Origin of the sequence: Streptomyces sp. NPDC001401, assembly GCF_042895385.1 — a bacterium.
Taxonomy (GTDB): Bacteria; Actinomycetota; Actinomycetes; order Streptomycetales; family Streptomycetaceae; genus Streptomyces.
Genome location: NZ_JBIAWI010000017.1, coordinates 1 through 57671 on the forward strand (window position 1 = coordinate 1; position 57671 = coordinate 57671).

The 57671-nt window shown below is 71.6% G+C and carries 46 protein-coding genes and 1 pseudogene (1 of these 47 running past the window's edge); 16 read left to right on the forward strand and 31 right to left on the reverse strand.

Translation table 11 applies throughout. The annotated features are described in order from the left end of the window. Nucleotides 1–93: 93 nt before the first annotated feature. Entirely contained in the window at nt 94–984 is an 891-nt protein-coding gene (locus ACFY10_RS40370; protein WP_390670281.1) for a LysR substrate-binding domain-containing protein, read from the reverse strand. 105 nt (nt 985–1089) lie between these two features. Between ACFY10_RS40370 and ACFY10_RS40375 the strand changes: the two genes are divergently transcribed. The 4 genes from ACFY10_RS40375 (at nt 1090) to ACFY10_RS40390 (ending at nt 6227) form a co-directional block, all read left to right on the forward strand. Further along, on the forward strand, nt 1090–2268 hold the full coding sequence (locus ACFY10_RS40375) for a mandelate racemase/muconate lactonizing enzyme family protein (protein ID WP_390670282.1): 1179 nt from the start codon (nt 1090–1092) through the stop codon (nt 2266–2268). 151 nt (nt 2269–2419) lie between these two features. Beyond that, the gene (locus tag ACFY10_RS40380; RefSeq protein ID WP_390670283.1) at nt 2420–3367 is read left to right on the forward strand and encodes a 5-dehydro-4-deoxyglucarate dehydratase; all 948 of its coding nucleotides are present in this window, start codon (nt 2420–2422) and stop codon (nt 3365–3367) included. A 155-nt stretch (nt 3368–3522) separates the two neighbouring features. Next, on the forward strand, nt 3523–4863 hold the full coding sequence (locus tag ACFY10_RS40385) for a gluconate:H+ symporter (RefSeq protein ID WP_390670284.1): 1341 nt from the start codon (nt 3523–3525) through the stop codon (nt 4861–4863). A 26-nt stretch (nt 4864–4889) separates the two neighbouring features. Beyond that, nucleotides 4890–6227, forward strand: a complete 1338-nt coding sequence (locus tag ACFY10_RS40390; RefSeq protein WP_390670285.1) for an enolase C-terminal domain-like protein — start codon at nt 4890–4892, stop codon at nt 6225–6227. 145 nt (nt 6228–6372) lie between these two features. Here the strand turns inward: ACFY10_RS40390 and helR are convergent, their stop codons facing one another. Continuing rightward, the gene (helR, locus tag ACFY10_RS40395; protein ID WP_390670286.1) at nt 6373–8547 is read right to left on the reverse strand and encodes an RNA polymerase recycling motor ATPase HelR; all 2175 of its coding nucleotides are present in this window, start codon (nt 8545–8547) and stop codon (nt 6373–6375) included. A 219-nt stretch (nt 8548–8766) separates the two neighbouring features. On the opposite strand from helR, the gene ACFY10_RS40400 reads away from it, so the two are divergent. Further along, complete coding sequence (locus tag ACFY10_RS40400) at nt 8767–9732, forward strand: NAD(P)H-dependent flavin oxidoreductase (RefSeq protein WP_390670287.1); 966 nt, start codon at nt 8767–8769, stop codon at nt 9730–9732. Nucleotides 9733–9767: 35 nt separating this feature from the next. Here the strand turns inward: ACFY10_RS40400 and ACFY10_RS40405 are convergent, their stop codons facing one another. From ACFY10_RS40405 to ACFY10_RS40420, 4 genes are all read right to left on the reverse strand, one after another. Continuing rightward, the gene (locus tag ACFY10_RS40405) at nt 9768–10286 is read right to left on the reverse strand and encodes a GNAT family N-acetyltransferase (RefSeq protein ID WP_390670288.1); all 519 of its coding nucleotides are present in this window, start codon (nt 10284–10286) and stop codon (nt 9768–9770) included. Between the two features lie 52 nt (nt 10287–10338). Further along, nucleotides 10339–10881, reverse strand: coding sequence for an AAA family ATPase (locus ACFY10_RS40410; RefSeq protein ID WP_390670289.1), 543 nt, complete (start codon nt 10879–10881; stop codon nt 10339–10341). A 68-nt stretch (nt 10882–10949) separates the two neighbouring features. Then, nucleotides 10950–12164, reverse strand: a complete 1215-nt coding sequence (locus ACFY10_RS40415; protein WP_390670290.1) for a 4-hydroxybenzoate 3-monooxygenase — start codon at nt 12162–12164, stop codon at nt 10950–10952. A gap of 345 nt (nt 12165–12509) precedes the next feature. After that, complete coding sequence (locus tag ACFY10_RS40420) at nt 12510–13097, reverse strand: rhodanese-like domain-containing protein (protein WP_390670291.1); 588 nt, start codon at nt 13095–13097, stop codon at nt 12510–12512. Nucleotides 13098–13224: 127 nt separating this feature from the next. Between ACFY10_RS40420 and ACFY10_RS40425 the strand changes: the two genes are divergently transcribed. Continuing rightward, the gene (locus ACFY10_RS40425) at nt 13225–13512 is read left to right on the forward strand and encodes a metal-sensitive transcriptional regulator (RefSeq protein WP_390670292.1); all 288 of its coding nucleotides are present in this window, start codon (nt 13225–13227) and stop codon (nt 13510–13512) included. A 51-nt stretch (nt 13513–13563) separates the two neighbouring features. On the opposite strand, the gene ACFY10_RS40430 is transcribed toward ACFY10_RS40425, so the two are convergent. From ACFY10_RS40430 to ACFY10_RS40440, 3 genes are all read right to left on the reverse strand, one after another. Beyond that, nucleotides 13564–14313, reverse strand: a complete 750-nt coding sequence (locus tag ACFY10_RS40430) for a sulfite exporter TauE/SafE family protein (RefSeq protein WP_390670293.1) — start codon at nt 14311–14313, stop codon at nt 13564–13566. After that, nucleotides 14310–14696 carry a rhodanese-like domain-containing protein gene (locus tag ACFY10_RS40435; protein WP_390670294.1) on the reverse strand — a complete coding sequence of 129 codons (387 nt, stop codon included), beginning with the start codon at nt 14694–14696 and terminating at the stop codon, nt 14310–14312. Before ACFY10_RS40435 ends, ACFY10_RS40430 begins: the two co-directional genes overlap by 4 nt. Nucleotides 14697–14815: 119 nt before the next feature. Continuing rightward, entirely contained in the window at nt 14816–16189 is a 1374-nt protein-coding gene (locus ACFY10_RS40440) for a rhodanese-like domain-containing protein (protein WP_390670295.1), read from the reverse strand. Between the two features lie 38 nt (nt 16190–16227). On the opposite strand from ACFY10_RS40440, the gene ACFY10_RS40445 reads away from it, so the two are divergent. Further along, on the forward strand, nt 16228–16737 hold the full coding sequence (locus ACFY10_RS40445) for a tautomerase enzyme (RefSeq protein WP_390670296.1): 510 nt from the start codon (nt 16228–16230) through the stop codon (nt 16735–16737). 44 nt (nt 16738–16781) lie between these two features. On the opposite strand, the gene ACFY10_RS40450 is transcribed toward ACFY10_RS40445, so the two are convergent. Further along, the gene (locus ACFY10_RS40450) at nt 16782–17372 is read right to left on the reverse strand and encodes a TetR/AcrR family transcriptional regulator (RefSeq protein ID WP_390670297.1); all 591 of its coding nucleotides are present in this window, start codon (nt 17370–17372) and stop codon (nt 16782–16784) included. A 122-nt stretch (nt 17373–17494) separates the two neighbouring features. Here ACFY10_RS40450 and ACFY10_RS40455 point away from each other — a divergent pair, with 122 nt between their 5' ends. Together ACFY10_RS40455 and ACFY10_RS40460 are read left to right on the forward strand one after the other, a co-directional pair. Continuing rightward, on the forward strand, nt 17495–17935 hold the full coding sequence (locus tag ACFY10_RS40455) for a 4-oxalocrotonate tautomerase family protein (protein WP_390670298.1): 441 nt from the start codon (nt 17495–17497) through the stop codon (nt 17933–17935). Continuing rightward, complete coding sequence (locus tag ACFY10_RS40460; protein ID WP_390670299.1) at nt 17928–18938, forward strand: zinc-binding dehydrogenase; 1011 nt, start codon at nt 17928–17930, stop codon at nt 18936–18938. The genes ACFY10_RS40455 and ACFY10_RS40460 overlap by 8 nt, the downstream gene beginning before the upstream one ends. A gap of 62 nt (nt 18939–19000) precedes the next feature. Here the strand turns inward: ACFY10_RS40460 and ACFY10_RS40465 are convergent, their stop codons facing one another. Then, the gene (locus ACFY10_RS40465; protein WP_390670300.1) at nt 19001–20548 is read right to left on the reverse strand and encodes a serine/threonine-protein kinase; all 1548 of its coding nucleotides are present in this window, start codon (nt 20546–20548) and stop codon (nt 19001–19003) included. Between the two features lie 126 nt (nt 20549–20674). Beyond that, on the reverse strand, nt 20675–24400 hold the full coding sequence (locus ACFY10_RS40470; RefSeq protein ID WP_390670301.1) for a hypothetical protein: 3726 nt from the start codon (nt 24398–24400) through the stop codon (nt 20675–20677). 201 nt (nt 24401–24601) lie between these two features. Between ACFY10_RS40470 and ACFY10_RS40475 the strand changes: the two genes are divergently transcribed. After that, nucleotides 24602–27931, forward strand: coding sequence for a S8 family peptidase (locus ACFY10_RS40475; protein WP_390670302.1), 3330 nt, complete (start codon nt 24602–24604; stop codon nt 27929–27931). Between the two features lie 132 nt (nt 27932–28063). Here ACFY10_RS40475 and mshA read toward each other — a convergent pair whose 3' ends face one another. The 12 genes from mshA to ACFY10_RS40535 all read right to left on the reverse strand — a co-directional run bounded on the left by mshA (nt 28064) and on the right by ACFY10_RS40535 (nt 44789). Next, nucleotides 28064–29392: a D-inositol-3-phosphate glycosyltransferase gene (mshA, locus tag ACFY10_RS40480; RefSeq protein WP_390670303.1), complete on the reverse strand. Its 1329-nt coding sequence runs from the start codon at nt 29390–29392 to the stop codon at nt 28064–28066. Next, nucleotides 29389–30234 (reverse strand): formate dehydrogenase accessory sulfurtransferase FdhD, encoded by an 846-nt coding sequence (gene fdhD, locus ACFY10_RS40485; protein WP_390670304.1) that lies wholly within the window; start codon nt 30232–30234, stop codon nt 29389–29391. The genes mshA and fdhD overlap by 4 nt, the downstream gene beginning before the upstream one ends. 22 nt (nt 30235–30256) lie before the next feature. Next, nucleotides 30257–31639, reverse strand: a complete 1383-nt coding sequence (locus tag ACFY10_RS40490) for an L-serine ammonia-lyase (protein ID WP_390670305.1) — start codon at nt 31637–31639, stop codon at nt 30257–30259. Nucleotides 31640–31733: 94 nt separating this feature from the next. Beyond that, entirely contained in the window at nt 31734–32123 is a 390-nt protein-coding gene (gene gcvH, locus ACFY10_RS40495; protein WP_390670306.1) for a glycine cleavage system protein GcvH, read from the reverse strand. Between the two features lie 44 nt (nt 32124–32167). Further along, entirely contained in the window at nt 32168–33349 is a 1182-nt protein-coding gene (locus ACFY10_RS40500) for an NAD(P)/FAD-dependent oxidoreductase (protein ID WP_390670308.1), read from the reverse strand. Nucleotides 33350–33523: 174 nt separating this feature from the next. Next, nucleotides 33524–36259, reverse strand: a complete 2736-nt coding sequence (locus ACFY10_RS40505; protein WP_390670309.1) for a SpoIIE family protein phosphatase — start codon at nt 36257–36259, stop codon at nt 33524–33526. 113 nt (nt 36260–36372) lie between these two features. Continuing rightward, nucleotides 36373–37506, reverse strand: a complete 1134-nt coding sequence (locus tag ACFY10_RS40510) for an aromatic ring-hydroxylating dioxygenase subunit alpha (RefSeq protein WP_390670310.1) — start codon at nt 37504–37506, stop codon at nt 36373–36375. A 61-nt stretch (nt 37507–37567) separates the two neighbouring features. After that, the gene (solA, locus tag ACFY10_RS40515; RefSeq protein WP_390670311.1) at nt 37568–38716 is read right to left on the reverse strand and encodes an N-methyl-L-tryptophan oxidase; all 1149 of its coding nucleotides are present in this window, start codon (nt 38714–38716) and stop codon (nt 37568–37570) included. Nucleotides 38717–38837: 121 nt separating this feature from the next. Beyond that, on the reverse strand, nt 38838–41285 hold the full coding sequence (locus ACFY10_RS40520; RefSeq protein ID WP_390670312.1) for an FAD-dependent oxidoreductase: 2448 nt from the start codon (nt 41283–41285) through the stop codon (nt 38838–38840). Nucleotides 41286–41321: 36 nt separating this feature from the next. Beyond that, nucleotides 41322–41990, reverse strand: coding sequence for an MBL fold metallo-hydrolase (locus tag ACFY10_RS40525; protein WP_390670313.1), 669 nt, complete (start codon nt 41988–41990; stop codon nt 41322–41324). After that, on the reverse strand, nt 41987–43072 hold the full coding sequence (locus tag ACFY10_RS40530) for an S-(hydroxymethyl)mycothiol dehydrogenase (protein WP_390670314.1): 1086 nt from the start codon (nt 43070–43072) through the stop codon (nt 41987–41989). The genes ACFY10_RS40525 and ACFY10_RS40530 overlap by 4 nt, the downstream gene beginning before the upstream one ends. A gap of 307 nt (nt 43073–43379) precedes the next feature. Next, entirely contained in the window at nt 43380–44789 is a 1410-nt protein-coding gene (locus tag ACFY10_RS40535) for an MFS transporter (RefSeq protein ID WP_390670315.1), read from the reverse strand. A 30-nt stretch (nt 44790–44819) separates the two neighbouring features. Between ACFY10_RS40535 and ACFY10_RS40540 the strand changes: the two genes are divergently transcribed. From ACFY10_RS40540 to ACFY10_RS40550, 3 genes are all read left to right on the forward strand, one after another. After that, on the forward strand, nt 44820–45050 hold the full coding sequence (locus ACFY10_RS40540) for an IclR family transcriptional regulator C-terminal domain-containing protein (RefSeq protein WP_390670317.1): 231 nt from the start codon (nt 44820–44822) through the stop codon (nt 45048–45050). Between the two features lie 64 nt (nt 45051–45114). Beyond that, the gene (purU, locus tag ACFY10_RS40545; protein WP_390670318.1) at nt 45115–45987 is read left to right on the forward strand and encodes a formyltetrahydrofolate deformylase; all 873 of its coding nucleotides are present in this window, start codon (nt 45115–45117) and stop codon (nt 45985–45987) included. Nucleotides 45988–46017: 30 nt separating this feature from the next. Further along, nucleotides 46018–46815 (forward strand): IclR family transcriptional regulator, encoded by a 798-nt coding sequence (locus ACFY10_RS40550; RefSeq protein ID WP_390670319.1) that lies wholly within the window; start codon nt 46018–46020, stop codon nt 46813–46815. Between the two features lie 125 nt (nt 46816–46940). On the opposite strand, the gene folP is transcribed toward ACFY10_RS40550, so the two are convergent. The 3 genes from folP to ACFY10_RS40565 all read right to left on the reverse strand — a co-directional run bounded on the left by folP (nt 46941) and on the right by ACFY10_RS40565 (nt 51318). Next, nucleotides 46941–47747 carry a dihydropteroate synthase gene (gene folP, locus ACFY10_RS40555; protein WP_390670492.1) on the reverse strand — a complete coding sequence of 269 codons (807 nt, stop codon included), beginning with the start codon at nt 47745–47747 and terminating at the stop codon, nt 46941–46943. A gap of 610 nt (nt 47748–48357) precedes the next feature. Then, a complete protein-coding gene (locus tag ACFY10_RS40560; RefSeq protein WP_390670320.1) occupies nt 48358–48738 on the reverse strand; it encodes a bifunctional 3-phenylpropionate/cinnamic acid dioxygenase ferredoxin subunit in 381 nt (126 codons plus the stop codon). Between the two features lie 114 nt (nt 48739–48852). Beyond that, entirely contained in the window at nt 48853–51318 is a 2466-nt protein-coding gene (locus ACFY10_RS40565; protein ID WP_390670321.1) for a SpoIIE family protein phosphatase, read from the reverse strand. Between the two features lie 211 nt (nt 51319–51529). Here ACFY10_RS40565 and ACFY10_RS40570 point away from each other — a divergent pair, with 211 nt between their 5' ends. Both ACFY10_RS40570 and ACFY10_RS40575 read left to right on the forward strand, forming a co-directional pair. Continuing rightward, complete coding sequence (locus ACFY10_RS40570; RefSeq protein WP_390670322.1) at nt 51530–53596, forward strand: SpoIIE family protein phosphatase; 2067 nt, start codon at nt 51530–51532, stop codon at nt 53594–53596. A 122-nt stretch (nt 53597–53718) separates the two neighbouring features. Further along, entirely contained in the window at nt 53719–53973 is a 255-nt protein-coding gene (locus tag ACFY10_RS40575) for an EF-hand domain-containing protein (RefSeq protein WP_390670323.1), read from the forward strand. A gap of 11 nt (nt 53974–53984) precedes the next feature. On the opposite strand, the gene ACFY10_RS40580 is transcribed toward ACFY10_RS40575, so the two are convergent. The 4 genes and pseudogenes from ACFY10_RS40580 to ACFY10_RS40595 all read right to left on the reverse strand — a co-directional run bounded on the left by ACFY10_RS40580 (nt 53985) and on the right by ACFY10_RS40595 (nt 57176). Further along, nucleotides 53985–54782 carry a VOC family protein gene (locus ACFY10_RS40580; protein ID WP_390670324.1) on the reverse strand — a complete coding sequence of 266 codons (798 nt, stop codon included), beginning with the start codon at nt 54780–54782 and terminating at the stop codon, nt 53985–53987. A gap of 108 nt (nt 54783–54890) precedes the next feature. Next, a pseudogene (locus ACFY10_RS40585) lies at nt 54891–55593 on the reverse strand (sigma factor-like helix-turn-helix DNA-binding protein); the annotation flags it as partial. 139 nt (nt 55594–55732) lie between these two features. Further along, nucleotides 55733–56383: a DUF6629 family protein gene (locus tag ACFY10_RS40590; RefSeq protein ID WP_390670325.1), complete on the reverse strand. Its 651-nt coding sequence runs from the start codon at nt 56381–56383 to the stop codon at nt 55733–55735. 61 nt (nt 56384–56444) lie between these two features. Further along, nucleotides 56445–57176, reverse strand: coding sequence for a TioE family transcriptional regulator (locus ACFY10_RS40595; protein WP_390670326.1), 732 nt, complete (start codon nt 57174–57176; stop codon nt 56445–56447). A gap of 58 nt (nt 57177–57234) precedes the next feature. On the opposite strand from ACFY10_RS40595, the gene ACFY10_RS40600 reads away from it, so the two are divergent. Then, nucleotides 57235–57671: the beginning of an erythromycin esterase family protein gene (locus tag ACFY10_RS40600; protein WP_390670327.1), read on the forward strand. It continues 769 nt past the right edge of the window; only the first 437 of its 1206 coding nucleotides appear in the window; the start codon lies at nt 57235–57237; its stop codon lies beyond the right edge, outside the window.

Below are 57671 nucleotides of genomic sequence, written 5' to 3' on the forward strand. Positions count from 1 at the left end.
CACGATCCAGGGCCGCGACTGACGTTTCCCCACGACCAGACCAACGAGCGGACAAGCCAACAGTCACATGATCAACCGCTTCTGTTAGGACCTCTAAGGCATCCGTTCCCGCAGACACCTGAGCAGCGCGTGCAGGGCCGGGTTGTCGTTGGTGCTGCGCCACACCAGGTCGAGTTCCACGGGCGCGGGTGTGGGCAGTTCGACCGGCCTGAAGACGACCTCGGGGTAGCGCAGCCGTGCCGCGGCCTCCGGGACGAGGGCCACGCCCAGGCCGGCATTGACGAGGGCGAGGATGCTGTGGACCTGGCTCAGATACTGGGAGTAGACGGGGGTGACGTGGGCGGACCTGAAGATGCTGATGAGCAGTTCGTGGAAGTAGCGGGCCTCGACGGGTGAGTACATCAGCAGCTCCTGCCCCTCGAAATCCCTTACAGTGAGCCTCTCTTGACGTTCCGTCAGCTCATGGTCCGCCGGCAACGCGGCAACCAGCTGCTCCTTCACTGCAGGTCTGGACACCAGGTCGGGGCCGGTGACCGAGGGCCGGACGAGGCCGAGGTCGAGGGTGTTGTTGGCGAGCGCCGCGAGCTGGTCCCGGGTGACCATCTCCCGCAGGACGATCTCCGCGCGGGGTATCGCCTCACGGGCCGTGCTCAGCAGGGTGCCGAGCGTGGAGTGGGCACCGGCTGCGGTGGACCCGACGGTGACGCTGCCCGCCTCCCCCGTCGACACCTGCCGGACGGCGAGCGCCGCGTGCTCGGAGTGGCGCAGGATGCCGCGCGCCTCGACCAGGAAGGCCCGGCCGGCGGGCGTCAACTGCACTGATTTGTTGGTGCGGTTGAGCAGCCGGGCCCCGAGGTCGTGCTCCAACTGCCGTATCTGTCTGCTCAGCGGGGGCTGCGTCATCCGGAGCCGCTGTGCCGCGCGTGTGAAGTGCAGTTCCTCCGCCACGGCCACAAAACTCGTCAGCTGCGTGAGTGTGAACAACGATGCTCTCCCGGTATCAACACATGCAAATTTTGAGTTGGACGGGCATTCTCCGGCGTCCTAGCTTCAAGGGGCAACCAACCCTCCAAGGCACCGGAGCTTCGAGTGGTGAGTACGACGAACACGACGCCGCAGGTTTCGAATCAGGGCGAGGCCACACTGGACCGGATCTCCTGGCTCAGACTGTCCTCGATCGCCCTTCCGCTGGCCACGCCCGTGAGCGACGCCAAGGTGCTGACTGGACGTCAGAAGCCCATGACCGAGGTCGCCTTCCTCTTCGTCGAGGTCGGCACCGAGCAGGGCCACGAGGGCATCGGCTTCAGCTACGCCAAGCGTGCGGGCGGCCCCGGCCAGTTCGCACATGCCAAGGAGATCGCCCCCGTCCTGCTCGGCGAGGACCCCAGCGACATCGGAAAGATCTGGACGAAGCTGGTGTGGGCGGGCGCCTCGGTGGGCCGCAGCGGTCTCGCCACGCAGGCCGTCGCCGCCTTCGACATCGCCCTGTGGGACCTCAAGGCCAAGCGCGCCGGCCTGCCGCTGGCCAAGCTGCTCGGCGCCCACCGCGACTCCGTGCGCTGCTACAACACCTCCGGCGGCTTTCTGCACACCCCGACCGAGCAGGTCCTGCAGAACGCCACCGCCTCCCTGGCCGGCGGCATCGGCGGCATCAAGCTCAAGGTCGGCCAGCCCGACGGCAGGGCGGACCTGCGCCGGGTGACCGCCGTACGCGAACACCTCGGCGACGACGTGCCGTTGATGGTCGACGCCAACCAGCAGTGGGACCGGCCCACCGCGCAGCGCATGGGGCGCGCCCTGGAGGAGTTCGGTCTGATCTGGATCGAGGAGCCGCTCGACGCGTACGACGCGCAGGGCCATGCTGCTCTCGCCGCCTCGCTGGACACGCCGATCGCGACGGGTGAGATGCTGGCGAGCGTGGCCGAGCACCAGGAACTGCTGCGCCACAACGCGGTGGACGTCATCCAGCCGGACGCGCCCCGCATCGGCGGCATCACGCAGTTCCTCAAGCTGGCCGCGTTCGCCGAACACCAGCACCTGCAACTCGCACCCCATTTCGCCATGGAGATCCACCTCCACCTCGCCGCCGCCTACCCGCACGAGCCGTGGGTGGAGCACTTCGACTGGCTGGAGCCGCTGTTCAACGAGCGGCTGCGGATCAGCGACGGCCGGATGCACCTGTCGTCGCGCCCCGGCCTCGGCATCACCCTCAGCGAGCAGGCCCGCGCATGGACGCAGGCGGTGCACGAGGTGGGCACGCGGCCCTGAGCCGCCGTATCGGGCTTCATCGGGCGACCCGAGGCCTTCGACGCTGCCGCATCGGATGATCCGCGGCCGTCGACCCATTGACCAGCCATGTGCATCACCCTAACCTCCATCCCCATACGTAGATAGCATCCATATACATGGAGACAAGTTCATGTCACTGAACACGGCGGCCCAGGACGTCGCGCGACGCCTGCGGGACGGCATGGCACGCGGTGTGCTGTCCTTCCCGCTGACCAGCTTCACCGACGACGGAAGCCTCGACCTGGACGCCTACCGCGCCTATCTGGCGGGCCAGTTGGCCACCGATCCCGGCGCGGTCTTCCCCGCCTGTGGCACGGGCGAGTTCAGCGCGCTGGACGAGGACGAGTACCGCCAGGTCGTAGCCGCCGCCGTGGAGGTGGCCGACGGCCGCATACCCGTCGTCGCCGGCATCGGCTACGGCTGGGCCCAAGCGGTGCGCTTCGCCCGGATCGCGGAGGAAGCCGGCGCGGACGCCGCGCTGGTGCTCCCCCACTACCTGCTCAAGGCCCCGCAGGACGGCCTGGTCGAGCAGGTGCGCCGGATCGCCGCGGGCACGGGCATCCCGCTCATCGTCTACCAGCGCGACCAGGTCGCCTTCGGTGTGGAGAGCCTGCGCCGCATCGCGGAGATCCCCACGGTCATCGGCCTCAAGGACGGCCACAGCGACCTGGACCGCCTCCAGCGCCTGACCCTCACCGCCCCCGACCACCTGCTCTTCTTCAACGGCGCCGCCACCGCGGAGATCCAGGCCCGCGCCTACGCCACCATCGGCGTACCCGCCTACTCCTCGGCGGTCCACGCCTTCGCCCCCGAGATCGCGAACGCGTTCTTCGCCGCCCTCCAGAGCGGTGACGACAGCACCGTCGACGACCTGCTGCGCGGCTTCTACGTCCCGCTGGTCGAACTGCGCGACCGGGTACCGGGCTACGCGGTCTCCCTCGTCAAGGCCGCGGCCCGGCTGCGCGGCATGCCGGTCGGCCCGGTCCGCGCCCCGCTCACCGACCCCGGCCCGCAGGACCTCGCCGAGCTGGAGAAGCTCCTGGAGTCGGGCCTGGCCCTGGTCGGAGCCACCCGCTGAACCACACCCGGCCACGCCCCGCTCGTCGCTGAGCATCGGCGCACCGGCCGTCTCGCCCCACCCCCCACCTCACGACACACGACCGCCGCTCGCCGGACGGGCGGCGGTCGTCATCTGCGCACAGCTCGAAGCACAGTTCAAAGGGGAACTGATCCATGCCACTTGTCGTCGTAGCGATCAGCGTGCTGGTCCTGCTGTTCCTCATGACCAGACTGAAGCTCAACGGCCTCATCGCCCTGCTCCTGGTGGCCGTCGGGGTGGCGCTGGTCCAGGGGATTCCGGCCGCGAAGATCGGTGACGTCCTCGGGCAGGGGGTCGGCGACCAGATCGGCGACACCATGCTCGTCGTCGGACTCGGCGCCATGCTCGGCCGCGTCATGGGCGACTCGGGCGCAGCCCAGCGGATAGCCGGGCGGCTCGTCGGCGCCTTCGGCCCGCGCTATGTCCAGGTCGCCATGGTCGTCACCGCCATGCTCATCGGCGTGACGATGTTCTACGAGGTCGCCTTCGTCATCATCGTGCCGGTCGCCTTCACCATCGTCCGGGTCACCCGCAAGAACCTGCTGTGGGTGGGCCTTCCGATGTCGATCGCCCTCTCCACGATGCACAGCTTCCTGCCGCCCCACCCCGGCCCCACCGCCGTCGCCGCCACCTTCCACGCGTCGGTCGGCCACACCCTCCTCTACGGCCTCTTCTTCGCCGTGCCGATCGGCGCCGTCATCGCGTTGGTGTGGCCGCGGCTGCCGTTCGTCCGGCGGATGGACCCGACGATCCCCCAAGGCCTGGTCACCGAGCGGGAGTTCGAGGAGGACGAGCTGCCGGGCATGGGCTGGTCCCTGTTCGTCGCCCTGGTCCCGATCGTGCTGATCGCGGGGGCCGCCGTGGCCGACATGGCGGTGTCCGACGACGACAACCCCGTCCTGCACGCCGTCGACTTCATCGGCTCGGCCCCGGTCGCCCTGCTGCTGACCCTCTGCCTGGCGATGTGGGCCTTCGGCCCGCGCATCGGCCGCAGTCTGGACGAGGTGAGCGCGTCCTGTGTGTCGGCGGCCAAGTCCATGGCGATGATCCTGCTGGTCATCGGCGCCGGCGGCGCCTACAAGGGGGTCCTCGTCGAGGGCGGGATCGCCGACTACATCAAGGACTTCACCGAGGGCTGGAGCATCTCGCCGATCATCCTGGCCTGGCTCATCGCAGCGATCCTGCGCATAGCGCTGGGCTCCGCGACGGTCGCGGTCGTCACGGCCGCCGGGGTTGTCGCTCCGCTCGTCGCGGGCAGCGGCGTCCACCCCGAGCTCATGGTGCTGGCCGTCTCCTGCGGCTCGATCGCCTTCAGCCACGTCAACGACCCGGGCTTCTGGATGTTCAAGGAGTACTTCAACCTGTCGGTCCTCGACGCGATCAAGGCACGCACCACGTACACGACCGTGCTCGCGATCCTCGGCCTGGGCGGCGTACTCGCCGTTGAACGGGCCCTGGACGCCCTCAGCATCTGACCACCTCCCCCTCAAGGAACCACTCCATGACAAGCGGAAGCCAGCCCACCGTCACCGCATTCGCCGTCTACCCGGTCGCCGGCCGGGACTCGATGGAGCTGAACCTCTCCGGTGCGCACGGCCCCTACTTCACCCGCAACGTGGTCGTCCTGACGGACTCCGAGGGCCGCACCGGCCTGGGCGAGGTGCCGGGCGGCGAGAAGATCACGCAGACGCTGCGCGACGCCGAATCCCTGGTGGTCGGCGCGAACGTCGGTGACTACAAGCGGATCCTGCGCGAGATCGGGCAGCGGTTCGGCGACCGCGACTCCGGCGGCCGCGGCCTGCAGACCTTCGACCTGCGCACCACCGTCCACGCGGTCACCGCCGTCGAGTCGGCCCTCCTCGACCTCCTCGGCCAGCACCTCGACGTCCCCGTGGCGGCCCTGCTAGGCGACGGCCAACAGCGCGACTCGGTACGCGTCCTCGGCTATCTCTTCTACGTCGGCGATCCCGACCGCACGGACCTCGACTACGTCCGCGAACCCGACGCCGACGTGGAGTGGTACCGCATCCGCCACGAGGAGGCGCTCACCCCCGAGGCGATCGTCCGCCAGGCCGAGGCCACCTACGACCACTACGGTTTCCGCGACTTCAAGCTGAAGGGCGGGGTGCTGGACGGCACCGAGGAGGTCAAGGCCGTACGGGCACTGAAGGACCGCTTCCCGCAGGCGCGGATCACCCTGGACCCCAACGGCGCCTGGTCCCTGCGCGAGGCGATCGAGCTGTGCGCCCCTCTGCTCGGCACCCTCGCCTACGCCGAGGATCCGTGCGGTGCGGAGGACGGCTACTCGGGCCGCGAGATCCTCGCGGAGTTCCGCCGGGCCACCGGGCTGCCCACGGCGACCAACATGATCGCCACCGACTGGCGCCAGCTGACCCACGCCCTCGCGTTGCAGTCGGTGTCCATCCCGCTCGCGGACCCGCACTTCTGGACCATGCAGGGCTCGGTGCGGGTGGCCCAGTTGTGCAACGCGATGGGCCTGACCTGGGGTTGCCACTCCAACAACCACTTCGACATCAGCCTGGCCATGGTCGCCCACTGCGGCGCCGCGGCGCCCGGCGAGTACAACGCCCTGGACACGCACTGGATCTGGCAGGAGGGCCTGGAACGCCTCACGGTCGCCCCGCCCCGCATCGTCGGCGGCGAGATCGCGATCCCCCGCGCCCCCGGCCTCGGCATCCAGCTCGACAGGGACCGCCTCCTCGCCGCCCACGAGCTCTACCGCGAAAAGGCCCTGGGCGCCCGCGACGACGCGATCGGCATGCGCTACCTCATCCCCGACTGGACCTTCGACAACAAGCGCCCGTGCCTGGTGCGGTAGTGCTCCGGCGGCGCTGCACTGTGTCGTGCGGCAGGCCAGGTTGCGGAACCACACGTGAGCGGGATCAGCAGGCGCACCGTGGTCCTCCGCTGACGGTCATGCCCGTGGCCGGGCCGGGCGGGTGGCCACGGGCAGCGGCGCGACGTCAGGGGTTCGTCAGGACGACCAGTTGCTGGGTCGCCCGGGTCATCGCGACATAGCGGTCGACCGCTCCTTCGATGCCCGTGCCGAACGCCTCCGGGTCGACGAGGACGACCAGGTCGAACTCGAGGCCCTTCGACAGCTCGGGGGTCAACGACCGGACGCGGGACGTCGCCCGGAACGTCGGGTCGCCGATGACGCAGGCGATCCCCTCGGCATGCGCGGCGAGCCAGGTGTCGAGGACCGAGTCCAGATCCGAGACAGAGCCGTGTACGACGGGGATGCCGCTGCTGCGGATGGAGGTCGGTACGTTGGCGTCCGGGAGTACGGCCCGGATGACCGGCTCGGCCTCCGTCATGACCTCTTCCGGTGTCCGGTAATTGATGCTCAGGGAGGCCAGTTCGATCCGGTCCAGCCCGATCCGCCCGAGCCGCTCCTGCCACGACTCCGTGAACCCGTGCCTGGCCTGGGCGCGGTCCCCGACGATGGTGAAGCTCCGGGAAGGGCAGCGCAGCAGCAGCATCTGCCACTCCGCGTCGGTCAGCTCCTGGGCCTCGTCCACGACGACGTGGGCGAAGGGGCCGGCGAGCAGGTCCGGTTCGATGCCGGGCAGCGCGGTCTCGTCGACCAGGGTGTCCTGGAGGTCCTGCCCGTGCAGCATCCCCACCGCGCCTTCGCTCTCGTCGATCTCGACGTTCTGCAGCAGGCTGTCGATGACGTCGGCCCGGCGCGCACGCTCGGCGGCGAGAGAGGCCTTGTGCCGACGCTGGCGCCGCGCCGCCTGCGGATCGCCCAGCCGCTGCCGTGCCGCGTCGAGGAGCGGCAGGTCGGACACCGTCCAGGCCTGGGCGTTCGCGCGCTGCAGCCGCGCCACGTCGTCGCGGCCGAGCCAGGGAGCGCACATCCTCAGGTAGGCCGGTACCGACCACAGGTCGGAGACGAGGTCGGCCGCTTCGAGCAGCGGCCACCCGCGGTTGAAGGCCGCGAGCAGCTCCCTGTTCTGCAGCAGCGACTTGCGGAGCAGTGCGGGCGGGGCGTCGCCCTCGTGCTTGTCCATCAGGATCGTGAGCAGTTCCTCCCAGACCTGCTCGCGCGCGTCGTTGTGCGGAGTGCCGGGTTCCGCCGCTTCGAACGCCAGGGCCCAGTCGGCGGCGCTGAGCGGGATGTCGGACCAGTGGGTCGTGACGGTCATCCCCTCGGTGGGCGGCTCCTCGTAGAACCTGACGGCCTTCTCGACCGCCTTCACCAGGTCCGCGGACGACTTCAGGCGGGCCACCTCGGGGTCGTCCTCGGTCGTCGCCGCTGCTCCTTCGGCGACGAGGTCCCGCAGGATGCAGGTCTGCACACCCTCCTCGCCGAGGCTGGGGAGCACGTCGGCGACGTAGCCCAGGTAGGGCCGGCTCGGACCGACGAACAGTACGCCGCCGCGGCGGTGACCGAGGCGGGGGTCGGAGTAGAGGAGGTGGGCGGAGCGGTGCAGGGCGACGACGGTCTTGCCCGTGCCCGGGCCGCCGTCCACGACGAGAGCGCCCCGGGATCCCGCCCGGATGATGGCGTCCTGGTCGGCCTGGATGGTGGCGAGCACGTCCCGCATCCGGGCCGAACGGTTGCTGCCCAGGCTGGCGATGAAGGCGGACTGGTCGTCGAGCGCGGCGTGCCCTTCGAGCCCGTCGGCGGTGAACACCTCATCCCAGTAGTCGCTGATGCGGCCGCGGGTCCAGCGATACCTGCGGCGGCTTGCCAGGCCCATCGGGTTGGCGTGGGTCGCCGCGAAGAACGGCTCGGCGGCGGGAGAGCGCCAGTCGAGCAGCAGGCGACGGCCCGTGCTGTCGGTCAGGCCGAGTCGTCCGATGTACACGGGCTCGGGGTCGTCGTCGCTGACGATGTGCCCGAGGCACAGGTCCAGTCCGAAGCGACGCAGGGTGCGCAGGCGGCCGGTCAGCCGGTGGACCTCCAGGTCCCGGTCCATCGCCTGCCGGCCGATGCCGCCGGGTCCCTTGAGCTCGGCGTCGAGGCGGTCGGAGAGTTCGGCGATCGTCTGCTCGAGGCTCTCCGCGATGGCCGTGAAATGCTGCTCGTCGCCGGCGATCAGCGTCGGGTCGGCCTTGGGGGCGAGTCGGTCGGGAAGGTCGAACGCACTGGTGGTCAGGGGGGTCGGGTCACCAGACAGAGCATGCACTTCGTGAGTCTCCCATTTCCGCAGCTTGTGGCCTCGGCCTGCGATTCTGCGGCACGACCGGGGCCTTGCCGCAAGCCCCCCAGTGCGCTATAAGTTGAGAGTGGCAAGGAGTGAGTGTCCTCCTTGCCTTTTGTTTTTGCCCTTTTTGCCCTTGTTTTTTCCCGGCTTGTTCTTGCAATTGCTCACACGACCGCGGCGGGCCGCCGGAGAATTGCGGCCATGGGATTGTCGACGGCGTTCACGGAACTTTTCGGTGTGGAGCATCCGATCGCCCTGGCCCCGATGGGCGGGTCGGCCGGGGGCGCCCTGACGGCGGCAGTTTCACGCGGCGGCGGGCTCGGGCTGCTGGGCAGCGGGAACGGGGACCAGGAGTGGCTGGCCCGCGAACTGCCCATCGCGGCCGACGGAGTTGGCGGAAAACCTTGGGGCATCGGCTTTCAGACGTGGGCGATTGACGTCGATGCGGTGGTGCGGGCGCTGGAACACCGCCCGGCGGCGGTGATGTTGTCCTTCGGTGACCCGAGCCCCTTCGTGGAGCGCATCCGCGCCGCGGGCACGGCGCTGATCATTCAGGTCACCGACCTGGAGGAGGCCCGCCGGGCGGTGGATCTGGGCGCCGATGTGATCGTGGCGCAGGGCACCGAAGCGGGTGGGCACGGTGCCCGATGCGGGCGGTCCACGCTGCCGTTCGTGCCCGTCGTGGTGGATCTGGCGGCGCCGGTGCCGGTGCTGGCGGCGGGCGGGATCGCCGACGGCCGCGGCGTGGCGGCCGCCCTGGCCCTGGGAGCTGCCGGCGCACTGCTGGGCACCCGCTTCCAGGCCACGGCCGAGGCGCTGGTCGCCCCCGCGACCGCAAGGGCGATCGTCGAGGGGCGCGGCGAGGGCACCGAGCGCAACAGGGTGCTGGACATCGCCCGCGCCTCACGATGGCCGGCGAAGTACACGGCGCGCACCCTCGCTCACCCTTTCCTCGACAGCTGGCGGGGCCGGGAGGACGAACTCGCTGCCGCCCCTCAGGCCCGGCAGGAGTACCAGGAAGCCGTGGCACGCGGCACGATCCCGGCACTGCCGCAGTGGGCCGGCGAAGCCGTCGACCTCATCAACGACCTGCCGTCCGCGGCCGATCTGGTCGGCACCCTGGCCGCCCAGGCCGAGGACGCACTGACCCGAGCCGGCAGGCACTGACCGTTCCCACCAGGAGGGCTGCCACAGCGAAGTGCTCAGGCCAGGTCGCCGCGCAGGATGCTGTAGCGCACGGCGTCACGCCACTGCCCGTCGCGGAAGGCGATGCTGCGCAGGGTGCCCTCGCGGGTGAACCCGACCTTTTCCAGGGCGCGTTGTTCAGCGAGGTTGTCCGCTTCGGTGTCCGCCTCGATCCGTAGGGCCGTTGTGTTCGCGAAGAGGTAGCGGACCAACTGCCGTTGCGCCTCGGTCCCGACGCCCCGTCCGCGGGCCTCCGGCAGCAGGTTGATGCCCATGTTCCAGTAGACGGTGGTCCGGGTGGGCCTGACCTGCCGCCAGGCGACGAACCCCAGCCGTTCCGCGCCGCGTACCACCATCAGATGCCCTCCGTCGTCACCGAGCAGGCCGTTCTCGGCCCACTGGCGCCGCCAGCGCCCGGTGTCCCACCAGCCGAACCACTGGAAGGGCGCGGCGGTCTCCGGGTCGATGAGGAACCGTTCCATGACGGGCAGGTCGTCCTCGGCCACCGGACGCAGCGCAACATCGTCGATGCTCATGTGCGCCACCCTACGGCGCGGCTCAACGGTTGTCGGCGGTCCACGGACGGGGTCAACTCCGTTGCCCCGCCCAGCCGGTGACGGCCACCACCTCGCGCGCGATGTCCCCGACGGTCCGCCCGTCCGTCACGACGCGCACCGCCTCCGCGGGAGCCCACTGGTCCAGGATCCGGGCCTTGCGGGCGCTGCCCTCCAGCTCCTTTTCCAGCTCCGAGCCGAGTTCCCGGCGTACCAGCCGCTCTCGGGCGGTGGCATCGGAGGCGGTGAGCAGCACCCGTACGGCCCGCACCTCCGCCCCCATGGCGCGCTCGAACATGCCCGCCGCCTCGGGCAGCACACTCGCGGTGTTCGTGTAGATCAGGCGGCGGCAGCCGCGCCGGGCGAAGTTCGCCCATACCGCGGTCAGGTTGCTCTCGGTGATCTCCGTGCGATGCGGATCCCCTTCCGGGGCCGGGTGCATCTGTCCCATGAAGTCACCGTCGATGATCGCGTGGGAGACCGCCGCAGCCCGCAGCAGCGCCGACACCTCCCACCCGACCGTCGTCTTGCCGACTCCGGCCCGTCCTCCGATGAGCAGCACCTCCGCGCGATCCATGGCAGCAGCGTGCCGCCTCGCAGCCGTCTCACGCGACCCGATATCGATCGGCCTTCCGGGTTCGGTGCTCACTCGGCCAGGTCCAGCCCCGTCATGAGTTCCGCGAAGGCGCGGGCCGCGGTGGGTGAGGTGAGGAGGCGGTCGAGTCGGGCGCGGGCCAGGCTGCGGTGGAAGGGGCCGGAGTCGGTGTCGTCGCCGGCGTCGTGGAGTGTGCGGGTGAGCCAGTGGGAGAATTCCTGGTCGTTCCAGACGCGGCGCAGGCAGCGCTGCGAGTAGCTGCGCAGTGCGCTGTCGTTGTGGTCGCGGACGGAGTCCCGGACGGCTCGGGCGAAGACATCGGCGTCGTAGAGGGCAAGGTTCATGCCCTTGCCGCCCATGGGCGAGACGATGTGGGCGGCGTCGCCGACGAGGTAGAGGCGGCCGTACTGCATGGGGTCGTGGACGAGGCTGCGGAGCCGGAAGGTCTCGCGGTCGGTGATCGGGCCGGCGGTGAGGGCGGGGTCGGCGAGCCGGGTGCGCAGGGCGTCCCAGATGCGGGTGTCGGGCCAGGCGTCGGGGTGGTCGCCGGGCGGGCACTGGAGGTAGTAGCGGCTGGTCTGCGGGCCGCGGGGGAAGTGGGCGGCGAAGCCGTGCGGGCTGACGGCCAGGAGCGGGTGGGCCGGGGGCGGGGCGTCGGCGAGGACGGTGAGCCAGCCGATGCCGTGGTCCAGGGCGTACGCGGTGAGTGCGCCGTCGGGGACGGCGGTGCGGCTGACGCCGTGGTCACCGTCGCAGCCGGCGACGAAGGCGCACGCGATGGTGCGAAGGGTGCCGCCGGCGGTGCGGTAGCGGACGGTCGGGCTCTCGCCGGTCAGGTCGTGCAGGGAGACATCGGCGGCCTCGAAGCGCAGATCGCCGCCGTCGGCGAGGTAGGCGGCGGTCAGCTTCTGGACCAGTACCTGCTGGGGGCACAGGCGGGCCCGGGGCCCTTCGGAGCCGTCGTTGTCGGACACCAGGTGGCTCTCGCCGTCCACCCGGATCTCCAGGATGCCGTCGTACGGGATCCCGCCCAGGACGCGGTCGGCCAGCCCCCAGGAGTCGAACATCCGCACGGCACGGGTTTCGACGATGCCGGCCCGCTGGCGCTGCGCGACGTACTCGCGGCTCCGGCGTTCCAGGACGACGCAGTCGATGCCGCTGCGCCGCAGCAGGTTGGCGACGGTCAGCCCGGCCGGGCCCGCGCCGATCACGACGACGGTCGTGGATTCCGTCTCCTCCTTCAACTCCCCTGTATTTTCTGTCACTTGATCACCTCCGCTGTCAGACTAACGGAGAGGTTGCTGCGCGGTGGCGACGAGCCGGCAGCGGCGCCAGGACCGGGCGATCTCGTCACGCGGTTCGGGTCGTGCGGGGACCCGTGCGGGCACGGGTCGTAGGAGATGCGTCGACAGCGCCGCTGCCACGAGGGCGGTGCAGCACGCCGGGTAGCCGACCGTATCGGCGGCGGCGAGATTGCCCAACAGGGCTTCCCCATAAGGGGTTTCGGCGGTTCGGGGGTCGGCGAACCGCCGGCTGTCACTCGGCTCCGCCTCGTGGGGTCCGCATCGGCCGCCCCTGCTGACCTGCCTTATGGGGGCACGGGGGACGGGTCAGCCGCTGCGCAGTTCCGCAAGCGCGGCGTCGAGGTCGGCCGGGCGGGGCCGGTTGTGCGGGAGTCTGCCGAGCAGGGCCGCCATACCGCAGGTGTCGGTGAGCGCGGAGAAGACCAGGCCGCCCGCTATGGCCGCCGAGACGAGCTGGAACGCCGGGTGCACGAGGAGGCCGAGTGCCAGCCCCAGGAGTACCAGCGTGCCCGCGGTGAAACGCACCTGGCGCTCCATGCCCCAGACGGCCCGGGCCCGGTGGGCAGGCGGCCGGTGCAGGTCGTGCCCTGCGGCGGCCCACGCGCCGGTGCCGCCGGTGAGCGTCGCGGTCGGGATGCCCTGCTCGGCAAGGAGCTTGCAGGCGTTCTCGGAGCGGGCCCCGGAGGCACAGACGACCAGGACGTCGCCGCGTTCGGCGGCCTGCCGGATGTCGGGCAGGGCGCGGCGGACCTGATCGAGGGGAATGTTGAGGGCGCCGGGCAGATGGCCGGAGGCGTATTCGCCGGGTGTGCGCACATCGACGACCGTCAGCTGGTGCAGCCGGCCGCGCACCTGGTCGGTGTCGAGGGCGGAGGGAACGGGGGAAGCAGTCACGGCAGTTGGATCCCTTGTGATCGTTTGCGATGGTGTGTGATGCGCTCTGAGTTCGTCGGGGGTTCGACGCCGTCCCGAACCGGGACGTACAGTACCCCTAGGGGTATACGTTGACGGAGGAGTCGTCGTGGACATGGAGCTCGCGGGTGCGGAACTGAAGGCGGTGCTGAACCGGCTGCGTCGCGCTCAGGGCCAGATCGCCGGTGTGATCCGGATGATCGAGGAGGGGCGTGACTGCGAGGACGTCATCACCCAGCTCGCCGCGGCCTCGCGGGCCCTGGACCGGGCGGGTTTCGCCATCATCGCCACCGGTCTGCAGCAGTGCCTGACCGATGTGGAGTCCGGCCGCAAGAACGGCGAGGACGTCGAGCAGATGCGCGCCCGTCTGGAGAAGCTGTTCCTGTCGCTGGCGTGAGGGGTCCCTCGTCTCGCTTCACTGGTGTGAGAGGTTCCTCGGCGGCGGCCGTCACACGGCCGAGCCGATCAGCATGAAGCCCGCCACACCCAGCAGCACCAGGGCAAAGATCCGCTGAAGCGCCGGCCCCGACACCTTCCTGGCGAGGCGTTTGCCGTCCCAGGCGCCGAGGATCGCGGCCCCGGCGAACGGTCCGATCACGGCCCAGTCCAGTCCGTCGGCCGTGCCCGCGCGCAGCGCCAGGGCGGCGACCGAGTTGACGGTGATGACCAGCAGGCTCGTCCCCACCGCAGCTCGCATCCGCAGCCCGAGGACACTCACCAGGGCCGGTACGGCGAGGAAGCCGCCGCCGACACCGAGGACTCCGGTGACCGCCCCGAGCCCGGCCCCCGCCGCGGCCGCCCGGCCGGGCCGTACCGCTCGTACGGCATGGCCCGATCCGGTCCGCAGGCGCAGCATGCGCACCGCGGCAACCAGCGCCACCAGGCCGAAGGCCGCGGTGAGCACCGCCGCCGGCAACCGTGCCGCCACCAGCCCGCCGAGCATGGCGGGCCCGATGCCCGCGGCCGCGAACAGCAGTCCGGTGTGCCAGCGGACGTGGCCGTCCCTGGCGTGCGCGGGCAGCGCGGTGGCCGTGGTGACGGCCACGATGACCAGGCTGGCAGTGGTGGCTGCGATCGGGGTGAAGCCGAGCAGGTAGATCAGAGCGGGGACGGCCAGGACGCTGCCGCCTCCTCCGAGCGCGCCGAGTGCCACACCGATGACGGCACCGGACACCAGGGCGAGTACGAGAACGCTCACGCCACCGTTCCGCTCTCGCCGTGCCGGTCCACCACGGGCAGCCCCAGCCGGGCCCAGTCGCGCATCCCGCCGATCACGTCCACCGCGTCGGCGCCCCGCGCGGCCAGCAGTTCGGCCGCCTGCCGGGAACGGTTGCCCGAGCGGCAGATGACGACCAGGGGCCGGCCCGCTGCCCGCTGCGGCAGTGCCGCGCCCGCCGCCAGCGCGGACAGGGAGACGTGGACCGCGCCCGGGGCGTGCCCCGCCTGCCACTCGTACGACTCACGGACGTCCAGCAGTACGGCATCCCGCTCCGCCGGGACACCGTCCACGTGCCCGGTGCGCTCCGCGGCCCGCCGCGCATCGACCCTGCCGGGTCCGCGCCTGAACAGGTTCAACGGCATGGTTCACTCCCTCCCACTTGACCGATCTCCCGGCCGATCCCTCGGCCATTCCCTCGACTGCCGACTCGGCCGCCGACTTGGCCCACGACTCGCACTCGCTCGCTCACAGCGGCCTCCGCTCAGGCGGTCCGGACGGTCAGTCCGGCCTTCTCCGCGGCGTCGAAGGTGTCGTCGACGGCGACGACGTCCCGGCCGGCGGCGTGCAGCAGGGAGGCCGCGATGGCGGCGCGCATACCGCCGGCGCAGTGCACCCACACCTGGCCGTCGGGGATCTCGCCGAGCCGACGGTGCAGCGCATGGATGGGAATGTGGAGCGCCCCCTCCACGAAGCCGCCCGCGTGTTCGGTCTCCCGCCGGACGTCGAGCACCACCAGGTGCCCCCTCCCGTCGCGCCGGCGGTCCGCCAGATCGGCGAACGTGGCGCGCGGGAAGGAGACCGGGTCCTCGCCCGCGCGCACCCAGTCCGACGGATCACCCGTGGCCGCGGCGGCCGGGCGGTCGATGCCCACCCGGGCCAACTCGCGCTGGGCGGCGAGGAGTTGTGCGGCCGACTCGGCCAGCAGGGTCAGCGGCCTGCCCCAAGGGATGAGCCAGGCCAGGTAGGTGGCGAGCTGCCCCTCGGCCTCGAAGTTGAAGGAGCCGGCGACATGCCCTTCGGCGAAGGCCACGCGGTTGCGCAGGTCCACCACCCACTCCCCCGCCGCGAGCCGGGCAGCGATCTCGTCGGCGTCGGCGACGGCGGGCGGGGTGAGGTCGAGGGGCGCAGGTCCGGCGGCGTTGGCCGGGCCCATGTGCACGTAGTAGGCGGGAATGTCGTCCAGGCCGGCCAGCAGGTCACTGACGAAGGTGTCGACATCCCGGGTGAGCGCCTCGTTGTACGCCTTCTCCCTGCCGATGGTCGTGTCAACGCCCTCGGTCCGGGCCGAGGAGCAGAAGCTGCCGAACCCGTGGGTGGGCAGAACCGGCGTCTCGTCGGGCAGTTCGGCTGCGAGACGGTGCGCGGAGGCGTGCTGGGCGCGGGCGAGGCGCTCGGTCAGCCGCGGTTCGACCAGGTCGGGCCGTCCGACCGTGCCGATGAGCAGCGACCCGCCGGTGAACACCGCGACCGCCGTTCCGTCCTCCTCCAGCACGTAGGAGGTGTGGTGCGGGGTGTGGCCGGGCGTCGCCAACGCGCGCAGAGCCAGCCCGCCGTCGGCGTCCACCTCGATACGGTCCCCGTCGTGCACCGGCACCCGCTCGAAGGCGACCCTGGCACCGGCGGGGACGAGATAGGCGGCGCCCGTGACGCGTGCCAGTTCCAGGCCGCCGGAGACGTAGTCGTTGTGCACGTGCGTCTCGACCACGTGCGATATCCGCACCCCCCGCCGCGCCGCCGCCGCGATCACCTGGTCGATGTCGCGCGGCGGATCCACCGCAACGGCCGTCAGCCCGCCGCCCGCCAGATAGCTCCGGTTGCCGAGGCCGGCCACTTCGATCGTGTCGACGAAGAACACGAGGCGCTCCCTTCCTCTGGAGAATTACCCCCCGGGGTATGTCATCGACAGTAGCACGGGTACCCCCAGGGGTATTTACGGAGGCGAGGTCGGCCCGCAGGGGACGCCTGAGCCTCGAATGGCGCCGCACACCGGCCGAGACACGGACGGACGCGGTGCTCGTGCCCGAGGTCGGCCGGTTCGCGCCGACCGCCCGGGGCGGATTCCAGGTGCACTTCGTGGAGCGCGCGGCGGACATGATGACCATCGGCGGCCGCCTGCTGGTGGACGCCGGTCAGGGACCCGACGTGATGGTGATCGACGTGGCGGTCATGGACGGCGACTGCCGCCGGAAGGTCAGGGCCGAGGTCATCGAGCGCATCCTCGCGGCAGCGGCCGAAGCCTGCGGGCTGCCGGAGCCGTCGCCGACCTGGTGGGTCACCTTCCGGGTCATCGACGACGGCAGCTGGGGTTCCGGTGGCAGGGTCCTCTCCATTCTCTCCCTCCTGGAGAGCGGCGTGTTCACCGAGGAGAAGGCCAAGGCGATCCGCACGGCGATCGGCGCCTGAGTCCGACAGGCCTCCCCGCCAGGCCGGGCCGTCGAGCCTTCCCGTCAGACCTGACCGTCGAGCGCGCCGGCGATCAGCACCTCCAGCTGCTGCGCCACCTGGTCCAGCGGCCGCATGCTGCGCTTCGCGCGGCACATGGCGATGGCGCCCTCGACGGAGGCCACGATGAGCGCCGCGAGTCCCGGAGCCTGATCGCCGTCGACGCCGTGCCCCCGCAGAGCCTCGGCGAGCAGCCGTTCCCACTCCTCGAACGCCTCGGCTGCGGCGGCGAGGGCCGGCGGGATCTCGTCGGCCGGCGGCTCCTCGACGGAGACGGCCAGCACCGGGCAGCCGGCCCGGAAGTCGCTCTCGACCACGATGCCGCGCCACAGGGCCAGGAAGGCGCGCAGGCCGGCGACCGGGCCCGCGTCGAGCTCCTTGCGCAGGATGCGGGCCACCGCTCCGCCGGCGTACTGCACCGCTTCGGTCGCCAACTGCCCCTTGCCCTCGGGGAAGTAGTGGTACGTCGAGCCGAGCGGCGCCTTGGCGTGTTTGGCCAGCTCGCGGATGCTGGTGGCGTTCAGGCCGCGCCTGCTGATCAGGTCGGCCGCGCCGGCCACGATGCGCTCGCGCGACGGTGCGCTGGATTTGGCCAAGACCGTGCCCCCTCTCCGGACCCCACTGGCTATAACGCCCGTCATAGTCTAGCGTGACCTCCACTTATAACGACTGTCATAGACCTTTCGGAACATGACAGAACGCGAGAGAGGACCTCGTCATGCCGATGATCCGGCTCACCGCCCCGTCCGGTTCGCTGAGCGAGGAGGGCCGCAAGACCGTCCAGCGCGACCTGGCCGCCGTACTGCTGCGCTGGGAGGGAGCGCCCGACACGGCGTTCTTCCGCGCCCAGGCGTGGAGCTATCTGGTCGAGCTGCCCGAGGGGGCGCAGACCACCGCCGAGGACGACGCGCCCCGCTTCCTCGTGGACGTGACGGTTCCGCAGGGTGCGGTGTCCGAGCGGCGCAAGGCCGGTCTCGTCGAGGACGCGACGAAGACGGTGCTGGAGGCGGCCGGGCTGTCGTCCGACGACGCGTTGCGCGTGTGGGTGCTGGTGAACGAGCAGCCCGACGGCACCTGGGGCGCGGGCGGTTCCGTCATCCGCTACGCCGACCTCGTCGCGCTCGCGAAGGGCCAGAAGGAGCAGCAGGCCGATGCGTGAACTGACCTACGTCGCCCGGCACTCGGTGGAGTGGCGCGAGGTACCCGACCCCAGGGTCCAGTCCGAAAGGGAGGCGATCGTGGCGCCGGTGGCCGCCACCTCCTGCGACGTCGACTCGGCGATCCTGGCCGGGCACGGCTTCCTGGACCCGCCGTTCCCGCTCGGCCACGAGTGCGTGGCCCGGGTCGTCGAGACCGGCGACGCCGTCACCGCCGTGACCCCCGGCGACCCGGTGGTCGTCCCGTGGTCCATCAACTGCGGCGCGTGCGACCACTGCCGCGCCGGGCTGACCGCCCACTGCACGGCGGTACCGCACATGGCCATGTACGGCGCGCCGATCGGCGGCAGTTGGGGTGGCCTCTTCTCCGACCTGGTCCGGGTGCCGTACGCGGACGTCATGCTCGTACCGCTGCCGGCCGGTCTCGACCCGGTCTCGATGGCCTCGGCGAGCGACAACTGGTCCCTGTCGTGGCGGCTGGTCGCCCCGCACCTCAAGGACAGGCCCGGCGCCCGGGTCCTGGTGGTCGCCCGCGGCAGCATCGGGCTGTACGTGTGCGACATCGCCCGCGCGCTCGGCGCCTCCGACGTGCTGTACGTCGACCCCGACCCGGAGCACCGCAAGCTCGCCGAGAGCTTCGGCGCCCGTACGGCCGAGGTCCTCGATCCCGTCCGGCACGGCTTCGACATCGCGGTGGAGGCCACCGGCCGCGTCGACCAGCTCGCCCAGACCGTCAAGTGCCTTGCGCCGGAGGGTATTTGCGAGTCCGCGGGCAATCACTTCCGTCCCGGTGAGCTGCCGCTGCTGGACATGTATCTCACCGGCGTCACGCTGCGCATCGCCCGCGACAACGTCCGGGGCCACATCCCCGACGCCCTCGCGCTCGCCGCCTCCGGCACCGTCGACCCCGCACGGGTCGTCTCCCACGTCCTGGACTGGGAGCAACTCCCCGACGCCCTGCCCGAGAAGCACCTCAAGCCCGTCTTCGTCCGCGCGCACGGCTGACCGCCCGGCGACGGCGTCGTCGGCCACTGCACGCTCGGCATCCCACACGAAGGCCCGCCCGGTCACCGCTGCTTTTCGGTGAACCCGTCCCTGACGTGGTCGAAGACCGGACGGTAGGTGCTCCACTTGGCCTCCGGGGCCGACAGATAGATGTCGTACTCCCGGCCGCCCGCGGTGCCGTAGCCGAGGTCGATGGCGCGGAAGGCGCGGGCCCGGCCCTGGAAGGTGAACTCCCACACCGCCGCAGGCTTCCCCCTGAAGGTGGTCTCCTGCATGCGCAGCCTGCGGTAAATGGAGTAGTTGGCCTTGGTGTTGGCCTCGATGTCCTTGAAGTGTCCGACGGGGTTCGAGCCGGCGGGCTCCACCATGCCGATGGTGATGCCGGCCAGGCCGGTCGGGTCGGTGTAGGTGACCTCGTCGTCGCTCGACTTCTTCTGCTGCCAGCCGTCCGGCACGGGGAAGGAGACGCCGAGTTGTTCGGCGCGGACCAGGTGGTAGCCGTCGGGGACGGGCGAGGGCGAGACGGTCGGGGTGGGCGTGGTGCGGTCGGCTCCGTCGTGGCCGGATCGGTGCGAGGACACGTAGAGCGTGACGGCGGTGGCGGCCGCGGCCAGGACGGCCAGGACCGGTACGAGGACACGGCGCCTCCGGCCGCGACGGCGGCGGCGTGTGCTCCTGCCCGTCGGCGCCGGTGGGGTCGGCGGCGCCGCGGGGGTGTGGTGCGTGGTCGAGCCGTCGCCCGGCGGGCCGGCCGCCACCACGGGGGTGATGGCGGACTGCACCGTCGGCGGGCCGGTGGACCAGGTGGCCCGCAGCGCCCGTTCCGTCTGCTCCGCCGTGGGCCGGTCCTCGGGGTCCTTCGACAGCAGGGCGTCGATGAGCGGTTCGAGCGAACCGGCCTTGCGCATCGGCTCCAGCGGGTCGACGGCGATGGCGTACGCGGTCTCCATGGGGGTGTCGCGGCGGTACGGCGGACGCCCCTCCACCGCCTGGTACAGGGTCGCGCCCAGCGACCACAGGTCCGAGGCCGGGCCGGGCTTGTGGCCGCGGATCCGCTCGGGGGCCATGAAGTCGATGGAGCCGATCATCTCCCCGGTCTGGGTGAGCGTCGAGGTCCCGGCGGTCTGCGCGATGCCGAAGTCGGTCAGGACGACCCGGCCGTCGGGGCCGAGCAGGACGTTGCCGGGTTTGATGTCGCGGTGCAGGACGCCTGCCGCGTGCGCGGCCCGTACCGCGGAGATCACACCGAGGCCGATGCGTGCTGCCTCCTCGGGCGGCAGCGTCCGGCCGCCGTCGAGGACGTCGGCGAGGGTGCCGGCAGGGACGTACTCCATGACGATGCACGGCTGCCCGCCGTCGTCGACGACGTCATGGACGACGACCACGTTGGGGTGCACGACCCGGGCGGCACTGCGCGCCTCGCGGCGGACGCGCTCGTACAGCGTGGTGACCTCCGCGTCGGACAGGTGCGGCGGCGTGTGGAGCCGCTTGAGGGCGACTTGGCGGGCGAGTTCCTCGTCCTCGGCCCGCCACACCGTGCCCATACCGCCGCGGCCGATGCGCTCGAGAAGCCGGTAGCGCGCGGCGACGATCCGCCCTTCGTCCGACACAGCTTCGCCCTCCGCCTGCTCTGCCCCCTTTGTGTCACTTAGCCATGCACAGTAACCGACGTTTTCGCACAACAGGCGCGTAGTCCGTGTCGATCGCGTCATACGGAGCCTGCACCCGCGGGCGGCCTATGCGCACACCCTTCGATACGCCGTGTCCGGCACGTACGTCCGCCACTGCTCCCGCGTCAGGTCGCCTCCCGCGCGGGTGCACACGTGCCGGACGGCCTGGGCGGGGTCGACGGCGTACCGCTGCAGGGGGACGTGGGCGCCGCTCGCGTACAGCGTGCGGCCGTCGCCGGCGAAGGCCAGGGAGTCGATCGCCTCGCCGGGGGTCTGCAGGGGGCCGCCGAGCGGCTGCCGGGTCCGGGTGTCCCACAGCTGGAGCGTTCCGGCGTCCGAGGCCGCCGCGAGGGTGCGGCCGTCGGGGCTCAGGGCGAGGGCGCTGATGGTCTCCGGGCTGTCGGGCGGGGAGTCGGGGAAGACGTCGGGCAGGGTGCCCGCGCGGTGGCGCAGATCGCCGTCCCAGAGGACGACGCGGCCGGTGCGGTCGCCCGCGGCCAGCTGGGAGCCGTCGGCGCTGAACGCGAGGGCCTTGGTGCCGTCCTGCAGCAGGCCCAGGGCCGTGCGATGCCCGGAGGGGAGGCGGGCGGCCCGGTTCTCACCGGCGAGGAGCCCGCCGTCAGGGCGGACCGTGAGGAGGGTGCTCGCCAGGCCCGCGACCGTGCCGGATCGGCGGTGGCCGGTGATGTCCCACACCTCGTCCACCACACTGCCCTCGTCGGTCGGACGGGCCGCATACAGGGTGCGGCCGCCGGGGCCGAGGGCGAGGGACTCCACGCCCTCGGAAGGGTGCGCCGCCGCCAGGTCCAGCGTGGCCAGGACGCGGGCGCGGGTCAGGTCCCAGACCGTGATCCGCTGCGCGGCGGGGCTGTGGTCGGGGGCCGTGAGGCCGTACGCGAACGTCTTGCCGTCGGGGCTGAACGCCATCAGGGGCGAGGTCTGCCGCGCCACGTCCTCCGGTTGGGCGTCGGCGTCGGAGGAGACCGGTAGCGGCACGGACGGCAGTGTCCGCGTCCCGTGTGCGTCGCCGGTGTCGCGGAGCACGAAGCGGTAGCGGGTGCCGATGCGTTCGGCGGTGGCCGCCGTGCGGCCGTCCGGGGCGAGCAGGGTGCCGTCGGCCGCATGGGAACGCCACGCCGGTGTGGTGGCCGTCGTCGTGTCGAAGGAGTGGACGGTGCGGTCTTCCAGGTAACGGAGGGTGGGGTGGCCGGGGTCCCAGGCCAGGGTGCCGTAGACCTGCTGCTCGTCGAGGGAGTGGCGGAAGACGGGGGTGTCGGGGGCCGCGAGTCGCCACACCTTGATCTCAGTGCCGTCGGCGGTCGCCAGGAACGCCCCGTCCGTGCTGAATGCGGCGGACGTCACCCCCGGGTCCTCGAGGGCGGCCACCTGGCGTCCGTTTCCGGCGTCCCAGACATGCACGCCGGTCGCGTCTGCGGCGGCGAATCGGCGGCCCGGCCCGAACACCAGCTGCACCGAGCCGGTGCACAGGCCGTCGGCCTGCTGCCAGGCGCCGGGAAGTGTGCGGTGGCCATGGACGTCCGACACCTGCGGCGCCCGTCCGGCCGGGCAGACGGCCAGCAGGCGGTCGTCGGAGCTCGGGGCGACGCGGGTCTCATCGGGCGCCCGGGTCTCGGACAGCAGCCGCCCCTCGGCGACGGAGCGCAGCTGGACCCGCTCGCGGGTCGGGTCGCCCACCAGGTAGCTGCGGCCGCTGCCGCCGAAGGCGATCGAGGTGCTCTTCCGGGGCAGAGGGCGGGGGTCCCCGGTCCAGCGGCCCCGCGCCGTGTCCCACAGCCGCAGCCCGTCGCCCGTGCTGAGCGCGAGGATGCGGGCGTCGGGGCCGGCGGCGAAGACCTGTGCGCCGTCCGGCAGGGTTCCCGTGGCGGTGCGGCGATGCGTGGTCACCTCCCAGGTGCGCCAGGTCCGGCCGTCGATGCTCAGCAGGGTGCGGCCCGAGTCGGCGAGGAAGTCGTTGGTCATGTTGCCCGGCTCGGGGTCGGTGAAGGCGTCCACTTCGGGCTGGGCGAGGCCGCCCAGCAGGGCACGGCGGGACTCGGGCAGCGGGGAGGTCCGCCAGGCGGCGGCGCCCAGGAGCATCGCCGCGCGCGGGTCGGCCGTACGGAGCGAGTCGGCGACGACGGCGAGGCTGCGGGCGGCGGCATCGGTGCGCTGCTGTTCGTTCGTACGGTGCTGGGTCCACGCCACCAGTGCGGCGGTCAGCGCGACGGCGAGGACGGCGGACAGGGTCGCCAGCAGGAGCCGGGTGCGGCGGGCGGCCTGTGCGGCCGTACGGCGTTCCGCCTCGCGCGCGTCCAGGGCTGCCGCGAGGAACTCCCGCTCGGGAGCGGTGAGTTCGGCGTCCGTGAACTGCTCCTGCGCGAGGTCGAGCCGGGTGCCGCGGTAGAGGGCGCCGGGGTCGCGGTCGTGCTCCAGCCAGGCGCGGGCCGCCTCGGCCAGCCGCCGGTGGTGGCGCAGCCGCTCCCGGTCCTCCTCCAGCCAGCCGGCCAGCCGCGGCCAGCAGGTGAGCAGGGCCTCGTGGGCCAGTTGGGCGCCGTCCTCGTCGGTGGTGAGCAGGCGGGCGCGCGCCAGCCGCTCGACCACGCCCGGCACCGCGGGGTCGGCCCACTCGGCGAGTTCGGCGCGGGTCAGCGGGCGCCGGGTGTCGGGGGTGCCGTTGCCCGGTTCGACCATCCGCAGCAGCAGCCGTCGCGCGACGGCCTGCGCCTCGGGGGTCAGCTGCCCGTACACCTCCTCCGCGGTCGCGGCGATCGCCCCACGCACCCCGCCGGCCGTCTGGTACCCGGCCAGGGTGAGCATGCGGCTCTTGCGCCTGCGCCAGGTCTCCTGCAGGGCGTGGGAGAGCATCGGCAGTCCGCCGGGCTCGTCCAGGACCTCGTCGACGAGCCGCGCGGTCAGCTCCCGTTCGACCAGGAGTCCGGCCGCCGCGGCGGGCCTGACCACCGCCTCGCGCAGTTCGTCGGCGGTCATGGGCCCCAGCGCCAGCGCGGCACCGTGCAGCGCGTCCGCAAGCCCCCGGTGCTCCAGGCAGCGGGCGTAGAAGTCCGCGCGTACGGAGATCAGGACCCGCAGCCGGCTGCCGGGGTCCCTGGACGCCAGCAGCAGGTCGATGAAGCGGGCCCGCTCGGCCTGGTCCCGGCAGAGGGTGAAGACCTCCTCGAACTGGTCGACCACCACCCAGCACTCCGGCTCGTCCGCCGCGGGGGCCAGCAGGTGGCCGTAGGTGGCGGCCGGGCTGGCGCCCGGGGTGAGGATCCGCAGCACCGTCGGGCTCCCCCGGCCCGCGGTCCGCTCCTGCAGCCCGGGGATCAGCCCCGCCCGCAGCAGCGAGGACTTCCCGCTGCCGGACGCGCCGAACAGCACGGCGAGCCGGTGGTCGCACACCAGCCGCTCCAGTTGCCGGGCCATCCGCTCGCGGCCGAAGAACAGGTGCCGGTCGCCGGGCTCGAAGCGGGCCAGGCCCCGGTACGGCGGGCGCGCGCCCTCCGCCTCGTCCCGTACGGCGGCCGCGGTGGCCGCCTCGGCCTCCTTCCAGCGCGGCTCCCACTCCCCCGGGTCGCCGCCGCAGGCGCGCACATAGCCGCGGACCGCGTCGAGCGAGGGCAGCCGCTCGCCCGCGGCCGCCCGCGACAGCGTCGTCGCGGAGACACCGCTGCCCGCGGCCATGGCCCGGTACGACGGATTGCCGGCGGCCCGGCGCAGCTCACGCAGTTGATGCGCAAGGCGCTCGACGGGTCCGGCAGCCGGGTCCAGAGGTCTTTCGGGACGGCCCATGGGACCACCTCCTGCACTGCGGATCGCGAGCCGACGGCGACAGGGACGGCTCACCCCGCCAGATGCCGATCCGGCACGGGAGGTTCCGGTTGATTCCGGTGACGCGTGGGGGCTGTGCATCAAATTGGCGCTGGCCAGCCTGGGAGGCACCGAACTCAGACACCAGGGGAAACCTTGCGTAAACACGTCAAAAGAGCACGCGTGAAACGAGCTTGCGCGGCCGCGGTCGCGACAGTGGCCGCCCTGGCGCTGGCCGCGGAGCTGGCCGATCTGGCACAGGCGACGACCCCGTCGACTCCCGCGAAATTCGCCGAGAGCACCACGAAGGCGAGCGGCCGCACCCACCAGATCACTCTCATCACCGGTGACCGCGTCACCGTGGATGCCAAGGGCCGGGTCGTCGGCGTGGACCGGGCCAAGGGGCGCGAGCACATCCCCGTGCAGGTCCGCACCGTCGGCAGGCACACTCTCGTCATCCCGATGGACGCGACCCGGATGATCGCGAGCGGCAGACTCGACCGCCGGCTGTTCGACATCACCGAGCTCAACAAGGCCGCCAACCGCAAGAACCAGAAGAACGGCGTGAAGGTCATCGTCGGCTACAGCGGCGCCGCGCGCGCCGCGAAGGCCGGAGTGCGGGACACCGGAACGCTCGGTGCGGCCTTCAAGTCTCTGAACGCCGACGCCGTTCTGGCGTCCCGGCAGAACACGCCCGGGCTGTGGAAGGCCGTCACCGACGGCAACAGCCTCGCCTCCGGCATCGCGCACGTCTGGCTCGACGGCGTCCGCAAGGCGAGCCTCGACAAGTCGGTGCCGCAGATCGGTGCGCCGGTGGCCTGGGCGAAGGGCTACACGGGCAAGGGCGTGAAGGTCGCCGTCCTGGACACGGGCATAGACACCACGCACCCGGACCTGAAGCCGCAGGTGATCGCGTCCAAGAACTTCACCACGGCCAAGGACACCATCGACCACTTCGGCCACGGCACACACGTCGCGTCCATCATCGCGGGCACCGGCGCCAAGTCCGGCGGCAAGTACAAGGGGGTCGCGCCCGGCGCGAGCCTCCTCAACGCCAAGGTCCTCGACGACGAGGGCGGAGGCGACGACTCCTCCATCCTCGCGGGCATGGAGTGGGCCGCCCAGCAGGGCGCGAACATCGTCAACCTCAGCCTGGGCGGCGGCGACGAGGCGGGCATCGACCCGCTGGAGGCCGAGGTGAACAAGCTCTCCGAGCAGAAGGGCATCCTGTTCGCCATCGCCGCCGGCAACGAGGGCGAGGGAGGCGCCGGAACCATCGACTCGCCGGGCAGTGCGGCCGACGCGCTCACCGTCGGCGCCGTCGACGGCAACGACAAGCTCGCCTACTTCTCCAGCCGCGGTCCGACCGTCGACGGCACCCTCAAGCCGGACGTCACCGCGCCCGGCGTGAACATCACCGCGGCGGCGGCCAAGGACAGCGTCGTCGCCAAGGAGGTCGGCGAGAACCCGCCCGGCTACCTGACCATTTCGGGTACGTCGATGGCGACCCCGCATGTCGCAGGCGCCGCCGCGATCCTCAAGCAGGAGCACCCCGACTGGACGTACGCCCAGCTGAAGGCCACGCTCGTCGGCTCCAGCAAGGGCGGTGACTACTCGACCTTCGAGGGCGGTGCGGGCCGTATCCAGGTCGACAAGGCCATCGCGCAGAGCGTGGTCGCCGAACCGACCACGCTGGACTTCCCCGTCCAGCAGTGGCCGCACACCGACGACACCCCGGTCACCAAGCAGCTGACATACCGCAACTCCGGTACCAAGGCCGTCGCTCTGACCCTCACCGCCAAGGGCTTCGACCCGAAGGGCAAGGCGGCCCCGGCGGGCTTCTTCGCGCTCGGTGCGGACAAGGTGACCGTGCCGGCGGGCGACACGGCGACGGTCGGCGTCACCGTGAACGCCAAGCTGGGCGGCTCGCTCAACGGCGGGTACTCTGCGCGCGTTTCGGCCACGGGCGGCGGGCAGACCGTCAGCACGGCGGTGGGCGTCGTACGGGAGACCGAGCACTACAACGTGACGTTGAAGTACATCAACCGCGCCGGCCAGAGCCCGAAGCACGTCGCCTCCATGATGTCCATCGACGGCCTGGGAGCGGCTTCCTGGCTGTCGTCCGAGTCGACCGACAACACCGCCGTCGTCCGGGTGCCCAAGGGCAAGTACATGCTGGAGTCGGCGAGTGCGAACGACCTCGTGACCTACAAGGGCGGCCTCGACTGGATGATCCAGCCCTTGCTGAACGTCACCAAGAACACGACGGTCACGTTCGACCTGAACAAGGCGAAGTCGCCCGACATCACGGTGCCGGACCCGGCGGCCAAGCCGAAGGGCGCGTGGGTGGGGTACCGGTACTACCCGGGCCAGAGCGGGGCGGACGGCAATGGCGTCCTCGCGGGTTCCTTCGCCGACATCCGCGTCGCGCACGTCGGCCCTGCGGTCGACTACCTCTCCCAGACCTGGTCCGGACAGTGGACCAAGGGCGACACGGCCGAGTACGACACCGCGGCCGCCGCTCCGGTCAAGAAGATCACGGCGTACGTCCGCCACTACAAGGCGAGCGACTTCGCCACGGTGAAGATCGGCATGGGTGCCTCGGTCACCGGGAAGACCGGCGCCGTCGCCCTCACCGGCTCCGTGCCCGACGGCTACGGCTACATGTCCGCCGGTGCCGACACGGTCCCGCAGAAGCTGCCCGGCACCCGCACGTACCACGTGTCGGCCGTGGACGGCGCCGAGTGGCGGCCGGACTTCTACCAGTACTCCGGGAAGAAGGACACCGACGGCAACCCGGTCGCGGAGGTGACCTCCTGGGTGGACGACTACCTGAAGCTCAAGGCGGGCCGGACCTACCAGCAGCGGTTCAACACGGCGGTGTTCGGGCCCCTCGTGTCCTCCAACAGCGGCATCACCCGCGACGGCAACCAGATCTCCGGCGTGCTTCCGCTGTTCAGCGACAGCGCGGGTCACCTGGGTGACTCGGACTACGCCTCGGCGACGACGACGCTGTACCGCAACGGCAAGAAGATCGACTCCTTCAACGCCCCGATCAGCAACGACAAGTCGTTCAAGGTCCCGGCCTCGGACGGCGCGTACCGGCTGACCACCTCGGTCAAGCGCGCCGCCGCGCTGTCGACCGCATCCAGCCGGGTCGACGCAGCCTGGACGTTCCACTCGAAGAAGCCGTCGAACCTGCCGGTCGCCCTGCCGCTCTCCACGGTCCGCTTCAACGCGCAGACCGGCCTGGACAGTACGGTCGCGGCCGGCAGGACGGTCACCTACCCGGTCACCGTCCAGGGCGCGGCCAAGGGCAGCAACCTCAAGTCCCTTGCGGTGTGGGTGTCGTACGACCACGGCAAGACGTGGAAGAAGGTCACCGTCAAGCACGGCAAGCTCACCGTGAAGAACCCGGCGAAGGGCAAGTCCGTCTCTCTGCGCGCCAAGGTCACCGACAAGAAGAACAACTCGTCGACGATCTCGATCTACGACGCGTACTACGGCAAGTAGCCCGGCAGGCAACCGTCACGCGGACCGCCCGTCGCCGACTTCGGTGACGGGCGGTCCGCGCTGCCGTCACCCGGCCGGCGCGGCTGCGGGCGGCAGTACGGCCCCGTCGTCACTGTCGGGTGCATTCCTCCGTCAGCGGGCCTGACGGCTCTCGCGCATCGCCGCCGTGTACACCTCCGCCGTCGCCGCTGCGGCGCTGTCCCAGCCGAAGGAGTGGGCGTGGCGGGCCGCGGCCTCGCCCATGCGGGCCGAGAGCGCGGGATCGTCGGCGAAGCGGCGCAGTGCCCGCGCGTAGTCCACCGGGTCGTGCCCCGGTACGAGCACTCCGCTCACCCCGTCTTGCACCGCCACCGGCAGACCGCCGACCTCGGCGGCGATCACCGGGGTGCCGCAGGCCTGTGCCTCGACGGCGACCAGGCCGAAGGACTCGCTGTACGAAGGCATGACCAGGACGGATGCCGCCCGGTACCAGTCGGCGAGCCGGTCCTGGCCGACCGGCGGCCTGAACAGCACGACGTCGGAGATGCCGAGGCAGGCCGCCAGTTTCTGCAGTCCTTCCGGCTTGGCCAGGCCGCTGCCGCTCGGCCCGCCCACGACCGGCACCACGATCCGCTCCCGCAGCTGCGGCCGTTCCTCGAGCAGCCGGGCCACCGCGCGCAGCAGGATGTCCGGCGCCTTCAGCGGCTGGATGCGGCCCGCGAAGAGCGGAATCAGGGCGTCCTGCGGGAGGCCGAGGCGGGCGCGGGCGGCTGCACGGCCGTCGGCCGGGCGGAAGCAGTCGAGGTTGACACCGGGGTGGACGACCGACACCCGGTCGGTGTCGGCGTCGTAGTGGCGCAGCAGCTCCTGCGCCTCCTTCTCGGTGTTCGCTATCAACCGGTCGGCGGCGCGGGCGACTTGACTCTCGCCGAGCACACGGTGCGCGGGTTCGGGGGTGTCGCCCTCGGCGAGGGAGGCGTTCTTGACCTTGGCCATGGTGTGCATGGCGTGGACGAGCGGGACGCCCCAGCGCTCGGCGGTGAGCCGGCCGACCTGGCCGGAGAGCCAGTAGTGGGAGTGGACGAGGTCGTAGTGGCCGGGGCGGTGGCCGGCCCAGGCCTGGGTCACGCCGTGGGTGAAGGCGCACAGCTGCGCGGGCAGATCCTCCTTCGCCAGGCCCTCGTAGGGTCCGGCGGCCACGTGCCGCACCAGGACGCCTGGCGCGAGTTCGACGCTGGGCGGGAGCGCGGCGGAGGTTGCCCGGGTGAAGATCTCCACCTCGATGCCGAGGGCGGCGAGGCGCCCCGCGAGCTCGACGATGTAGACGTTCATGCCGCCCGCGTCGCCGGTGCCGGGCTGGTGCAGCGGTGAGGTGTGCACGCTGAGCATGGCCACGCGGCGGGGACGGCTGCGGGCACCCGGCGGTCGCAGCCGGGGCGGGACGAGGAGGGTGCCGCCGTGCAGCGGTGCGCGCCGGGTCACGCCACGGCCTCGGCTCTCAGGTCGAGGCGCTGCTCGCCCGTGTACACGTTCATGGAGGCGCCGCGCAGGAAGCCCACGAGCGTGAGCCCGGTCTCCGCCGCCAGGTCCACCGCGAGGGAGGACGGTGCCGAGACCGCCGCCAGCAGCGGGATGCCTGCCATGACCGCCTTCTGCGCCAGCTCGAAGGAGGCCCGTCCGGACACCAGCAAAATGGCTTGGGACAGCGGCAGTTGACCGGCTTGGAGCGCTCGGCCGATCAGCTTGTCGACGGCGTTGTGCCGGCCGACGTCCTCGCACAGGTCCAGCAGTTCGCCCTCGGGCGAGAACAGTGCGGCGGCGTGCAGGCCTCCGGTCCGGTCGAACACCCGCTGGGCGGCGCGGAGTCGGTCGGGCAGGGCGGACAGCAGTGCGGGGGTGACGCGGACCGGGGGTGTGTCGGCGATCGGCCATCGTGCGGTGGTCCGTACGGCGTCCAGGCTGGCCTTGCCGCACAGTCCGCAGGAGGAAGTGGTGTAGACGTTCCGCTCGAGCGTGATGTCGGGCAGGGGCACGCCGGGGGCGAGCTGCACGTCGACGACGTTGTACGTGTTCGAGCCGTCGGCGGTGGCGCCCGCGCAGTAGACGATGTTGGCCACCTCCTCGGCCCGGCCCACGACTCCTTCGCTCACCAGGAACCCCGCGGCGAGCGCGAAGTCGTCGCCGGGCGTGCGCATGGTGATCGCCAGTGGCCTGCCGCCCAGCCGGATCTCCAGCGGCTCTTCCACCACCAGTGTGTCGGGGCGGGTGCTGACCGCTCCGTCCCGGATGCGCAGCACGCGCCGTCGTTCGGTGACCCGTCCCATGGACTCGCCTCTTCTCGCCTCTTCAGCACTCGATGACGTTGACGGCGAGTCCGCCGCGAGCGGTCTCCTTGTACTTGACCTTCATGTCGGCGCCGGTCTCCTTCATGGTCTTGATGACCTTGTCGAGGGAGACGTGGTGGCGGCCGTCGCCGCGCAACGCCATCCGGGCGGCGGTCACGGCCTTGACCGCGGCCATGCCGTTGCGCTCGATGCACGGGATCTGGACCAGGCCGCCGACCGGGTCGCAGGTCAGGCCGAGGTTGTGTTCCATGCCGATCTCGGCGGCGTTCTCCACCTGTTCGGGGCTGCCGCCCAGCACCTCGGCGAGGCCGCCGGCGGCCATCGAGCAGGCGGAGCCGACCTCGCCCTGGCAGCCGACCTCGGCGCCGGAGATGGACGCGTTCTCCTTGAAGAGCATGCCGATGGCGCCCGCGGCCAGCAGGAAGCGGACGATGCCGTCCTCGTCGGCGCCCGGCACGAAGTTGAGGTAGTAGTGCAGGACGGCGGGGATGATGCCCGCCGCGCCGTTGGTCGGGGCGGTGACCACCCGGCCGCCGGCCGCGTTCTCCTCGTTCACCGCCATCGCGTAGAGCGTGACCCACTCCATCGCGCGGCCCAACGGGTCGCCCTCACTCCGCAGTTGGCGGGCCACCGCCGCGGCCCGGCGGCGGACCTTGAGACCGCCCGGGAGGATGCCCTCGACGGCCAGGCCGCGCGACACGCACCCTTCCATGACCCGCCAGATCTCCAGCAGTCCGGTCCAGATCTCCTCTTCCGTGCGCCAGGCCTTCTCGTTCTCCAGCATCAGCGCGGAGATCGACAGGCCGGTCTCCCGGGCCAGCCGCAGCAGTTCGTCACCCGTGCTGAACGGGTGGGCAACCGCCGTGTCGTCGAGCTTGATGCGGTCCGCGCCCACCGCGTCCTCGTCGACGACGAAGCCGCCGCCCACCGAGTAGTACGTCTTCTCCAGCAGCGGCACACCGTCGGCGTCGTACGCGAAGAAGGTCATGCCGTTGGCGTGGTACGGCAGCGAGCGCCGGCGGTGCAGGACCAGCTGGGTCGAGATGTCGAAGCCGATCTCGTGGGCCGGGCCGATCTGGGCGCCGAGGAGGCGGATGCGCCCGGTGGTCCGGATCCGCTCGACGTCCAGGTCGGCCTGGGCGACGTCGACCGTGTGCGGCTCGTTGCCCTCCAGGCCGAGCAGCACCGCCTTGGGGGTGCCGTGGCCGTGGCCGGTGGCACCGAGGGAGCCGAACAGCTCCGCGCGTACCGCGGCGGTCTGGGCGAGCAGGCCGTCCTGCTTCAGCCGGGCGGCGAACATCGCGGCGGCCCGCATCGGGCCGACGGTGTGCGAACTGGACGGGCCGATGCCGATCGAGAACAGGTCGAAGACGCTGATTGCCACGCCATACTCCGTGGGATTGGCGAGGCGTACCGACGCGGGTCACGGGCACGCCCCTGCGGGAGGGTTGTCGTTTACAGAGCGGCGTACGGCCGGGTCATCGGCGCTCTCCTCGGGTGTGGGCGCAGTGGGCGGCGTACGCGTCGGCGGACAGGGCGCCGGCGATGTTCTCGACCCGCAGCCTGAACAGCCAACCGACGGTGTAGGGGGCGGTGTTGACGACGCCCGGCTCGGCGGCCAGCGCGGTGTTGACTTCCAGGACCTCGCCCGAGGCGGGGGCGTACAGGCCGCTGACGGCCGTCCGTGACCTGATCTCCCCGCAGCTCTCGCCCGCCTCGACACGGGTGCCGACCTCGGGCAGCCGAAGGTGGACTACGTCGCCGAGGGCCTCGGCCGCGAAGGCGGTGATGCCGACGGTGGCGTTGCCCTCGTCCACGACCAGCCACTCGTGGTCCCAGGTGTAGCGCAGGTGTCGGGGAATATTCATGGCGGTCAACTGCACTGATTTCAGCGAGAGTTGAGGTGCGGGACTCATGAGACGGCGGCCGCGGTGGCGGGGGCGAGGGTGCGGCGGAGCCGGTTGAACAGCTTCGGCTGGTTCAGGGAGAGCACCGCGACGGGGGTGCCCTCGCGCAGGTAGACGGAGACGAAGGAGCGGCTGTCGAGGCTGCCCTCAATGAGTTCGGGGCGGTCGCCGGGGGCGACGTGTCCGGCGAGCTGGATGCGGACCTGGTACTGGTCGGACCAGAAGTACGGCGCGGTGACCCGGGCGGGGGCGGCGGACTCGCCGGTGAGCAGTGTGCGGGCGGCGGTCTTCGCCTGCTCGGTGGCGTTGGTCCAGTGCTCGATGCGGGCGTGCCGTCCGGTGAACGGGTTGGGGCAGCGGGCGACGTCGCCGACGGCGACCACGCCCGGGACGCTGCTCGCGCAGCCGGCGTCGCACACCACACCGTCGTCCACCTGTACGCCGGAGCCGGCCAGCCAGTCGGTGGCGGGCCGTACGCCCACCCCGACCACGACGATGTCGGCGGGCAGCAGGCGCCCGTCCGCCAGCCGCACGCCGGAGACCCGGCCCTCGCCGACGAGTCCCGCCACACCGGTTCCGCACAGCAGGCGCACTCCGTGATCGGTGTGCAGGGACGAGACCACCAGGCCCATCTCGCGCCCCAGTTGGCGTTCCAGCGGGACGTCGACTGCTTCTACGACGGTGACGTGGAGGCCGAGCCGGTGGGCGGTGGAGGCCACCTCGGCGCCGATGAAACCGGCGCCGATGACGACGACGCGGGGCAGTCCGTCCAGCAGTTCGGCGCGCAGGGCCTCGGCGTCGTCGAGGGTGCGCAGGGTGTGCACACCCGCCAGCCCGTCCATGCCGGGGAGCAGCCGGGGGCTGGCACCGGTGGCGACGACGACCCCGTCGCTGCGCAGCCGGCGTCCCCCGGCCAGGGTGACGGACCGGTCCGCGGGGTCGAGCCGTACGGCGCGCTCGCCGAGCAGCCACGTGACCTGCAGGGCCTCGTACTCGTCGGCGTCGCCGAGTGCGAGCGCGTCGGCGTCGATGTCCCCCTTGAGGAAGTCCTTGGACAGCGGCGGGCGGTCGTAGGGGCTGTGGCGCTCCTCCCCCACGACGACGATCTCGCCGTCATAGCCCTCTGCGCGCAGCGCGCGGACCGTGCTCAGGCCTGCCAGCGACGCGCCGACGACGGTGATGCTCATGGGGAACCTCCGGGTTGCGGGTGCCCGACCGGGTGTCTCGAATTACACAACAAAGCTCGCTATACGCAACATGCTTGGGGCGAGATCGGGGGCTTGTCAAGAGACGTACGGCATCAGTGCGTAATAGCGCACAAGGTTGCGCGATGTGCAACTTTCAGGGGTGCTCGGGAGCGGTTACAGCATCGGCTCGTCCCACTGGTCGAGCAGCAGGTCGGCCATGGACTCGTCGAGCTCGGCCGGTGCGGCGTCCAGCGACTGTTCGCTCCAGATGACCTTGCCGCGCGAGGTGTACCGGGTGCCCCAGCGCCGGGCGTAGTGGGCGACGAGGAACAGGCCCCGGCCGCCCTCGTCGGTGGTGGCCGCGCGGCGCAGGTGCGGGGAGGTGCTGCTGCCGTCGGCGACTTCGCAGATCAGGCTGTCCCGGTCGTACAGCAGCCGAAGCCGGATGGGATCGCTGCCGTAGCGGATGGCGTTGGTGACCAGTTCGCTGAGGATGAGTTCGGTGTTGAAGGCGATCTCGTCCAGGCCCCAGCTCTCCAGCCGGCGGGCGCAGGCGGCGCGGACGGGGCCGAGGGCAGCGGGATCGTTGGGCACGTCCCAGTAGGCGACCCGGTCCGGGTCCAGCAGCCGGGTCTGCGCCACCAGGAGGGCGATGTCGTCGCCGGGGCGGTCGGGCAGCAGGGCGTCGAGCACTGCCTGGCAGGCCTGTTCGGGGGTTTGGCCCGGGTGCGCCAGGGCGGCGCGCAGGAGCCCGAGTCCGGTGTCGATGTCGCGGTCGCGGGCCTCGATGAGCCCATCGGTGTACAGGGCGAGCCGGGAGCCCTCGGACAGGTGCAGTTCGGCCGTCTCGACCGGCAGGCCGGAGCCCAGGCCCAGCGGTGGTGAGACGGGGACCTCTGGGAAGGTGACGGTGCCGTCGGGGTGGACGAGGGCGGGGCCGGGATGGCCGGCCCGGGCGATGCTGCACCGGCCGGAGACCGGATCGTAGATCGCGAAGAGGCAGGTGGCGCCGGTGATGCCCTCGCCCTCTCCCTCGGCGGTCTCGGTCTCGTCGATGTAGGCGACCAACTCGTCGAGATGGCCGAGGAGTTCGTCGGCGGCCAGGTCGAGGGCGCAGAAGTTGTGGACCACGGTGCGCAGCCGGCCCATGGTCGCGGCGGCGTGCAGGCCGTGCCCGACGACGTCGCCGACGACCAGGGCGACGCGGGCGCCGGGCAGCGGGATGACGTCGAACCAGTCCCCGCCCACGCCGGCCTGGGCGGGCAGATAGCGGTGGGCCACCTCCAGGGCCGACTGTTCGGGCAGCGCGCGGGGCAGCAGGCTGCGCTGCAGGGTGACCGCCATGGTGTGCTCGCGGGTGAAGCGGCGGGCGTTGTCGACCGCGACGGCCGCGCGGGCGGCCAGCTCCTCGGCGAAGGCCAGGTCCTCCTCCGTGAAGGCGTCCTGGTCCGAGCGCCAGAAGTCGACCAGCCCCAGCACCATGCCGCGGGCCTGCAGCGGCACGGTGATCAGGGTGTGGATGCCGAAGTCCAGGACGCGCCGGGTCCGCTCGGGATCCTGCGCCTGCCAGCCCGGCGCGGCGCTCAACTCGGGCTCCAGCACGCCGTGGCCGCTCCGCAGGCCCTGCGCCTGCGGTGTCGTCGGCAGGAAGGTGATCGCCTCGTCCGCCGGGTACAGCGGGTGGTCGTCCCGTACACCGCGCACGGCGACGCGGTGCATGGCCGGGCCCGCGCCGTCCGGCTCGTCGCCCCGCCGGACCGCGTCCAGCAGCTCGACCGTGACGAAGTCGGCGAACCGGGGAACCGCGATCTCGGCCAGTTCCTCGGCGGTGCGCACCACGTCGAGGGTGGTGCCGATCCGCACGCCGGCGTCGTAGAGCAGCTGCAGCCGGGCCCTTGCCACCTGCGCCCGGCCCGCCAGAGCGCGCAGCTCAGTGGTGTCCCGCAGGGTCGCCACGCTTTCGGCCGGGCCTCCGTGCGGGGCGGTCGGCCGTACGTTGACCGCCAGCAGCCGCTCCCCCGCCAGCAGCACCACGTCGGAGGCCGTCCGGCCCGAGGTCAGCAGGGTGGCGGTACGCGGGGCGAGGCCGAGGTCGGTGACCGGCCGGCCCACGGCGTCCTGGGGCAGGTCAAGGAGCCGGCTCGCCTCGTCGTTGGCGAGCAGCAGCCGCCCTTCGTCGCTGACGACGAGTACGCCTTCCCGCACCGAGTGCAGGACCGCGTCGTGGTGCTCGTACATCCGGGTCATCTCGGCCGGTTCCAGCCCGTGCGTCTGACGCCGCAGCCGTCGGCTCACCAGCGCCGATCCGCCCATGACCAGTGCCAGCCCGACGGCGGCGGAACCGAACAGCAGCGGCAGCTGCTCCACCACCCGGTGGTTGATGGCCTTGACGGTGACCCCGACGGACACCAGCCCGACGACCTTGCCGTCGGTGTCGAAGACGGGAACCATCGAGTCCACGGCGCGGCCGATCCCAGGCGTGTTGTACGTGGCCTGGTGCACCCTGCCGGCGAGCGCGTCGGAGTAGGAGCCGACGACGTGCTTGCCGATCAGCTTCGGGTCGGGATGGGTCCACCGGAAGCCGGCCGGACTGAACGCGATGACGTAGGCGACACCGGATCCCTTGCGGGCCTCCTCCGCCCTCGGCTGCAGCAGTGCGCTGGGGTCGGCGGACGTCATGGCGGCCAGCGTGCCCGGGGCGTGCGCGAAGGTCTCGGCGCCGACCAGCGAACGCTCATTGGCCTCCTGCAGGCTCGCGCTGCGGGCCTGCAGCACAAGCGCCACCAGCGCGGCGACGACCAGCAGCAGGACGACGCCCACCTGAAGGACGAAGACCTGGCCGGCGACGCTGTGCACGTTCAGCACGGAGGGCAACCGGGCCGGGGACCGCCGAGATCTGGACTTGGCCATGCCTCAAGTATTGGTCGCTGCGGCTCCGGCGCCCCCGGTCATGCTGCGATGGCCCGTCCACCTGCCGGAGGGGGCCGCCGAACGGCAGGTGGACGGGCAGTATCGGGGTGGGATCAGCGGGCGGGCTGTGCGTCCAGCCTGGCCTGCAGCCAGCTGTGGAACTCGCCGATGTGGTGCTCGCTGGGCACCAGGACGCCGCCCTTGGCGTACGCCCGCGAACTCATCGCCGGCTGGGTCCGCTCGCACGCGTCGAAGTCCTGCTGGTTGACGCGGTGGAACAGCTCGACCGAACGGTCCACGTCCTTGCCGCTCTCCACCACGTGCGGGAGATACAGCCAGTCGCACTCGACGACCGTGCGGTCGGCCGACATCGGGTACATCCGGTGGAAGATCACATGGTCGGGGACGAGGTTGATGAAGACCTGCGGCCGGACGGTGATCGCGTAGTAGCGGCGGTCCTGGTCCTGGGCGACCCCCGGGATGCGGTCCAGGCCCTCGCTGCCGTCGACGGTGAAGCCCTGCACCTCCTCACCGAACTCGGCACCATGGCCGACGTAGTACTGCGCCGCGTATCCGTCCGCGAACTCCGGGAGCACCTCGGTGAGTTCGGGGTGGATGGTCGCGCAGTGGTAGCACTCCATGAAGTTCTCGATGATGAGCTTCCAGTTGGCCTTCACGTCGTAGGTGATACGGCGGCCCACCTGGAGGTTCTCGATGCCGTAGCGCTCGATGGACTCGACGTCGCCGAGCCGCTCGACGATCGCGCCCAGCACGTCCTCCTCGAAGGACGGAGGGGTGTCGGCCAGGCACACCCACACATATCCGAGCCACTCCCGGACATGGACGTTGACCAGCCCGTAGGCGGTCCGGTCGATGTCCGGCATCGACGTCAGGTTCGGCGCGGCCACCAGCTTGCCGTCCAGGCCGTAGGTCCAGGCGTGGTACGGACATTGGAAGGCCCGCTTGACCTCACCGGACTCCTCCGTGCACAGCTTGGCGCCACGGTGCCGGCAGATGTTCAGGAACGCCTTGATCGAGCCGTCCCGGGAGCGGGAGACCAGCACGCTCTCCCGGCCCACCTGGAAGGTGCGGAACTGGCCCGGCTTGGCCAGCTCCGGGGCGCGGGCCACGCAGAACCACATGGCCTCGAAGACGCGCTCCTGCTCCAGGGCGAAGACCTCGGGGTCGGTGTAGTACTCCCCGGGCAGCGTGGAGATCAGGCTGGGGGGCAGGTCCATCATGGTCATCAGGTCACCTTCGGAAATGTCGGACGAAAAATGTCAGACGCGAAACGTCAGACGCGAAACGTCAGACGCGCACACGGCGAGGGTCGAACAGGGCGATGGGGTGTTCGGTGGTGCCAACGGTTGCCAGGTCGGCGAGGATCTCGCCGATCACGGGCACGAACTTGAACCCGTGGCCGGAGAATCCGCAGGCCACCGTCACCTGCGGATGCTCGGGATGCCGGGCGAGGACGAAGTGCTCGTCCGGGGTGTTGGCGTACATGCAGGCCGCTGCCTTGAGGAAGCTGCCGGGCAGGGCGGGGATGCGGGGGCGCAGGTAGGCGGCCATGGCCTCGATCTCGTCCGGGCGGATCCGCCGGTCGAGGGTGTCGGGGTCGCTGGGGACGCCCTTGCGGAAGAAGGCGACCTTGGCGCCGCCGTCGGGGCCGTCGAGGGAGGGGAAGCCGTAGATCTGGGTGCCGTCCGGGTCCTCCCAGATGTAGACGGGGTGCCGGTCGGCGGTGAACGGGCCGGTGCCGCCCTCGGGCTGGAACCAGTACATGACCTGCCGTTCGACCGTCACGCGCACGCCGAGGCCGGACAGCAGCTTCGGCGCCCAGGCGCCAGGGGCGATGACCAGCCGGTCGGCGGTGTAGGCGCCGCGGTCGGTGACCACCCAGGCCTTGCCGCCGGGGCCGTCGGCCTCCCAGCCGAGGACCATTTCGGCGAAGTGCAGATCGGCGCCGTGCGCCCGCGCCAGGTCCAGGTGGGCAGTGACGGTCGCCTCCGGCCGGGCGATGCCGGCCTTGCGCTCGTAGAAGGCGACGTCCTCGGCGGCCGGGCTGAAGGTGGGGAAGCGGCGCCGGATGTCGGCGGCGCCGAGGACCTCGTGGTCCAGGCCCCACTCGTGCGCACTGCGCAGGGTGCCCGCGAAGGCCTCGCTGTCCTCGCGGCCGATCATGAGGCCGCCGGTCTCGGTGAAGACCTCGTGGCCGGAGTCGGCGGCCAGCTTCTCCCACAGTTCGTGGGCGCGCAGCAGCAGCGGTACGTAGGCCGGGTCCTCGAAATAGGCCTGCCGGTAGATACGGGAACCGCCGTGGCTGGAGCCGAGGTTGTGGGCCGGGCCGAAGCGCTCGATGCCGAGCACTCGTTGGCCGCGGGCGGCGAGGTGATAGGCCGCTGCGCTGCCCATTCCGCCCAGGCCTACGACGATGACGTCGTACGAAGGGGCCATGTGTCCGTCTCCTGGGAATCTTGGGGATGTTGCGTCGGTGAGTGATCTGCGGGTCTGTGGGGGCTGGTCGCGCAGTTCCCCGCGCCCCTTTGGGCGCGGCCCGTGCCGCCTGGTAGCTGGTTCAGCGGCGGACGCGGGACATCTCAGGGTCGAAGAGCGGCTCGGCTGCGGTGGTGGCCGCGATCCTGGTGCCGAAGTACTCGATCTCGACCCGGGTCCCAGGGGTGGCGTGCCCGGCCGGCAGCCAGGCGTACGCGATCGGTGCACCGATGGTGTAGCCGTAGGCGGCGCCGGTGACGTAACCGACCGGACCGCCGTCGACGTAGACGGGCTCGTGGCCCATCACCACGGCCTGCTGGTCCTCGATGACGAGGGGGACGAGCTTGCGGGTGACCGTCTCCTCGGTGATCCCCTCGAGCGCGGACTTGCCCGTGAAGTGCGCCTTGTTGCGGCGTACGGCGAAGCCGAGGCCTGCCTCGTAGGGGTTGTGTTCGGTGGTCATGTCATGGCCCCAGGAGCGGTAACCCTTCTCCAGGCGCAGGCTGTTGAAGGCGCTGCGGCCGGCGGCGATGACGCCCAGTTCCTGGCCGGCCTGCCACAGGGTGTCCCACAGCCGGGCGCCGAGGTCGGCGGTGGTGTAGATCTCCCAGCCGAGCTCGCCCACGTAACTGAGCCGCATCGCGGTGACCGGGACGTCGCCGAAGTGGGCCTGCTTGGCCTTGAAGTAGCCGAAGCCCTTGTGCGAGAAGTCGGTGCCGGTCAGCGGCTGGACGAGGTCGCGGGCGCGCGGCCCCCACACGCCCAGGCAGCAGGTGCCGGCGGTGATGTCGCGCACCTGCACGGAGCCGTCGCCGGGCAGACGCCGGCGCAGCCAGTCCAGGTCGAGATTGCCGTTGGCGCCGATCTGGAAGCGCTCGGCCTCCAGGCGGGCGATGGTCAGGTCGCTGCGGACGCCGCCGGCGCTGTCGAGCAGGAGGGTGTAGGTGACGGAACCGACCGGCTTGTCGAGCTGATTGGTCGTCAACTCCTGTAGGAAGGCGAGGACTTCGGGGCCCGTCACCTCCAGCCGCTTCAGCGGCGTCATGTCGTACAGGGCCACGCGCTCGCGGGTGACGAGCGCCTCGGCTCCGGCGATCGGCGACCAGTAGCGGGACGCCCAGGCGTTACGGCCGGGGATGCGCGCCACTTCGGGCAGGTTGGCGTTGGCTTCGTACCAGTGCGGCCGCTCCCAGCCGCCGCCCTCCAGGAAGACCGCGCCGAGGGCCTCCTGACGGGAGTGGAAGGGGCTGATGCGCAGGGGACGCGGGGACTCGGCCGGCTGCAGCGGGTGCAGGATGTCGTAGACCTCGACGAAGTTCTGGCAGCTGCGCTCGTGCACGTACGAGGGCGCGAGCTGGACCTCCTCGAAGCGGTTGATGTCGCACTCGTGGACGTCGGTGCCGGGCCTGCCGTCGACCAGCCATTCGGCCATGGCCCTGGCCACGCCCGCGGAGTGGGTGACCCAGACGGCCTCGGCCAGCCAGAAGCCCTGCACCTTCGACGACTCGCCCATCAGCGGCATGCCGTCGGAGGTGAAGGAGAAGATGCCGTTGAAGCCCTCCTCGATCTTCGCGTCCGACAGGGACGGCAGCAGGGAGACGGAGTCGGTCCAGGCGCCCTCGAAGTCGGCCTCGGTGAACTGCAGCGAGGACGGCATGACGGCGTCACGCGGGTGTGCGACGTCGTCCAGGGATACGGGCATGGGCCGGTGGGCGTAGGAGCCGATGCCGATCCGGTCGACGAGTTCGCGGTAGTACAGGCCGGCGTCCTGGTTGCGCAGGATCGGCAGGGACGCCTGGGTGTACTCGTCGTTGCGCCCGGCGAGGGCGGGGAGTTGCGTGGTCCTGGCGTACTGGTGGGCCAGGGGCACCAGCGGCACCGGCTGCCCGACCATACGGCCGATCTCCGGGCCCCAGAAGCCGGCGCAGGAGACCACGATGTCCGCCGGGAAGGTGCCCTGGTCGGTGACGACTGCGCTGACCCGGTCCGCGGTCGTCTCGATGCCGGTGACCGTGTGGTGGCCGTGGAAGCGGGCGCCGCGGGCGATCGCCCGGCGGGCCTGCGCCTCGCCGGCCCTCAGCGCGTTGGCCAGGCCGTCGCCGGGGATGTGCAGGCCGCCCAGGATCCGCTCGGCGTCCAGCAGCGGGTGCAGTGCGGCGGACTCCTCGGGGCTCAGCAGGCGGCTGTCCACTCCCCAGGAGCTCAGCCAGCCGTGCCGGCGCTGGATCTCCGCCAGCCGCTCGGGGCCGGCGGCCACCTCCAGGCCGCCGACCTGGTTGAAGCACCACTGCCCGTCCAGGGTCAGCGCGTTGTACTTCTCGACCGTGTAGCGGGCGAACTCGGTCATCGTCTTGGAGCCGTTGGTCTGGAAGACCAGACCTGGGGCGTGCGAGGTGGAGCCGCCCGTGGCGAAGAGCGGGCCCTGCTCCAGGACGGTGACATCCGTCCAGCCGCGTGCAGTCAGTTCGTCGCTGAGCGCGCACCCGACGATGCCGGCGCCGATGATGACCACCTTCGGCTGTGTCGCCATGGCCTTCCTCCAGTTTCCTGTGCTGTGACGGGCAGTTCAGTGGCCCCGGGCGATCCAGTCGTCGAGGTGGGGCGTCTCGGCCCCGATCGAGGTGGTGGCGCCGTGACCGGTGTGCACGGTGGTGTCCGCGGGGAGGGTCAGCAGCCGGTCGCGGAGGGAGGCGGTGATGGTGTCGAAGTCGGAGTAGGAGCGGCCGGTGGCTCCGGGACCGCCCTGGAAGAGCGTGTCGCCGGAGAACAGGGCGCCCAGTTCGGGCGCGTACAGGCAGACGGCGCCGGGAGAGTGGCCGGGGGTGTGCAGCACGTGCAGCCGGATGCCGGCGACGGTCAGCTCCTCGCCGTCGATCAGCTCCCCGTAGCCGGGCTCGCGGGGCGCGTGCGCCGCCTTCCACAGCACCTCGTCGGCCGGGTGGAGCAGGATGGGCGCGCCGGTGCGGGCCGCCAGGGCGGGAGCGGCGTTGACGTGGTCGTTGTGGGCGTAGGTGCACACGATGGCGAGCAGGCGCCGGTTGCCGACGGCGGCGGTCGCGTCGGCGATGGGGGTCCCCCCGGGACGGAGCTTGTCGGAGTCTTGGGGGAGCGCGGCGTCGATGACGAGGACCTCGTCGTCGTCGCCGATCAGCCAGACGTTGTTGTCCACCTCCCAGCTGCCGCCGTCCAGTTGGAAGGTCCCGGAGGTGACCAGGTGCTCGATCCGCGCGGTCACACGGCCACCACAGAGCGCAGGACCTCGCCGTGGTGCATCTTGGCGAACGCCTCCTCGACCTCGTCCAGGGCGATCACCTCGCTGACGAAGCCGCCGAGGTCGAAGCGGCCCTGGAGGTAGAGGTCGATCAGGGCGGGGAAGTCGCGGGAGGGCAGGCAGTCGCCGTACCAGGAGGACTTCAGGGCTCCGCCGCGGCCGAAGACGTCGAGCAGGGGCAGGTCGAGGGTGAGCTCCGGAGTGGGGACGCCCACCAGCACGGCGGTGCCGGCCAGGTCGCGGGCGTAGAAGGCCTGCTTGAAGGTCTCGGGGCGGCCCACCGCGTCCACGACAACGTCGGCGCCGAAGCCGCCGGTGAGGCTGCGGATCGCCTCGACGGCGTCGGTCCTGGAGGAGTCGACGGTGTCGGTGGCGCCGAACTGCTCGGCCCACTTCAGCTTCCGCTCGTCGACGTCCACGGCGATGATCCGGCTCGCACCGGCCACCTTGGCGCCCGCGACGGCGGCCATGCCGACGCCGCCGCAGCCGATCACCGCGATCGAGTCGCCGCGGCCGACGCCGCCGGTGTTGACCGCGGCGCCGAACCCCGCCATCACGCCGCAGCCGAGCAGGCCCGCCGCGGTGGCCGGCGCTGTCGGGTCCACCTTGGTGCACTGGCCGGCGGCGACCAGGGTCTTCTCGGCGAAGGCGCCGATGCCCAGGGCCGGGGAGAGCGGGGTGCCGTCGGCCAGCGTCATCGGCTGAGTGGCGTTGTGGGTGGCGAAGCAGTACCACGGCTCGCCCTTGCCGCAGGCCCGGCAAGTGCCGCACACCGCACGCCAGTTGAGGACGACGAAGTCGCCGGGCGTGACGTCGGTGACACCCTCGCCGACCGCCTCGACCACGCCCGCGGCCTCGTGGCCGAGCAGGAACGGGAACTCGCCGCTGATCCCGCCCTCGCGGTAGTGCAGGTCGGTGTGGCAGACGCCGCAGGCCTGCACCTGCACCAGCGCCTCACCCGGGCCGGGGTCCGGCACCAGGACGGTCTCCACGGAGACCGGGGCGCCCTTTTCCAGGGCGACGACGGCGCGTACCTCGTGTGTCACTTCGAACTCCTCGATGAGGGGGAGGGCCGAATGCAGCCTTCGGCCGGGTGTTCTGGATGGCGGGGCTTGTCGATCGCTCCCACGGAGCGAGATGTGCTCGACGGCTCTGAGACCGAGCCGCGTCGTTGCGTATTACGCAATCTGCTTCACCATGAGCAACGATGAAACTGTGTGCCGTGCCGCCGACCACTGTCAAGGGGTGAGTCGGACGAACTTCTCTTGTCGCCCCTTCGAGCCCCGCGCATGCAGCGGCCGGCCCCATACAGGGCCGGCCGCTGCATGTCTCCCGGATCAGGTCCGGGCGCGGTCAGGATCGTCCGAGGCCGCTCCCCCACAGGTCGTCACGGCGCTCCCCGCCGACCGCCGCGGGCCGCCCGGAGCCGGGCAGGGCGCTGGTCTCCGCCAGCGTGCGGCCCCGCGTCTCCTCGGCCCAGGCGAAGGAGACGAGCCAGCCCAGCAAGGTCATGCCGGCGCCGATGAGCATGGTCGTGCCGATGCCCAGCCTGTCGAGGGAGATCGGCAGCAGATAGGTGCCCGCGGCGGCCCCGATGCGACTGATCGAGGTCGCCACGCCGCCCGCGGTGGCCCGGATACTCGTGGGGAAGAGCTCGTTGGGGTACGTCCACTCCAGCACCGTGGGACCGCCCGAGAAGAGGGCATAGGCGCAGAAGCACGCGATGACCACGGCGATGGGGAGCGCGGAGCCGCCGCCGAGCACCGCGAGCGGCACCACCATCAGGGCGAACGACCACACGATGACGGGGCGGCGCCCCACCCGGTCCACCAGGCGCAGCGCGGGGATGCAGCCCAGCACGAACACGACGCTGATCAGCGCCGAGCCCAGGTTGCTGATGTTGCCCTCGCCGAGGCCGAAGGAGCCCAGGATGGTGGGGCCGAAGGTGTACAGGGCGAACATCGGCGTGATCTGACACATGTAGAACAGCCCGCAGAACAGCGTGCGGCGCAGATAGACGCCCTGGAACAGGTCACGGAACCGGCCCTGCTCCACCGCCTGTTCGTCGGCCGAGGCCGCGAGCAGGTCGTCGATCGGGACGGTGCGGTCGAGAGCCTTCTCGATCGCCTTCTGGGCGTCGGCGGTACGGCCCTTGTTCACCAGCCACAGCGGCGACTCGGGCGTACCGATGCGCAGCATCAGGATCACGGCACTGAGCACGGCGCCCGAGGCGAGCATCCATCGCCAGGTGCCGGTGCCGCCGATCTCGGCCATCGCATAGCCGATCACATAGGCGGCCGCGGCGCCGACGTACCAGGCCAGGATGAGGATGCCGAGCAGTCGGCCACGGTGCTTGTTCGGCACCCATTCGGCCAGCAGGGACGTGGCGATCGGGTAGTCGGCGCCGATGGCCATGCCCAGCACGAAGCGCAGGACCACCAACTGCCAGGTCTCGTTCGCGAACACCGACAGCACCGAGCCGCCGACCAGGACCGCCAGGTCGATGGTGTACATGGCCTCACGGCCGAGTTTGTCGGTGACGGCGCCGAAGAACAGTCCGCCGACGAAGATGCCGACCAGGGCGGCAGCGCCGATGAGGCTCTCGTCTCCCGTGCTCAGGTCCAGCTCTCTGCTCATGCCGACGAGCGCGACACCGATGATGCTGAGCAGATAGCCGTCCAGGAACGGGCCGCCGGCGCAGGCCCAGGTGAGTTCGCGATGGAACTTGTTCAGTGGCGCCTCGTCGACGGCACGGATGGTCATCTGGACTCCCGGGATCGGGGACGGGGGACTGTGGCGGCTGTTGCGCCCGACGGCTGCGCCTACAGCGTCGAGGAGCTGGAGACGGGTCTGAACGCGGTGGCCGCGCCGGTCTTCACCTTCAACGGACAGGTGGTGGCCGCACTCAGCGCCTCGGGACCGTCCTACCGGCTGACCGAGCAGCGACTGCCGGAGGTCTCCGCCACGGTCCGGGCGGCGGCGGACCGGATCTCGGCCCGGCTCGGCCATCTGCGCCGGGGCTGAGCCCGCGCGCATCCGGCGCACCAACCCCTTGACCCGCCCACCACACCCCTCACGGAGGATGTCAATGTCTCCTCGACCCCAGCCCGGCCGCGAGTTCGTCCTCACCCTGTCCTGCCCCGACCAGGCCGGCCTGGTCCACGCGGTGACGACGTTTCTCGTGAGCCACTCCGGCAACATCCTGGAGAGCCGGCAGTTCGACGACCGGCTGACGGACCGCTTCTTCATGCGGGTGCACTTCGACGTCTCGGACCCGGACGTCTCGCTGGAGGGACTGCGCGCCGGTTTCGGCCCGGTCGCCGAGGCGTACCGGATCACCTGGCAGCTGCACGACGCCTCCACCCCGACCCGCACGCTGATCATGGTGTCGAAGTTCGGCCACTGCCTGAACGACCTGCTCTTCCGCAGGTCCACGGGCGCGCTCAACATCGAGATCCCGGCGATCGTCTCCAACCACCGCGAGTTCGAGCCGCTTGCGGAGAGCTACGGCATCCCCTTCCACCACATCCCGGTGACCCGGGAGACCAAGGCGGAGGCGGAAGCGCAGCTGCTGCGTCTCGTCGACGAGCTCGACATCGACCTCGTGGTCCTCGCCCGCTATATGCAGATCCTCTCCGACGACCTGTGCAAGCAGCTCGACGGACGGGCCATCAACATCCACCACTCCTTCCTGCCGAGCTTCAAGGGGGCCCGGCCCTACGTCCAGGCGCATCAGCGCGGCGTCAAGCTCGTCGGGGCCACGGCGCACTACGTCACCTCCGACCTCGACGAAGGCCCGATCATCGAGCAGGACGTGGTCCGCGTGGACCACTCGCGCGACCCGGACGACCTGGTCACCATGGGCCGCGACGTCGAGGCGCAGGTGCTCGCCCGTGCCGTGCAGTGGCACAGCGAGAGCCGTGTCCTGATCAACGGCCACTGCACCGTCGTCTTCCGCTGATGCTCGACATGAGATGCGTATAGTTGCGCCATGAGCAACTACGCGGCAGACGGCGAGACAGGAGCTCACTCGGTGAACGGGGTGCAGTCCGTCGACCGTGCCGTCAGCGTCCTGGAGATCCTCGCCCAGCGCGGCGAGGCGGGCGTCAGTGAGGTCGCCGCCGAGATCGACGTCCACAAGTCGACCGCGTTCCGCCTGCTCGGCGCGCTGGAGGCACGCGGTCTGGTGGAGCAGACGGCCGAGCGGGGCAAGTACCGGCTCGGTTTCGGGATCGTGCGCCTGGCCGGCGCGGTCACCGGCCGTCTCGACATCACCCAGCAGGGCCGGCCGGTGTGCGAGCGGCTCAGCGAGGAGATCGGCGAGACCGTCAACATCGCGGTCCTGCAGGAGCACTACGCGGTCAACCTCTACCAGGTACGCGGCCCGGGCGCGGTCGGCACGCACAACTGGGTCGGGCAGCTCACCCCGGTGCACGCCACGTCCAGCGGCAAGATCCTGCTGGCCCACCTGTCGCCGAAGGAGCGCGCGGACGTGCTCGCGGCGTCCGGGCTGCGGAAGCTCACGCCCCACACCCTGACGGCCAGGACGAAGCTGGAGAAGGACCTCACCGCGGCGCGGGAGCGCGGATACGCGGTGACGCTGGAGGAACTCGAGATCGGACTGCACGCCATGGCGGCCCCGATCCGCTCCCGCGACGGCGAGGTCATCGCCGCCCTCAGCGCCTCAGGCCCCGCGTACCGCTTCACCGAGGAGCGCATGCACGGGCTGGCGCCGGGGCTGCTCAAGGGCGCCGCGGAGATCAGCCACCGGATGGGCTACCTGGGCTGAGGCTGCGCTCCGCGGGTGTGCCACGAGGCGCCGTCGGTCGTCTGCGGCATTGTCGTGGCTGGTCGCGCAGTTCCCCGCGCCCCTTTGGGGGCGCTCCTGAGCAGGACGGGAGTATCCAGCTGATGTCAGGCCGTTGCCTCGGCGCCCCAGCGCGCCGTCACCCGTACCGCGTCGAGCGTGGACGCGACATCGTGCACCCGCAGGCACCAGACGCCCTGGGCTGCGGCGAGCGCGGACACGGCGGTGGTCGCGGCGTCGCGCAACCGTGCCGGGCGGGGCTGCCCGGTTGCCGGATCCGCCAGCAGGCGCCCCAGGAACGACTTGCGTGACGCGCCCACGAGGACGGGATGCCCCAGCGCCTGGACCTCCCCGAGGCGGCCCAGCAGCTCCCAGTTGTGCTCCGCCTCCTTGGCGAAGCCCAGCCCGGGGTCGACGATCAGGCAGCCGGGCCGGATGCCGGCCTGCAGCGCGGCCTCGACCCTCAGGCGCAGTTCGTCGACCACGTCGGTGACGACGTCGCCGTAGACGGCGTTCGTCTGCATCGCGGCGGCGTGGCCGCGCCAGTGCATCAGCACGTACGGCGCGTCGGCCCGGGCCATCGTCGGCAGCATGGCGGGGTCGGCCAGGCCGCCCGAGACGTCGTTGATCAGCCGTGCGCCCGCGTCGAGCGCGCGGGCGGCGACCTCGGCCCGCATGGTGTCGACGCTGACGACCGCGCCCGCCGCGGCGAGTTCCCTGACGACAGGCAGAATCCGCCGCAACTCCTCCTCGACCGGCGGCCGTTCCGCGCCCGGACGGGTCGACTCCCCGCCCACGTCGACGATGTCCGCGCCGTCCTCGAGCAGCGCGAGTCCGTGCGCGACGGCGGCTTCGGGGGCGAACGACAGCCCGCCGTCGGAGAACGAGTCCGGGGTGACGTTCACGACGCCCATGACCAGCGTCCGGCCGGGCCGCGGCAGCCCGTGCGGATGGAGTTCCGGCGTTCCCGGGCGCGGCGGCGCGGTCACCTGGACGGTGGCGGTCACGAGGAGCCCACCTTCGGCGCCGTCTCGGCGGCCGACAGCCCGCGTCGGCGCATGAACGGTCGGGTCCGGTCGTAACCGGCCGCGGCGAACCGGTCGCACGTACAGGCCCGGTGCCCGGCGCACGACCCGGCGCCGCACCGCTGCCGCATGCCATGGGCGGTGTGGAGAGCGAGGACGAGCCCGCCCCTCACCGCCGCCGGCGGACCGGTGAGAGCCTGTGGACGCACCCCCGCCGTCCGGCCGAAAGGCGGGCGCTGCGCCGGCCGTGGAGCGGCTGATGACCGCAGTCGGTGCATGCGATCACAGGGCGTCGGAGCGCCCTCGGCGGGGAGGAGCCACGCGGGCGGCCCGGCAACGCCCCGAGCGTGCGTGCCGACAGCGACATCAGCCGCCGGCGCGGCCGGACCAGCACAGGCGGGGATTTGTTCACCGGCGCTCAGGACGGTCACGGACACCCTGACGACCGGCCGCCTGTCGCCGGGGCGATGGGGCTCGTCGACGACGACCGCCACACTCCTCACCCGGCCCCTCCGGCAAGCGCGGCCCCTCCCAGACGGGCGGCGGCGCAGGTCGGCGGGAGGTTCGGCGGGGCGTCGGACAGCTCGACGTGGATCATGCCGTCCTCGACGAGGACCTGGTGGGTGCGGACGGGCAGCCGGGCCGGCGGGGCGTCGACGGCGCCGGTGCGCAGGTCGAACTTCGAGGCGTGCAGCGGGCATTCCACCTCGCAGCCCTCCAGCCAGCCGTCGGCGAGCGAGGCGTCCTGGTGGGTGCACGTGTCGTCGATCGCGTAGAGCTCGCCGTCCTCAGTGTGGAACACGGCGACGGCAGGGTCGGACTCGAGCCGGAACGCCTCGCCTCGCGGCAGGTCGGCGAGACGGCACGCGGGAAGCTTCATGACCACCTCGATGCGTATTACGAAACTGCATGCGCGACGCGCAACGACAGTTTCGGGTCGCCCCCACCCCTTGTCAAGGAGTCGCCCGATGGCGGCAGATCCCGCCGCACCGCGTCACGGAAGCTCCTGCTCGGCCCAGATGATCTTTCCGTCGGCCGTGTAGCGGGCGCCCCAGCGTGCGGTCAGCTGGGCGACCAGGAAGAGGCCGCGGCCGCCCTCGTCCGTGCTGCGGGCATGCCGCAGCCGGGGGGCCGTGCTGCTGGCATCGGCGACCTCGCAGGTCAGGCGGGAGTCACGGATGAGCCGTAGCCGGATGGGCGGCTCGGCGTAGCGGATCGCGTTGGTGACCAGTTCGCTCACGACGAGTTCCGTCGTCATGGCCAGGTCCGTCAGCCCCCAGGCCGCCACCTGGCGGGTGGCGCGGGCGCGGATGTCGGCGACGGCGGCGGGGTCCACGGGCACGTGCCACGAGACGACGTGGTCGGCGCCGAGGGCGTGCGTGCGCGCGAGGAGAAGGGCGATGTCGTCGGGCTGCGGCACGGGCACGAGTTGCCGTACCGCGGATGTGCACAGGGTGGAGAGGTCGGTGTCGGAGCGGGCCAGCAGGTCGCCGAGCCGGGACATGCCCAGTTCCATGTCGCCGTCGGCGCCCTCGATGAGGCCGTCGGTGTAGAGGCCGATCAGGCTGTTCTCGGCGAGCTCGATCTCGGCGGCCTCGAACGCCATCCCGCCCAGCCCGAGCGGAGGCCCGGGCGGGAGCTCCGGGAAGGACACGTGTCCGTCTGGCGCGACGACGACGGGGGGCAGGTGGCCGGCGCGGGCCATCGTGCACCGCCGGGTGACGGGGTCGTAGACGGCGTACAGGCAGGTCGCCCCTAGGAACGCGGTGGTGCTGCGGTGGGCCGCCTCGTCGTCGGCCCGCTCGGCGCTCAGCCGCAGCACGAGGTCGTCGAGGTGGGCGAGCAGTTCGTCGGGGGGCATCTCCATGTCGGCAAGAGTCTGCACGGCGGTGCGCAGCCGTCCCATGGTCGCCGCGGCGCTGATGCCGTGCCCCACCACGTCGCCGACGACGAGGCCCACGCGGGCCCCGGACAGCGGGATCACATCGAACCAGTCCCCGCCCACGCCGCCCCCCGTCGGGTCCGCCGGCAGATAGGCGGAGGCCACCTCCAGCGCGGTCCCGCCCGTCAGGGCCTGCGGCAGCAGACTGCGCTGCAGGGTGACGGCCGCGGTGTGTTCCCGGGTGTAGCGGCGGGCGTTGTCGACACACAGCGCCGCCCGCGCCACCAGTTCCCGGGCCAGCAGGACGTCGTCGGGCTGGAACTGGACGGGATTGAGCGACCGCATGAACGTGGTGATACCCAGGACGGTGTTCCGTGCCCGCATCGGCACGGCGATGAACGAGTGCAGCCCGAACTCCCTTATCTTTGCCGCCCGTTCGGGCTGTTCGGCGACCCATCGCTCGTCGGCCGGATCGAGGACGGGCAGGAGGACCGGCTCGCCGTCGACGAGCAGGTTCACGTCGTGCGACGGAGGCAGGAAGCCCGCCCGGTCCCCCACCCGTGCCACGGCCTCCGGGCAGCCCTCGCGCACCGAGCTCATTCCGGCGCGGCGCATCACCGGCCCGACGGAGGCGGGCCCGGCGTCCGTCAGCCACGCGCCGTGCCCTTCGGTGCTGAGGACGGGCTCCAGCAGGTCCACGACGACGAAGTCCGCGAAGCGGGGTACGGCGAAGTCGGCGAGTTCCTGAGCCGTCCGCATCACGTCCAGGGTGGTGCCGACGCTGGTCCCCGCCTCGTTGACCAGCGTCAGGAGCCGGCGGGCGGTCCACCGCTCGGTTACGTCCTGGACCATGTAGCAGACCCCGGTGACGGAGTCGCCGGCGTCCACCAGGGGGAAGAAGGAGGTGGAGTAGGCGTGCTGGCGGTGGGGATCGGCCCAGCTCCAGCCCAGGTACTCGTGGTCGGTGACCGGGACTCCGGTCTCCAGGACCTTGTTCATCAGTCCCTCGATGGCGGCCGCCTGCAGCCCGGGCAGCAGTTCGCTCAGCCGACGCCCCAGCCGCTGCTCGCGGGGCACTCCGCCGAAGCGTTCCAGGGTGTCGTTCAGCCATACGTAGCGCAGCTGCTGGTCCATCACCGCCATGCCGATGGGGGAACGGGTCAGGAACCCGTCGAGGACGGACTGGCCGACCGACCACTGCTGCCGCTGCTCCCGCGCCGACATCAGGAAGCACTCGTCCTCGCCGATGCGGAAGGACGCGGAGACCCGCAGGTCGACGTCGAGGGTCCGGCCGTCGCGGTGCCGTACGGAGATGAGACCGCTCCACCCCATTCCGGCGCGGCACCGCTCCGCCACACCGGCCACCCGTGCCGGGTCGTCGGGCATCGCCACCAGGCGCGCGGCGGAGCCGCCGACCACCTCGGACGCCGGGTGGCCGAGCAGTGCTTCGGCACCCCGGGTCCAGCCGAGCACGACGCCCGCCGCCGACACGACCGCCGCCGCGTCGGTGGACGCGTCGAGGAGTTCGCGCGGCCCTGGGGGCGTCGGCCCGTCGGATGTTTCTCGCGCAGGATCCATGGGTGCCGTCCGGGTGCCGTCCTTTACACGACCATGTTCCTGCTAGTCCGCCCGATGTGCACGGCCCTGGCGGACGTCCCCGCCCGGCCCGCAGCGCTTCCGCCCTCCCCGGCGCGGAGGGAGCATGGAAGGGCCGCTGGTCGGAACCCCGGGTGGCGGCGACTCCGGCCGGGGTCCGCGGACCCCGCCGAACGGTGGAGGTGGTTGCGGGATGACAGCCGAATCCTTCCCTTCCGACAGTGATACGGACGGTTTCGAACCGCCCCCGCCGACCGGTCTGCTGGATGTCCTGAGCGTGGCCGCGACGGTCGTCGACGCCGACGGACGCATCGTGTTCTGGACCCCGCAGGCCGAGGAACTGTTCGGATACACCGCGCAGGAGGCGCTCGGCAGGTACGCGGCCCAGCTGTTCATCCACCCCGAGCACCTGAAGTCGGTGGTCAAGCTGTTCACCGAGGTGCTGGAGACCGGCCGGAGCTGGGCGGGCGCCTTCCCCATCCGGCACAAGGACGGCAGCACCCGGGTGATGGAGTTCCGCAACATGCGCCTCCAGGACGACCTCGGGGACGTCTACGCCCTGGGCATCGTGGCCGACCACAACCTGCTCCAGCGCGTCGAGACCGATCTGGCCCTGTGCGAACGGCTGATCAACCAGTCCCCGATCGGCCTGGCCCTCCTCGACCCCGATCTGCACTACCTCCTGGTCAACCCGGCGCTGGAGCGCATCGACGGCATCCCCGCCGAGGAGCACCTGGGCCGTGGTCTGAGGGGGACGCTGCCGCTGCGCGACGTCGACTCCATCGAGGGCGCGCTGCGTCAGGTGCTGACCACCGGCACCCCGCTGCTCGACCAGTACCACGTGGGCCGCCCGCCGGCCGACCCCGACCACGAGCACGCCTGGTCGCTGTCCTTCTACCGGCTCGAGGACCCCGGCGGGCGGGTCCTGGGCGCGGCCGCCTCCGTCGTCGACGTCACCGAACGGCACCGCGCGGCCGCCGAGGCCGACCGGGCCCGGCGCCGCCTCGCCCTCATCGCCGACGCCTCGGTGCGCGTGGGCACCACGCTGGAGGTGGAGGAGACCGCCCGTGAACTGGCCGAGATCGCCGTCCCGCAGCTCGCCGACGTGGTCGCCGTGGACGTCCTCGACTCCGCCCTGGCCTGCCGCCGTGCGCGCAGACCGGACGACGGCCCGGAGCTCTTCCGCGCCCTTGCGCTCAAGGCGGCCCACCCGACCGTGGCGCTGCGCGCCGCCGACCCGCCCGGCGGCCTCGCGGCCTACGACGGGGACCGCCTGGTCACCCTGTGCGTGCACACCGGCCGGCCGGTCCTGGTGCGGCACGTCGGCGACCGCGATCTGCCGCGCATCGCCCGGGACGCCGAGGCCGGATCGCTGCTGGCCCGGGCCGGCGTCCACTCGTACCTGGCCGTGCCGCTGATCGCCCACGGCGAGGTGCTCGGTGCCCTGGACCTCAAGCGCACCACCAACCCGCTCCCCTTCGACGAGGACGATGTCGTCCTGGCGAGCGAGCTGGCCGGGCGCGCGGCCGTGGCCATCGACAACGCCCGCTGGTTCCAGAGCGTGCGCAACACCGCCCTCACCCTGCAGCGCAGCCTGCTGCCCGACCACCCGCCGCAGCACGCGGGCCTCGAACTCGCCTCCCGCTACCAGCCCGCCCAGGCCACAAGCGAGGTCGGCGGCGACTGGTACGACGTCATCCCGCTGAGCGACGACAGGACCGCCCTGGTCGTCGGCGACGTCATGGGCAACGGCATCGACGCCGCCGCCACCATGGGCCGGCTGCGCACCGCCACCTGCGCCTACGCGGACCTCGACCTCGCCCCCGAGGCCGTGCTCCAGCACCTCGACAAGATCACCTGCGATCTGGAGCACTACATCGTCACCTGCCTCTACGCGGTGTACGACCCGCGCACGAGGCTGTGCCACATCGCCAATGCCGGACACATGCCGCCCGCACTGGTCGGCCCGGAGCACCCCGCCGAGCTGCTCGACCTGCCCTCCGGCGCCCCGCTCGGCGTCGGCGGCATCCCCTTCGAGACGACCACGGCCCGTCTCGACCCCGGCGACCTGCTGGTCCTCTACACCGACGGCCTCGTCGAGACCCGGCACCACCCCATCGACGACCGCCTGGACGTCCTTCTCAGCTTCCTCGACGAACCCATGCGCCCCCTGGAGGAAACCTGCGACCTCCTGCTCTACGGTCTGCGCCACCCCGACGACCACGACGACGTCGCCCTGCTCATCGCCCGGGCCCTCTAGACGGGCGCGGCGGGGAACCCGGGTGGCGGGAGAAGCGTTCTCATCCGTGAGTTCATTCGTGAGTTCGTTCGTGTACGAGGCAGGCTGCGATGCCCGCCGTTGAAAGGAACGGGGGCGACACGATGAGTGACAAGGCACGCAAGCTGTTCGAGGCGCTCGACCTCGACCACAGCGGGACCCTGACCCGCCAAGAGGTGATCATCGCCTTGCGGACGAAGGGCCCGACCCTGGCCGCGTCGGGAGATCTGCCGTTCTGGGCCCTGGGGGACGCCGACGCCTCCTCCGCCCTGTTCGACGCCGCCGACCAGAATGGGGACGCCGTACTGACTCTGGAGGAGTTCGCAGCGCTGGTGGACCGCCGTTTCGGCTGGCACTGACTTCGGGAGGCTCAGGCCTGGGCCGGGGTGAGCACGACGAAGTCCGCCCTGGACGGATCGAGGCAGACGGCCAGCCGCCCGACGCCTTCCGCGTCCTGCGGCCCCATCTGCACACTGCCGCCGTTCTCGGTGACCTTGGCGACCGCCGCGTCGCAGTCGGCGACGGCGAACACCGGGTGCCAGTACGGCCGCCCGTCCGCCAGTGAGAGGGCCTCCTTGGAAACCTCCATCAGGCCGCCCTGCATGCGCTCCGCGGGCAGCCCGGCCGGAGTGATGAGGATGTACGTGCCCCCGCCGCCCGGCAGCTCCATGTCGGCGAACTGCCAGCCGAGGACACCGCCGTAGAACTCCTGCGCGGCCGCGGCGTCGCTCGTGTACAGCTCGGTCCAGGACAGCGAGCCCGGCTCGTCCACCAGCTCGGCGCCCTTGTCCGTCCCCGGCTGCCATACGGCGAACTGGCCGCCCAGCGGGTCGCTGTACTGCGCCATCCGGCCCCAGTCCTGCAGATCCATGGGCGCCACCCGCACCGTGCCGCCCAGCCGCTCCACGGTCCGGGTCGTGGCGTCCGCGTCGGTGACGCTGTAGTAGATCATCCAGGCCGAGCGGGCGCCCTCCTCGGTGAGCTTGCCGAGCCCGGCGACGGTCTTGCCGTCCTTCTTGAACATCCCGCCTTCCATCTCCCCGCCCTCGCCCATGGACTCGTAGTCCCAGCCGAGCACGGCGCCGTAGAAGGCTGCGGCGGCCCGGACGTCGGGAGCACCGAGGTCGAGCCAACAAGGAGAACCGGGGACGAAATCAGTGGTGATCACGGAACTGCCCTTTCGCGGATTTCGTACGGACCCAGCCTGGCACCGAGTCCTCACACCCGCTCGTCGGGCGGCTGCGCGGAGGCGCGGAGGGGGTCCGAACGGCCGCGGTCAGTTGCTCTGCCGGCGAGCCTGCCTCCCCCTCGCGGTCGAGGGCCCAGGCGTCGCCGACCGGGAAGACGGGGCCGAGGTGGCCGAGCTTGTCGGCATTGGTCACCGCCCGGACGGTCTGGATCCGGCCGTCGAACACCTCGAGGACCATGGTGTGCAGGACCTTGCCGTCCCGGTCGCGGAAGATCGCGCCGGGCTGGCCGTTGACCTCGTGCAGCTCGAACGTCACGTCGATCCGGAGCAGCCAGGGGAAGACCGTGCCCAGCAGCCGGGCCACGTTCTCCGCACCCATGACGGCCCTGGCCGGCTGCGGGGCCTTGCCGCCGCCGTCCCCGACCAGCTGCACATCGGCGGCCAGCAGGTTCTGCAACCCGCCCACGTCGCCGTTCTGCAGCGCGTCGAAGAACCGTGTCACCAGCTCCTGCCGGTCCTGACGGTCCGCCGCGAACCGGTGGCGTACGGCCGCCATGTGCCGCCGCGCGCGTACCAGCAGCTGTCGGCATGCCGCCTGCGAACGCCCCACCGCCGCCGCGATCTCGTCGAACCCGAAGGCGAACACCTCGCGCAGCACGAACACCGCCCGCTCCAGCGGGCTGAGCCGCTCCAACAACAGCAGTGCCGCCATCGACACCGAGTCGGCCGGCTCCACCGACCGCGCCGGATCCTGATAAGGATCGCTCAGCAGCGGCTCGGGGAACCACGGCGCTCAGGGGGTGTGGCAATCCGGCCCGCCGGGAGGGCGTCAGGGGGAAGGGGATCAGTGTGAGCAAGGTCGAGGAGTTCGAGGAGCTGCGGCCGCTGCTGTTCTCGATCGGCGCGGACGCGCCGTCGGAGAGCCGCATTCACACCGTGTCAGGCGTGGGCCGAACTGCGCCGTGAGACCTCGGCCGTCGGCCCACCACCCACCGGAACACCACCACCGAGCACACCGCCGCGAACGCGCACCACGTCGAGACGAACTCCAGCCGCCACAGCGCCCAGCACACCAGCGCGCCCACCCCGGCCAGGAGGCCGAGCCCCCGCAGCCGGCGGTCGCCGGACAGCAGCAACGCGCCGACCGTGGCCAGCAGATAGCCCACGACGAGCACGCCCGCATGCGGCAGCCCGATGACGTAGCCGACGGTGTGCCCGCGGATCTCGGCCCGCGCGGGACGGGTGGCCATGGCGTGCGCCAGCACGGCCGCGGTCGCGACACCGGACGCCACGGGAATCGCCAGCCGGGCTGCGGCATGCCGCGGAACGGCGCACACCACGGCCAGCGGCACCCACACCGCAAGCAGAGGAAAGGCGATCACGGCCCAGGCGACGGTGGCCGGCCCGGTGCCGCCCCCTGCCTGCCAGACCCGTGCCTCGACCAGCTGATGGAGGCCGAGCAGCAACGGCAGCGCGGCAAGCGGGAGATCGCCGGTCCGGTGCACGCGCGCCACGCAGGCCACACCCACGCAGGCGATCCCGGCACCCGCGACGAGATCTGCCGTCGCACTCCAGCACATGGCACCACCATGGTGGCGACCGCTGCTCAATTCCAGCGGTGCCACCGGCAACGCCGAAGTCTCATCCGCGCGTGCGGAGATACGCCTCCAGCTCGGCAGCCCCCGTCAGCATCGCCCGCCCGCGGGTGGACAGCCGCCCGTGCCAGTCGCGCAGTGCGGCCTCCAGTGGCTCCAGCCCGCCGGCCGCCCGCACCTGGGCGATCAGCGGGGCGATCTGCTCCAGCAGATAGCCTCCGCGCCGGAGCTGGTGGGCCAGCCGGGCGTCCCGTACGGCGGACTCGTCGTAGACGCGGTAGCCGGTCAGCGGATCGCGGCGCGGTTGCACCAGCCCGGCGCGCTCCCACTTGCGCAGCGTGGCGGGCCGGATCCCGAGCTGTTCTGCGAGCGGTCCGATGAAGGTGCCGCCGGGCCCGGAGCCCGCACGCGGCGCGGACGCCGCGGTCGGATCCAGGTCACGGAGGGCGCTCTCCACGGCCTGGAGAGTCCGGCGGTCGTCGAGGAGCTGGGCGTGGCTCTCGTCGATGAGGCGGTACGCCTCCTCGACCGCGGCCTCGTTCACCGCCCGCATGATCGCCGTCGCCGTCCGGTGTCCGTGGCCGGGCACCAGCGCGAGGAACGCGCGCAGGGCTCCCGCGTGCAGCGGGGTGTAGGTGCGGTAGCCGTGGGGTGTGCGAGCGGCGGCCGGAAGGATGCCGGCCTCCTCGTAGTTCCTGATCGCCTGCGTGGACAGACCGTGCCCGCGCGCCAGATCGATCGGCCTGAGTCGCTCGCCGGTTTGAAGGTTTTGCCCCATGCTCCTGCCGATATCGCGAAGAAGTCTCAATGGAAAGTTCAACGATACCGTTGAAGGCATGGTCACCGACATCAAGGACACCACGCATGCCGTCGAGGCGGCCGCCGTCATGAGGCTGCTCCCGGCCCGGCCGCGGCTGCTCGCTCTGGGCGAGCCCACCCATGGCGAGGACGCTCTGCTCGACCTGCGCAACGAGCTCTTCCGGCAGCTCGTCGAGCAGGAGGGCTACCGGACGATCGCGATCGAGAGCGACTGCCTGATGGGCCTGACCGTGGACGACTACGTCACCGCCGGCACGGGCACCCTCGACGACGTCATGGAGCACGGATTCAGCCATGGCTGGGGCACCTCCGCGGCCAACCGCAAGCTGGTGCGCTGGATGCACGCCTACAACGAAGGCCGGCCCGTGTCCGAGCGGCTCCGCTTCGCCGGTTTCGACGGCCCGCTGGAGATGACCGGCGCCGCGAGCCCCCGGCAGACCCTCACCGCACTCCA

What these genes read in the sequence shown, in the direction of transcription:
- ACFY10_RS40500 (WP_390670308.1), bottom strand. Translation starts at nt 33,349, where the DNA reads ATGAGCATCACCGTCGTCGGCGCGTCGCTGGCAGGCCTGAGCACGGTC.
- ACFY10_RS40505 (WP_390670309.1), bottom strand. Translation starts at nt 36,259, where the DNA reads ATGGCCAAGTCCAGATCTCGGCGGTCCCCGGCCCGGTTGCCCTCCGTG.
- ACFY10_RS40550 (WP_390670319.1), top strand. Translation starts at nt 46,018, where the DNA reads ATGAGCAACTACGCGGCAGACGGCGAGACAGGAGCTCACTCGGTGAAC.
- ACFY10_RS40560 (WP_390670320.1), bottom strand. Translation starts at nt 48,738, where the DNA reads ATGAAGCTTCCCGCGTGCCGTCTCGCCGACCTGCCGCGAGGCGAGGCG.
- ACFY10_RS40435 (WP_390670294.1), bottom strand. Translation starts at nt 14,696, where the DNA reads ATGCCGTTGAACCTGTTCAGGCGCGGACCCGGCAGGGTCGATGCGCGG.
- ACFY10_RS40455 (WP_390670298.1), top strand. Translation starts at nt 17,495, where the DNA reads ATGCCGATGATCCGGCTCACCGCCCCGTCCGGTTCGCTGAGCGAGGAG.
- ACFY10_RS40590 (WP_390670325.1), bottom strand. Translation starts at nt 56,383, where the DNA reads ATGTGCTGGAGTGCGACGGCAGATCTCGTCGCGGGTGCCGGGATCGCC.
- ACFY10_RS40510 (WP_390670310.1), bottom strand. Translation starts at nt 37,506, where the DNA reads ATGACCATGATGGACCTGCCCCCCAGCCTGATCTCCACGCTGCCCGGG.
- ACFY10_RS40445 (WP_390670296.1), top strand. Translation starts at nt 16,228, where the DNA reads ATGTCATCGACAGTAGCACGGGTACCCCCAGGGGTATTTACGGAGGCG.
- ACFY10_RS40470 (WP_390670301.1), bottom strand. Translation starts at nt 24,400, where the DNA reads ATGGGCCGTCCCGAAAGACCTCTGGACCCGGCTGCCGGACCCGTCGAG.
- ACFY10_RS40380 (WP_390670283.1), top strand. Translation starts at nt 2,420, where the DNA reads ATGTCACTGAACACGGCGGCCCAGGACGTCGCGCGACGCCTGCGGGAC.
- ACFY10_RS40410 (WP_390670289.1), bottom strand. Translation starts at nt 10,881, where the DNA reads ATGGATCGCGCGGAGGTGCTGCTCATCGGAGGACGGGCCGGAGTCGGC.
- purU (WP_390670318.1), top strand. Translation starts at nt 45,115, where the DNA reads ATGTCTCCTCGACCCCAGCCCGGCCGCGAGTTCGTCCTCACCCTGTCC.
- ACFY10_RS40460 (WP_390670299.1), top strand. Translation starts at nt 17,928, where the DNA reads ATGCGTGAACTGACCTACGTCGCCCGGCACTCGGTGGAGTGGCGCGAG.
- ACFY10_RS40390 (WP_390670285.1), top strand. Translation starts at nt 4,890, where the DNA reads ATGACAAGCGGAAGCCAGCCCACCGTCACCGCATTCGCCGTCTACCCG.
- folP (WP_390670492.1), bottom strand. Translation starts at nt 47,747, where the DNA reads ATGGGCGTCGTGAACGTCACCCCGGACTCGTTCTCCGACGGCGGGCTG.
- ACFY10_RS40520 (WP_390670312.1), bottom strand. Translation starts at nt 41,285, where the DNA reads ATGGCGACACAGCCGAAGGTGGTCATCATCGGCGCCGGCATCGTCGGG.
- ACFY10_RS40400 (WP_390670287.1), top strand. Translation starts at nt 8,767, where the DNA reads ATGGGATTGTCGACGGCGTTCACGGAACTTTTCGGTGTGGAGCATCCG.
- ACFY10_RS40575 (WP_390670323.1), top strand. Translation starts at nt 53,719, where the DNA reads ATGAGTGACAAGGCACGCAAGCTGTTCGAGGCGCTCGACCTCGACCAC.
- ACFY10_RS40595 (WP_390670326.1), bottom strand. Translation starts at nt 57,176, where the DNA reads ATGGGGCAAAACCTTCAAACCGGCGAGCGACTCAGGCCGATCGATCTG.
- ACFY10_RS40570 (WP_390670322.1), top strand. Translation starts at nt 51,530, where the DNA reads ATGACAGCCGAATCCTTCCCTTCCGACAGTGATACGGACGGTTTCGAA.
- ACFY10_RS40535 (WP_390670315.1), bottom strand. Translation starts at nt 44,789, where the DNA reads ATGACCATCCGTGCCGTCGACGAGGCGCCACTGAACAAGTTCCATCGC.
- solA (WP_390670311.1), bottom strand. Translation starts at nt 38,716, where the DNA reads ATGGCCCCTTCGTACGACGTCATCGTCGTAGGCCTGGGCGGAATGGGC.
- ACFY10_RS40385 (WP_390670284.1), top strand. Translation starts at nt 3,523, where the DNA reads ATGCCACTTGTCGTCGTAGCGATCAGCGTGCTGGTCCTGCTGTTCCTC.
- fdhD (WP_390670304.1), bottom strand. Translation starts at nt 30,234, where the DNA reads ATGGGACGGGTCACCGAACGACGGCGCGTGCTGCGCATCCGGGACGGA.
- ACFY10_RS40565 (WP_390670321.1), bottom strand. Translation starts at nt 51,318, where the DNA reads ATGGATCCTGCGCGAGAAACATCCGACGGGCCGACGCCCCCAGGGCCG.
- ACFY10_RS40405 (WP_390670288.1), bottom strand. Translation starts at nt 10,286, where the DNA reads ATGAGCATCGACGATGTTGCGCTGCGTCCGGTGGCCGAGGACGACCTG.
- gcvH (WP_390670306.1), bottom strand. Translation starts at nt 32,123, where the DNA reads ATGAATATTCCCCGACACCTGCGCTACACCTGGGACCACGAGTGGCTG.